This window comes from Streptomyces sp. NPDC006610, assembly GCF_040611575.1.
GTDB lineage: Bacteria > Actinomycetota > Actinomycetes > Streptomycetales > Streptomycetaceae > Streptomyces.
The window spans coordinates 1-57,671 of the sequence record NZ_JBEXOP010000002.1; the positions used below are offsets into that span (position 1 = coordinate 1).

Below are 57,671 nucleotides of genomic sequence, written 5' to 3' on the forward strand. Positions count from 1 at the left end.
GTTGATAGGCCGGATATGGAAGCCAGGTAACTGGTGGAGTTGACCGGTACTAATAGGCCGAGGGCTTGTCCTCAGTTGCTCGCGTCCACTGTGTTAGTTCTGAGACAACGAACAGTTGTCGGCTTAGAGCAGAACAGACAAATGAAGAGTGTGCTTGTTCGCTCGAAACCAATAGGGTTTCGGTGGTTATAGCGTGAGGGAAACGCCCGGTTACATTCCGAACCCGGAAGCTAAGCCTTACAGCGCCGATGGTACTGCAGGGGGGACCCTGTGGGAGAGTAGGACGCCGCCGAACAATTTTTGGAAGGACCCCTGGTCACCAGCGTTCAGCTGGGACCAGGGGTCCTTTTTCTTTATGCTTGAGGTACCGAAGACAGGAGTCACCCATGTCCACCAACTCTCCCGACGACCGACCGGAGCGCGACCAGCGGCGACGGGACAGTGGGGACCGCGGTAGCCGGAGCGGCCAGAGCAGTCAGGGCGGCGGCTACCGCGGGGACCGTGGTGGGTTCCGCCGGGACAACGACCGCGGTGGCTATGGCGGCGGCCGGCGCGACGACAACCGGGGCGGCGGCGGTTACGGTGGCGCCCGGCGCGACGACCGCCGTGACGACCGGCGCAGTGACGAGCGCCGTGGTGACGACCGGGGTTCGCGCCCGCCCTTCCAGCGTGACGACCGCGATCGTGGACCGCGCCGGGACGATCGGGGTGGCCGTCCCGGTGGCTTCCCCCGTCGCGACGACCGTGGTGACCGTCCGGCCTTCCGTCGCGACGATCGCCGTGATGACCGGCGTGACGACCGTCCGGCCTTCCGTCGCGACGACCGGCGCGACGACCGGCGCGATGACCGGCGCGACGGAGACCGGGGCGGTTTCCGCCGCGACGACCGCGACCGTGGGCCGCGGCGTGACGACAGCCGCGGCGGTTTCCGTCGGGACGACCGGCGTGACGACAACCGTGGCGGCTTCCGCCGCGACGACCGTGGTGAGCGTCCCCCCTTCCGTCGGGACGACCGTCGGGATGATCGGCGCGATGACCGCCGTGACGACAACCGTGGTGGCTTCCGCCGCGACGACCGTGGTGAGCGTCCCCCCTTCCGTCGGGACGACCGTCGGGATGATCGGCGCGATGACCGCCGTGACGACAACCGTGGTGGCTTCCGCCGCGACGACCGTGGTGAGCGTCCCCCCTTCCGTCGGGACGACCGTCGGGATGATCGGCGCGATGACCGCCGTGACGACAACCGTGGCGGATTCCGCCGCGACGACCGCCGTGACGACCGGCGTGACGACCGTCGCGACGACCGCGGTGGCCGTCCCGGTGGTGGGTTCCGGGGGCGGGACGACCGGGGCGGGCGTCCCGGTGGTGGGTTCCGAGGGCGGGACGACCGTCGTGGCGGTCCTGGTGGCGGGCGTTTCCGTGAGGAGCGGGAGCGGGACCGGGAGCCGATCAAGCGGCTGCCGATTCCCGACGACGTCACCGGCGACGAGATCGACAAGGATGTGCGGCAGGAGCTCCAGAGTCTGCCGAAAGGGCTCGCGGAGGACGTCGCCAGGAACCTGGTGATGGTCGCCCGGCTCATCGACGAGGAGCCCGAGCAGGCCTACGCCTACTCCAAGGTCGCCCTCCGGCTCGCCTCGCGCGTGGCCGCCGTACGGGAGGCCGCCGGGTTCGCGGCGTACGCCAACCAGAAGTACGCAGAGGCGCTCGCCGAGTTCCGGGCGGCGCGGCGGATGACCGGCGGCGTCGACCTGTGGCCCGTCATGGCCGACTGCGAGCGCGGGCTCGGGCGGCCGGAGAAGGCGCTGGACATGGCCGGGGCCCCCGAAGTGCACAAGCTCGACAAGGCCGGTCAGGTGGAGATGCGGCTCGTGGCCGCCGGCGCCCGCCGGGACATGGGACAGCTCGACGCGGCCATCGTCACCCTGCAGAGCCCCGAGTTGGCCTCCCACTCCGTACAGCCGTGGACCGCGCGGCTGCGGTACGCCTACGCCGACGCGCTCCTCGAGGCCGGGCGCGAGCGGGAGGCGCGGGAGTGGTTCGCCAAGGCCGTCGAGGCCGACCGCGACGGCAGCACGGACGCGTCGGACCGGCTGGCCGAGCTGGACGGCGTCGAGTTCGTGGACGCGCTCGACGAGGACGACCTCGACGAGGACGTGGACACAGCGCCCGGCAAGGACGGCGACGAGGACTGACCTCCGGCGCACCTGCGCACGCGACGAGTGGGGGCGGGATCCGAAACGGATCCCGCCCCCACTCGCATGTCCGGGGCGCGTCAGAGATCCAGCGCGCGCAGCACCAGGCCCGACGCCGGCTTCGGACCGAAGGACGTGGACTTGCGGGGCATCGTCACGCCCTGGCGGGCCAGGTCGCGGACCACGTCCTCATGGACCGGGTGGAGCAGGACGGCCGTACCGCCGTCGCGTTCGGCCTTGCCGACGGTGGCGGCGGCGTCGTGGATGTAGGCGATGTGGGCCGGGGAGTCCTCGGGAATGCCCCAGACGTGGCCGAGGAGCGCGGCGTGCAGGACCGTCGCGTCCAGGGCGCGCCAGGCCGGAGGACGGTCGGCGGGGACCGTGCGGGCCAGCAGGTCCGGGTCGGGGCGGTCGACCAGATGGAAGGCGCCGTCGCCCGCGAGGAGGAAGGCGTTGCCGTCCGCCGCCGCTTCGCCGAGGAGTGCGAGGGCCTGCGGGAGCGGGGCCTGGACGCGGCGGACGCGGAACAACCCGTGCAGGGCCGCGACGGCGTCGGAGACCGGGAGGCCGTGCAGCAGGCGGTGGATGGCGCGGACCCGCAGCGGGTGGCGGGCGGTGTCGACCAGGAGGACCAGGCCGTGGTCCCAGGGGCTGGGGGAGGGGTGCTCGGCGCGGAGCCTGCGGTAGGTGGCCCAGCGGTGGTGGCCGTCGGCGATCAGGGCCTGGCGGCCGGCCAGGCCGGAGCGGACGCGGTCCAGGTCGCCGGGGTCGGTCACGGACCACAGGCGGTGGCGCACGCCGTCCTCCGTGGTGGTGGCGAGCAGCGGGGCCCGTTCTGCGGTGCGTTCGACGACCTCGGCGGCGGGGTCGGCCGGGCCGTCGCCGCGGTAGGTGAGGAGCAGCGGTTCGAGGTTGGCGCTCGTAGCGCGCATCAGGGCCGCGCGGTCGGCGACGATGTGCGGCATGACGTCCTCGTGCGGCAGCACGACGCCCTCCTCGGGGTCGGACACCCGCAGGGCCCCGATGATGCCGCGCTGGAGCGAGCCGTCGACGTCCCGCTGCTCGTAGACGTAGAGGGCGGGCTCCGGGTCGGCGGCGAGGACGCCCTCCGACAGCCAGCGGCGCAGGGTGCGGGCGGCCTGTTCGTTGCGGGCGTCCGGGGTGGCGGCCTCGGGCAGGATCAGCCGGACGATGTTGTGCGGGTCCGCGGACTGGAGTGCGTGGACGCCGTCCGGGCGGACCACCACGTCGTACGGAGGGGACGTCACGGCGGCCAGACTGCCGACCCGGTCGGGGTCGTAGCGAAGGCCTCGGAACGGGGTGAGTTCCAGGCCTCGGCGCGTCGTTGCTTCCGGGTGACCTGCTGTGTTCATCACGGCATCGTACGGGGCGTACGGCTGTCGGTGGCATGGGGGATGATCGGGGGAAAGCCGTCCGAGCGAGGAGCGATGTGGAATGAGCCGGGGCGTCAGGAGCAGGCCCGAGGGCAGTGGGCGGGCGCTGAGCGAGGCGTACGACACGGCGCTGCTCGATTTGGACGGGGTGGTGTACGCGGGCGGTGACGCCATCGCCCACGCGGTGGAGTCGCTGGGCGCGGCGAGCGCGGGCGGGATGCGGCTGGCGTACGTCACCAACAACGCGCTGCGCACGCCGGAGGCGGTGGCCGGACATCTGACCGAGCTGGGGATACCGGCGGAGGCGTCGGAGGTGATCACCTCGGCGCAGGCGGTGGCCCGGCTGATCGCCGAGCAGGTCCCGGCGGGGGCGCGAGTGCTGGTGGTCGGCGGTGAAGGGCTGCGGGTGGCGCTGCGCGAGCGGGGTCTGGAGCCCGTGGAGTCGGCGGACGACGATCCGGCGGCGGTGGTGCAGGGGTACGGCGGACCGGAGCTGCCCTGGGGGCGGTTCGCGGAGGCGTGCTATGCCATCGCGCGCGGGGTGCCGTGGTTCGCGTCCAACACCGACCTGACGATTCCGAGCGCGCGGGGTATCGCGCCGGGCAACGGGGCGGCGGTGCAGGTCGTGCGGATCGCGACGGGCGCCGAGCCGCAGGTGGCGGGCAAGCCGCTGCCGCCGATGCACCGGGAGACGATCCTGCGGACGGGCGCGCGGCGCCCGCTGGTGGTCGGGGACCGGCTGGACACCGACATCGAGGGCGCGTTCAACGGCGACGTCGACTCCCTGCTCGTGCTCACCGGCGTGACCGACGGCCGCCGGCTGCTCGCCGCGCCGCCGCAGCACCGGCCGACCTACGTCGACGCCGATCTGCGCGGGCTGCTCACCGGGCAGCCGGACGTGACGGAGGCCGCCGGCGGTTTCCGCTGCGGGGGCTGGACGGCCACCGCCGGTGCGGAGGAGCTGGAACTGGAGGGGGACGGCGAGGCGCTGGACGGGCTGCGGGCGCTGTGCGCGGCCGCCTGGACGCGGGCCGGCGAGGGCTCGTGCGCGCTCGACGGCAGCAAGGCGCTGGCGAGGCTGGGCATCTGAGGCCCTGTCGGGACTGACGGGCGCGACGGTCGTGAGGTGATGTGATCGTCACCTTTCGACCGTGCTCAGGATCTTGATCCAATAGGAGGGTAGGCTAACCTAACCTCGTGTTGGTTGAAAGTCCTCCCGAACAGCGCGCGGACATCGCCCCTGCGCCCTCGAACCGCCGGGCGATACGTGCCTTCGGGCTGCTCGTCTCCGTGGCGATCCTGGTGCTCGTCGCGCTGGCGAGCATCGCGATCGGCGCGAAGGAGCTGTCCCTGGACGAGGTCTGGCACGGCCTGTTCCAGGACACCGGGACGTACGCCGACGTCGTCGTCGGCGAGCGGCTGTCCCGGACGCTCCTCGGGCTGCTCGCGGGCGCCGCGCTCGGCCTGTCCGGGGCGGTCCTCCAGGCCCTGACGCGCAATCCGCTGGCCGACCCCGGCCTGCTGGGCATCAACGCCGGCGCGTCCGCCGCGGTCGTCACGGCCATCACCTTCTTCGGCGTCACCAGCGTCAACGGCTATGTGTGGTTCGCCTTCCTCGGCGCCGCCTCGGTCGGCGCGCTGGTCTGGTTCCTCGGCGGCAGCCGGGGCGCCACGCCGGTGCGGCTCGCCCTCGCGGGCACCGCGATCAGCGCGGCCCTGTACGGCTACCTCCAAGCGCTGATGATCATGGACGAGGCGGCGCTGGACCGGATGCGCTTCTGGACCGTCGGCTCGCTGGGCTCCGCGACCGACCGGACCATCGTCCAGGTGCTGCCGTTCCTCGTCGTCGGCTCGCTCCTCGCCCTCGCCCTGGCCCGGCCGCTGAACGCCATGGCCATGGGCGACGACACCGCCAAGGCGCTCGGCGCCCATCTGAACCGCAACCGCGCGCTGTCCATGCTCGCCGCCACCGTGCTGTGCGGGGCGGCGACCGCCGCGTGCGGGCCGATCATGTTCGTCGGCCTGATGGTGCCGCACGTCGTACGGTCCTTCACCGGGCCCGACATGCGCTGGATCCTGCCGTACGCGGCCGTCCTGTCGCCGGTGCTGCTGCTCGGCGCCGACGTCCTCGGCCGGATCGTCGCCCGGCCCGCCGAACTCCAGGTCGGCATCGTCACCGCGCTCCTCGGCGGCCCGGTCTTCATCTTTCTCGTACGACGGCGGAGGACGGCCCAGCTGTGAAGAACGCCCTTGCTGTGAAGTCCGACGCTCCCCGTGCCGTGCGGTCGCCGGGCGGGCTGTCGCTCCGCCTGGACCTGCGGGCCCTCGTCGTCGTCGTGCTGCTGCTGGTGCTCGTCCTCGCCGCCGGCGTGCTGCTCATCGGGACCGGAGACTTCCCCATCGCCGCCGGCGACGTGCTCAGGACGCTGTTCGGGCAGGGCGACCCCGGGCAGGAGTTCATCGTCAACGACCTGCGCCTGCCCCGGGTCCTCGTCGGGCTGCTGGTGGGCGCCTCGCTCGGCCTCGGCGGTGCGCTGTTCCAGTCCATCTCCCGCAATCCGCTGGGCAGTCCGGACGTCCTCGGCCTCGGGCAGGGGGCGACGGCGGGCGCGCTCGTGGTGATCGTGCTGGTCTCCGGCGACGCCCGTGACGTCACCATCGGGGCGCTGATCGGTGGTCTGGCCACCGGCCTCGCCATCTATCTGCTGGCGTGGAAGCAGGGCGTGCACGGCTACCGGCTGGTGCTGGTCGGCATCGGCATGTCCGCCATCGTCACGGCCGTCAACGGCTATCTGCTGACCAAGGCCGACATGGTCGACGCCGCCCGCGCGGTGGTGTGGATGACCGGGTCGCTCAGCGGCCGCGACTGGGAGCAGGTCTGGCCGCTGCTGTGGCTGTGCGCAGTCCTCGTGCCGCTGGTCCTCGCCAACGCGCGCGGGCTGCGGATGCTGGAGATGGGCGACGACGTCTCCCACGCCCTCGGCGTGCGCGTCGAGCGGGTGCGGGCGGTGCTGCTGGTGGCCGCCGTGCTGCTGACCGCCGCCGCCACCGCCGCCGCCGGCCCGGTCAGCTTCGTGGCGCTCACCGCCCCCCAGCTCGCCCGCCGGCTGACCCGCTCGCCGGGCCCCAACCTGGTCCCGTCGATGTGCATGGGCGCCGCCCTCCTCCTCGTCGCCGACTGGACCTCGCAGCGCGTCTTCGGCGCCGACCAGCTGCCCGTGGGCGTCGTCACCGGCGTGCTCGGCGGCGTCTACCTGCTGTGGCTGCTGGTCACCGAGCGCAGGGCGGGCCGGGTATGAGCGCCGGCAGCGCGACGGCGCCCCCGGCCGACCGGGGGCCGAACCACCACGTCAGCAGCGGGCTGACCGACCGAAGGAGCACCGTGAACCGTCTGTCCGCCGAGAACGTCACCCTCGCGTACGACCAGCGCGTCATCGCCGAACAGCTGTCGGTGTCCATCCCCGACAACTCCTTCACAGTCATCGTCGGCCCCAACGCCTGCGGCAAGTCCACGCTGCTGCGCGCCCTGTCGCGGATGCTCAGGCCCAGCGAGGGCCGGGTGCTGCTGGACGGGCAGGTCATCCAGTCGATGCCCGCCAAGAAGGTCGCCCGCACCCTCGGGCTGCTGCCCCAGTCGTCCATCGCGCCCGACGGCATCACGGTCGCCGACCTGGTCGGCCGCGGCCGGTACCCGCACCAGGGCATCCTGCGCCAGTGGTCGACCGAGGACGAGCGGGTCGTCCAGGAGTCCATGGCGCAGACCGGGGTCGCCGAACTCGCCGACCGGTACGTGGACGAGCTGTCCGGCGGCCAGCGCCAGCGGGTGTGGATCGCGATGGCCCTCGCCCAGCAGACGCCGCTGCTGCTGCTGGACGAGCCGACGACGTACCTGGACATCCAGCACCAGATCGACGTGCTCGACCTGTGCGCCGAGCTGCACGAGGAGCAGGGCCGCACGCTGGTGGCCGTGCTGCACGACCTCAACCACGCCGCCCGCTACGCCACCCACCTCATCGCCCTGCGCGGCGGCACGGTGGTCGCCGAGGGCGCGCCCAACGACATCGTTACCGCCGAGCTGGTGGAGGAGGTCTTCGGCCTGCGCTGCCAGGTCATCGAGGACCCGGAGACGGGCACCCCGCTGATCGTGCCGGCCGCCCGCAAGGCGCGGGAGCGGGTGACGGCGTCCGCCGCGGAGGCTTCCTGAGCGGGAGGACTGCGCAGGCTTCATGGCCGGGAGGCCACAGGGCTTCCTGAGCCGGGGACTGCGCGGGCTTCCTGGCCGGAGAGCTGCGGAGGCGTCGTGAGCCGCGGGGCTACAGCAGCTTCCTGAGCCGGAACAGGTCCCGCAGCCCCGCCTCCAGCTTCACCCGGCCCGAGCCCCAGGCCCGGGCGAAGTCCAGGTCGCCGTCGACCAGGGCCACCAGGTCGCCGCCGGCCAGCGCCAGCCTGATCTGGGCCTTCTCGCGCGGCGGGCCCGGGAACGTGTCGTGCACCTCGATCCGGCCGTCCATGAGGCGGCCGGCGAAGGTGACGTCCAGGTCCGTGACATGGCAGCTCACCGAGCGGTCCATGGCGGCGGCGTCGCGCGCGTCGCCCTCGGCGCCCCGCAGGTTCTCCGAGAACTTCTCGAGTGCGGTACGGCACTCCTCGATCGTGGCCATCGCCACCGACGGTACCGCAGCGGATCGCGGTAGCGTCGGGGCATGAGCGACACCGTTCCCGACGCAGGGGCGCCCGAGGAGCGCGAGCAGGGGCCCGAGCCCGGCCCCGCCGCCCCGGCCCCGCTGCACGTGCCCCGCACCCCCACCGGCGACGCCGGGATCGACGCCTGCCTGGAGCGGCTCGCGGACGCCGACCACCTCGCCACGGACGGACACGTCGAGGTGTACGAGGATGTGCACCGGGGGCTGCGCGACGCGCTCACCGCGCTCGACGCCCGCCCGGGACCTCCGGCGCCCCCTTCCGTCCGTCACCCGACCACCACCCCCCGACCAGACCCTTCGGGCCGCGAGCCCGGCACGCCGTACGCGAACAGGAGCTGAACCGAACGTGGCAGGAGTCGCACGCCGCCGTCTCGACGCGGAGCTGGTCCGCCGCAAGCTGGCGCGCTCGCGCGAGCACGCGAGCCAGCTGATCGCCGCCGGCCGGGTCAGCGTCGGCAAGACCGTCGCGACCAAGCCGGCCACGCAGGTGGAGACCGCGGCGGCCATCGTCGTCGCCGCCGACGACGGCGACCCCGAGTACGTCTCCCGCGGCGGCCACAAGCTCGCCGGCGCGCTCGCGGCGTTCGTCCCGCAGGGGCTCACGGTCGAGGGGCGGCGGGCGCTGGACGCCGGCGCGTCCACCGGCGGTTTCACCGATGTGCTGCTGCGCGCGGGCGCCGCGCACGTCGTCGCCGTGGACGTCGGGTACGGGCAGCTGGCCTGGTCGCTGCGGAGCGATGAACGCGTCACCGTCAAGGACCGTACGAACGTACGCGAGTTGACGCCGGAGGCGATCGACGGCGAGCCGGTGGACCTGGTCGTGGGGGATCTGTCCTTCATCCCGCTCGGGCTGGTGCTGCCCGCGCTGGTGCGGTGCGTGCGGCCGGACGCCGACCTGGTGATGATGGTCAAGCCGCAGTTCGAGGTGGGCAAGGAGCGGCTGGGCAGCGGGGGCGTGGTCCGCAGTCCGCAGCTGCGCGCGGAGGCCGTGCGCCAGGTGGCCGAGCGGGCCTGGGAGCTGGGGCTCGGGGTGAAGGGCGTGACCGCCAGTCCGCTGCCCGGGCCCTCGGGGAACGTCGAGTACTTTCTGTGGCTGCGGGCCGGGGCTCCCCGACTGGACCCGGCCGACGTAGACCGTGCAGTGGCGGAGGGGCCGCGTTGACACAGAACCGAGCTCGTACTGTTTTCCTGCTCGCCCACACCGGGCGGCCCGCGGCCATTCGCAGTGCCGAACTGGTGGTGCGGGGCCTGCTGCAGTCCGGGCTCGGGGTGCGGGTCCTGGAGGCGGAGGCGCGCGATCTGCCGCTGCCGGGCGAGGTGGAGCTGGTCGGCGAGGCGACCCCGCAGTGCCTCGACGGGTGCGAGCTGCTGATCGTGCTGGGCGGCGACGGGACGCTGCTGCGCGGCGCCGAGTTCGCCCGGGCGTCCGGGGTGCCGATGCTCGGCGTCAACCTCGGGCGGGTCGGTTTCCTCGCCGAGGCCGAGCGCGACGACCTCGACAAGGTGGTCGACCGGGTGGTGTCCCGCGCCTACGAGGTCGAGGAGCGGATGACCGTCGACGTCGTCGTCCACCGCAACGGCGACATCGTGCACACCGACTGGGCGCTGAACGAGGCGGCCGTGCAGAAGGCGGGCGCCGAGAAGCTGCTGGAGGTCGTCCTCGAGATCGACGGGCGGCCGGTCACCGGGTTCGGCTGCGACGGCATCGTGCTGTCGACGCCGACCGGGTCCACGGCGTACGCGTTCTCCGCGGGCGGGCCGGTGGTGTGGCCCGAGGTGGAGGCGCTGCTCATGGTGCCGATCAGCGCCCACGCCCTGTTCGCCAAGCCGTTGGTGACCTCCCCGGACTCGGTGCTCGCCGTGGAGGTGCTGCCGCACATTCCGCCGGGCGTGCTGTGGTGCGACGGCAGGCGGACGGTGGAGCTGCCGGCCGGGGCGCGGGTGGAGGTGCGGCGCGGGGCCGTGCCGGTGCGGCTGGCCCGGCTGCACCACGCCTCGTTCACCGACCGGCTGGTGGCGAAGTTCGCGCTGCCGGTGTCCGGGTGGCGGGGGGCTCCGCACTAGGGGGTGTCGGACACCCCCTGGCCGCTCCGCGGGGCGGGGCCGGGTGTCGTCGGCGTGTGCGGGTTGTCCGGGGCTGGCCGCGCGGTTTCCCGCGTCCCTCGGCAGCGTCCCTCCTGTGGGTGACAAGGGTGGGCCGGTCGCACATCGCGGCGCCGACCTCGTATGGTCGTGTCCGTGTTGGAGGAGATGCGGATACGGTCGCTCGGAGTCATCGACGACGCGGTCGTCGAGCTGTCGCCCGGGTTCACGGCGGTCACCGGTGAGACGGGCGCGGGCAAGACGATGGTGGTCACCAGCCTGGGCCTGCTGCTCGGCGGGCGCGCGGACCCGGCGCTCGTGCGGATCGGGGCCAGGAACGCGGTCGTCGAGGGGCGGATCACCGTGCCCGCGGACGCCTCCGCGGCCGTACGGGCCGAGGAGGCCGGCGCCGAGCTGGACGACGGGGCGCTGCTGATCAGCCGTACCGTGTCCGCCGAGGGGCGCTCGCGGGCGCACCTGGGCGGGCGGTCCGTGCCCGTGGGGGTGCTCGCCGAGCTGGCGGACGAACTGGTCGCCGTGCACGGGCAGACCGACCAGCAGGGCCTGCTCAAGCAGTCCCGGCAGCGGCAGGCCCTGGACCGGTACGCCGGGGACGCGGTCGCCGCGCCGCTGGCCGAGTACACCGAGGCGTACAAGAGGCTGCGGGCCGTCTCCGCCGAGCTGGAGGAGATCACCACCCGGGCGCGCGAGCGGGCCCAGGAGGCCGACATGCTGCGCTACGGGCTCGACGAGATCGCGGCCGTCGAGCCGCGCGCCGGCGAGGACGCGGAGCTGGCCGAGGAGGCCGAGCGGCTCGGGCACGCGGAGGCGCTGGCCTCCGCCGCGTCGGCCGCGCACGTGGCGCTGGCGGGCAACCCCGAGGACCCGGAGAGCGTGGACGCCGCCACGCTGGTCGCGGGCGCGCACCGGGCGCTGGAGGCCGTACGGTCGCACGACCCGGCGCTGGCAGCGCTCGCCGACCGGATCGGGGAGATCGGCATCCTGCTGGGCGACGTGGCCGGGGAGCTGGCCGGGTACGCCGACGACCTGGACGCCGATCCGCTGCGGCTCGCGGCGGTCGAGGAGCGGCGGGCCGCGCTCACCGCCCTCACCCGCAAGTACGGCGAGGACGTGTCGGCCGTGCTGGCCTGGGCCGAGCGGGGGGCCGCCCGGCTGACCGAGCTGGACGGCGACGACTCCCGCATCGACGAGCTGACCGCCGAGCGGGACGCGCTCCGCGCCGAACTGGGCGGCCTCGCCCAGGCGCTGACGGACGCGCGGACGGCGGCGGCGGAGAAGTTCGCCGCGGCGGTGACGGCCGAGCTGGCGTCGCTGGCGATGCCCCACGCGCGGGTGTCGTTCGCGATCCGGCAGACCGAGGACCCGGACGGCGTCGAGGTCGGCGGCCGCCCGGTGGCGTACGGGCCGGGCGGCGCGGACGAGGTCGAGCTGCTGCTCCAGCCGCATCCGGGCGCGCCGCCCCGGCCCATCGCCAAGGGCGCCTCGGGCGGTGAGCTGTCGCGTGTGATGCTCGCCGTGGAGGTGGTCTTCGCGGGTACGGACCCGGTGCCGACGTATCTCTTCGACGAGGTGGACGCCGGCGTCGGCGGCAAGGCGGCGGTCGAGATCGGGCGGCGACTGGCGCGGCTCGCGAAGACCGCGCAGGTCGTCGTGGTGACGCACCTGCCGCAGGTGGCCGCCTTCGCGGACCGGCAGCTGCTGGTGGAGAAGACCAACGACGGGTCGGTGACCCGGTCCGGCGTGAAGGTGCTGGAGGGCGAGGACCGGATCCGTGAGCTGTCGCGGATGCTGGCCGGCCAGGAGGACTCCGAGACGGCCCGGGCGCACGCGGAGGAGCTGCTCGCCACGGCCCGGGTGGACGTCTGAGGCGCCGGCCCGGCGGAACCGGTCGGCGGGGTCACTCGTGTGAGTGACCCCGGTCCCCGTCCGGGGCGGGGGCGCGGGAGCCGGCGGTGCCGCAACCGCCGTCCGCCCTGGCATGCTTGGCGGGTACGGGCAGGAGCCCGGGCGGTACACCCCATCCGTCCGGTCCTTCTGTACGTTTCTCCGTGACCGTCGTGAACGTCGTGACCGACCGACGCCGAATCAGGAGCCCCCGGCCAGGTGACCCCCGTGAGCAGCCGCGCACCGCACGGCCAGCCGGCGCTGCGCACCGTGCAGGTGCTGGGCGGCGGCAACGCCGGCAGCAGCGCGCACGTGCGCTCGCTGTCCGCGGGGCTCGTCGCGAGGGGCGTGCGCGTCACGGTGTGCGCCCCCCTGGAGGCGGATCACACCCACGACTTCACCGGGGCCGGCGCCGACCTCGTTCCCGTGCCGCGCAGCAGCGACCCGGCGTCCGTCGGCGCGCTGCGGGCCGCGTGCCGGGACGCCGACCTCGTCCACGCCCACGGGCTGCACGCCTCCTTCCGGGCCGTCCTCGCGCTCGGCGGGCGCGACACCCCGCTCGTCGTCACCTGGCACGACCGGGCCCACGCCGAGGGCGCGCGCGCCCATCTGCTGCGCCTGCTGGAGCGGCGGGTGGCGCGGACGGCGTCGGTGGTGCTCGGGACCACCTCCGGCCTGGTCGACCGGGCGCGACGCTCCGGTGCCCGCGACGCCCGGCTCGCGGGGATCACCCTGCCCGGACGGCGCACCCCGCCGCGGCAGGGCGACCCCGACCGGCTGCGCTCCAAGATCCGTGCGGAACTCGGCGTCACCGGCCGCCCGTTGCTGATGGCCGTCGGCTCCCTCGACGGCCGGCGCGGCTACGACGTCCTGCTGGACGCCGCGCACGCCTGGCGCCGGCTGGACCCGGCCCCGCTCGTCGCCATCGCCGGAGAAGGGCCGCTGCGCCCGGAGTTGCAGCGCCGCATCGAGGGCGAGGACCTGCCGGTGCGGCTCATCGGCCGCCGTGACGACGTGGCCGAACTCCTCACGGCCGCCGACCTCGCACTGCTGCCGAGCCACTGGGAGTCCCGTTCCGTCCTCGCCCAGGAAGCCCTGCACGCGCGGGTGCCGCTGGTGGCCTCCGCGGTCGGCGGCATCCCCGAACTCGTCGGCGACGCCGCCGAACTCGTCCCGCCGGGCAACGCCCGAGCCCTCGCCGACGCCGTCGTCCGCCTCCTCGGCGACCCCGAACGCCGGGAGGAGCTGCGGGACAGGGGCGTACGGCAGGCGGCCACCTGGCCGACCGAGGACGAGACGGTCGCCCAAGTCCTCAGCGTCTACGACGAGTTGACGCAGCCCCGGCCGCTGATCTGACCGGCTCGGCCAACGGCGACTCGGCGGGCCGGACCCACCGGTCGACCCGCGAGCCGGCCGGGCCCGGCCCATCGACGAGCCTGCGCGCCGGACCGGCTCGGCCGACCGGCGAGCCGCCGGGCCGACCCGGCCCGGCTATTCCACGTGTCTGCGCGCCCGCAGTGCGAGGCTCAACGCCAGGACGGTCTGCGGGTCGTCCAGGTCGGTGCCGAGCAACTCGCCGATCCGGGCGAGGCGGTTGTAGAGGGTCTGCCGGTTGAGGTGCAGCTCGCGCGCGGTCTCCGCCTTGCGGCCGGCGTGCGCGAGATAGGTCTCCAGGGTCGGCAGCAGCGGCGGCCGGGAGCGTCGGTCGTGCTCGCGCACCGGCCCGATCGCGCGGTCCACGAACGCCGCGAGGTCAGGGTGGTCCCGCAGCCGCCACAGCAGCAGGTCGATGTCCAGGCGGCGGGCGTCGTACCACGGCTGCTCCGGCAGTCCCCGGGCCGCGTTCGCCGTCTCCGCCGCGTGCCGCAGCCCCGCCGACGCCGCCGCCCAGCCTCCGGCCACCCCGACGACCACCACCGGCGGCTGCGCGCCCGGCCGCCGTACCCCCGACCGCTCCACACCGGCCCGCAGCGCCGCCGCCACCCGGTCGGCCACCGCCGGGCGCTCCGACTCCGACCGCAGCCCCAGCAGCAGCGGAACGCGTCCCTCCACCGGCCGTACGCCCAGCAGCGCCGGCACGCCCACCGCGGCCAGCTCCTCCGTGACCGCCCGCGCCAGCACCGCCCAGCCGCCGCCGGGCGACAGCACCTCGCCCAGCCGCATCACCACCGGCAGCAGCGGGCCGTCGCCCGGCCGAAAACCCAGCACCCGTGCCTGCGCCGGGGCGTCCTGCGCGGCGATCCGGCCCTCCGCCAGGTCGGTGAGGAAGTCGCCGCGTCCGCGCGCGGCCAGCTCCTCCTCCTGGCGGGCCTGCATCAGCACCACCGCCAGGATGCCCGCGGTGCGCTCGGCGGCGATCCGGTGCACCGGCGCCAGCGGCCGCCGCACCGGCAGCAGCACCAGCCGCGCCCGCACCGGGCCCGACCCCGCACCGGCCCCGCCCGGCACGTCCACCAGCACCGACCCGGCCGGCGGCGGCGCCTCCCGGTGCGGGCCGCGCAGCCCCTCCCACACCTGGAGCGGGTCGGCGCCCTCGGGACCGGCACCGGCGGCGTACAGCAGCCGCCCGTCCGAGGTCTCCAGGAAGACCGGGTTGCCGCCGAAGTCGGCCAGAACGGCCAGCACCTGCGGCGCCCCACCGCCCGCCAGCAGCGCCTCCGTGCACCGCCGGTGCACCTCCTCGGCCTGCTGGAGCAGCGCGTAGTGGCCGTTGACGATCTCGGTGTGGATCTCCTCCGTGACCGTGACGAACGGCACCTCGCGGTGCAGCTGGACCAGCGGCAGCCCGGCCGAGCGGGCCGTGTCCACCACGGTCGCGGGCAGCCGGGCGAAGCGCGGCCCCAGCTCGATCACCAGGGCCGCGATGCCCCGCTCGGCCAGGGTCCGCACGAACGCCCGCTGCTCGGCGGGCCGCGTGCCCATGCCGTACCCGGTGGTCAGCAGCAGCTCGCCGCCCTTCAGCAGCGAGGCGATGTTCGGCACCTCGCCCGCGTGCACCCAGCGCACGGTCCGCCGCAGCCGGTCGGCGCCCGCGAGCACCTCCGGCAGGCCGCTGCGAAGCCCGGGCAGCTCCAGCGCCCGCTGCACGGTGATGCCGGCGCCCGGGCCGTCGAAGGGATGGTCGGTGCGGCTGTTCATGCAGCGGACGCTACCCGGACGCCCGTTCGACGGGCATCTCCGGGGGCGGGCGCCGGCTCAGCCGCCGTACGCCCCCGACGCCGTCAGCCGCAGCGCGGTGTCGATCAGCGGGACGTGGCTGAAGGCCTGCGGGAAGTTGCCCACCTGGCGCTTGAGCCGCGGGTCCCACTCCTCGGCGAGCAGTCCGAGGTCGTTGCGCAGGGAGAGCAGCTTCTCGAACAGCTTGCGGGCCTCGTCCACCCGGCCGATCATCGCCAGGTCGTCCGCCATCCAGAACGAGCAGGCCAGGAAGGCGCCCTCGTCGCCGGGCAGGCCGTCGACGCCCTCGTCCTCGCCGGAGGTGGGGTAGCGCAGGATGAAGCCGTCCGGCGTGGACAGTTCGCGCTGGATCGCCTCGATGGTGCCGATCACCCGCTTGTCGTCCGGCGGCAGGAAGCCCATCTGCGGGATCAGCAGCAGCGAGGCGTCCAGCTCCTTGGAGCCGTAGGACTGGGTGAAGGTGTTGCGCTCCTTGTCGTAGCCCTTCTCGCACACGTCCCGGTGGATGTCGTCGCGCAGCTCGCGCCAGCGCTCCAGCGGGCCGTCGGCGTCGCCGGACTCCAGCAGCTTGATCGTGCGGTCGACGGCGACCCAGGCCATGACCTTGGAGTGCACGAAGTGGCGGCGCGGGCCGCGCACCTCCCAGATGCCCTCGTCCGGATCCTGCCAGTGGTCCTCCAGGTAGCGGATCAGCTTCAGCTGGAGCAGCGAGGCGTAGTCGCTGCGGGCCAGGCCGGTCATGTGGGCCAGGTGCAGGGCCTCGGTGACCTCGCCGTACACGTCCAGCTGGAGCTGGTGCGCGGCGCCGTTGCCGACGCGGACCGGGGCGGAGTTCTCGTAGCCGGGCAGCCAGTCCAGCTCGGCCTCGCCCAGCTCGCGCTCGCCCGCGATGCCGTACATGATCTGCAGGTTCTCCGGGTCGCCCGCGACCGCGCGCAGCAGCCACTCGCGCCAGGCGCGGGCCTCCTCGCGGTAGCCGGTGCGCAGCAGCGAGGACAGGGTGATCGCGGCGTCCCGCAGCCAGGTGTAGCGGTAGTCCCAGTTGCGCACGCCGCCGATCTCCTCCGGCAGGGAGGTGGTCGGGGCGGCGACGATGCCGCCGGTGGGGGCGTACGTGAGCGCCTTCAGGGTGATCAGGGAGCGGACCACCGCCTCGCGGTAGGGGCCGTGGTACGTACAGTGCTCGACCCACTCGCGCCAGAAGTCCTCCGTCGCCTCCAGCGACTGCTCCGGCTCCGGCAGGGGCGGCGGCTCCTTGTGCGAGGCCTGCCAGGAGATCGTGAACGCGATCCGGTCGCCGGGGCCGACGGTGAAGTCGGAGTACGTGGTGAGCGCCTTGCCGTAGGTGTCCACGGGGGTGTCGAACCACACCGAGTCCGGCCCCGCGACGGCGACCGTGCGCCCGTCGTGCTTGTGCACCCACGGCACGATCCGGCCGTAGGAGAACCGCATCCGCAGCGCGGAGCGCATCGGGACCCGGCCGGAGACGCCCTCCACGATCCGGATCACCTGCGGCGCGCCGTCGCGCGGGGGCATGAAATCGGTCACGCGGACCGTGCCGCGCGGGGTGTCCCACTCGGATTCCAGGATCAGCGAGTCGCCGCGGTAGCGGCGCCGGGTCGCCGTCGGGGGCTCGGCGTCGGCGGCGTGCGCCGGGCCGATCCGCCAGAATCCGTGCTCCTCGGTGCCCAGCAGGCCGGCGAAGACGGCATGCGAGTCGAAGCGGGGCAGGCACAGCCAGTCGACTGTGCCGTCCCGGCAGACCAGTGCGGCGGTCTGCATGTCTCCGATGAGTGCGTAGTCTTCGATGCGCCCGGCCACGTGCAACTCCAGTCGAACGGCCACGTAAGCCCCATGGGGGGCTGTCGCTAGTGCGGTCAAGGGGTTTTGTAGTGCGTCGTCGAGCGGTGGGGCACAACCGTCGTGATGCCCCGGGGGCAAACGACCATTGTCGCTCAACGAACTGACGAGCTCTCGTTGTTCCGGTGCCTACGGGCGGGGGTGGTGCCGTTTCTCCGGCGTGCTCGGCAGCGAGTGTCCGAGCAGGATACGACGCACGCTGATGATCCGCGGCCCGCTCCGCGGATAACGCATGGGTATTACACCTCCGTGTCGGAGCGCGTACGCACCGTGCCCGGACGCCGTCCGGCCCGGTCGCTGATACCCTGGTAGCCCGTGGACCGGTGGGCGAGAAACCCCGGCACCGCACCCCCAGACCGACCACGGGAGCCTCCTCTTGGCCATGCCGCCCGCTGCTTTCCGAAACAGCACCGCCACGACGACCAAGCACATCTTCGTCACCGGGGGTGTCGCCTCCTCGCTCGGCAAGGGGCTGACCGCCTCCAGCCTGGGCATGCTGCTCAAGGCGCGGGGCCTTCGTGTCGTGATGCAGAAGCTCGACCCGTACATCAACGTGGACCCGGGCACGATGAACCCCTTCCAGCACGGCGAGGTGTTCGTCACCAACGACGGCGCCGAGACCGACCTGGACATCGGCCACTACGAGCGCTTCCTCGACCGCGACCTCGACGGCTCCGCCAACGTCACCACCGGTCAGATCTACTCCACGGTGATCGCCAAGGAGCGGCGCGGCGAGTACCTGGGCGACACCGTCCAGGTCATCCCGCACATCACCAACGAGATCAAGAACCGCATCCGGCGCATGGCCACCGACGAGGTGGACGTCGTGATCACCGAGGTCGGCGGCACGGTCGGCGACATCGAGTCGCTGCCGTTCCTGGAGACCGTCCGCCAGGTCCGCCACGAGGTCGGCCGGGACAACGTCTTCGTGGTCCACATCTCCCTGCTGCCCTACATCGGCCCCTCGGGCGAGCTGAAGACCAAGCCGACCCAGCACAGCGTCGCCGCGCTGCGCAACATCGGCATCCAGCCGGACGCGATCGTGCTGCGCTGCGACCGCGAGGTGCCGACGGCGATCAAGCGCAAGATCTCGCTGATGTGCGACGTGGACGAGGCCGCCGTGGTGGCCTGCCCGGACGCGCCGTCCATCTACGACATCCCGAAGACCGTCCACTCCGAGGGCCTGGACGCCTACGCGGTCCGCAAGCTGGACCTGCCGTTCCGCGACGTGGACTGGACGACCTGGGACGACCTGCTCGACCGCGTCCACAACCCCGACCACGAGATCACCCTGGCCCTGGTCGGCAAGTACATCGACCTGCCCGACGCCTATCTGTCGGTGACCGAGGCGCTGCGCGCCGGCGGCTTCGCCAACAAGACCCGCGTCAAGATCAAGTGGGTCACCTCCGACGACTGCCGCACGCCCGCCGGCGCCGCCCAGCAACTGTCCGACGTGGACGCCGTCTGCATCCCCGGCGGCTTCGGCGACCGGGGGGTGTCCGGCAAGGTCGGCGCGATCCAGTACGCCCGCGAGAACCGCATCCCGCTGCTCGGGCTCTGCCTGGGCCTGCAGTGCATCGTCATCGAGGCCGCGCGCAACCTGGCCGGGATCACCGATGCCAACTCCACCGAGTTCGACGCGGCCACCTCCCACCCGGTCGTCTCGACCATGGCCGAGCAGCTCGACATCGTCGCCGGCGAGGGCGACATGGGCGGCACCATGCGCCTGGGCATGTACCCGGCCAAGCTGGCCGAGGGGTCCATCGTGCGCGAGGTCTACGACGGCAAGGAGTACGTGGAGGAGCGGCACCGGCACCGCTACGAGGTGAACAACGCCTACCGCGCGGAGCTGGAGAAGAAGGCCGGCATCGTCTTCTCGGGCACCTCTCCCGACGGCAAGCTCGTCGAGTACGTGGAGTACCCGCGCGACGTCCACCCCTACCTGGTCGCCACGCAGGCCCACCCCGAGCTGCGCTCGCGGCCGACCCGGCCGCACCCGCTGTTCGCCGGGCTGGTGAAGGCCGCGGTCGAGCGGAAGAACGCCAAGTAGCAGGGCGGTTGTACGGTGGCCGGGGTGCCCGCCCTCGACGGGTGCGCACCCCGGCTCGCTGTGTTCGTACGTGTTGGGTGCACATGGGGAAGGACAGGGCATGACGATCAAGGACACCCCCGAGGAGTGGGAGATCCGGGCGACGGACACCCCCTTCGTGGGCAACAAGACCTCCGTCCGCACGGACGACGTGGTCATGCCCGACGGGACGGTGGCCCGCCGCGACTACCAGGTCCACCCGGGATCGGTGGCCGTCCTCGCCCTGGACGACGAGGACCGGGTCCTGGTCCTGCGCCAGTACCGGCACCCGGTGCGGCACAAGCTGTGGGAGATCCCGGCCGGCCTCCTGGACGTTCCCGGTGAGAACCCGCTGCACGCTGCCCAGCGCGAGCTGTACGAGGAGGCGCACGTCAAGGCCGAGGACTGGCGGGTGCTGACGGACGTGTACACCACGCCGGGCGGCTGCGACGAGGCCGTGCGGATCTTCCTCGCCCGTGATCTGGCGGAGGCGGAGGGGGAGCGGTTCCAGGTCGAGCACGAAGAGGCCGACATGGAGATCCGTCGCGTCCCGCTGGAGGACCTCGTGCGGGGCGTGCTGGCCGGTGAGCTGCACAACAACTGCCTGGTGGTCGGCGTGCTGTCCCTGGCCGCCGCGCGCGCCGGCGGGGACCTGGACGCCCTGCGCCCGGCGGAGGCGCCGTGGCCGGCGCGGCCGTTCGACGCCTGAGTCCGTCCGTCCGTCCGCTCCGCGGGTGGGGCTGGGAGCTGGGGGCCGCGGGGCGGTACGGGTCCGTGCGCGGTCGCGGACCCGGGATCCTCTGGGCCGTGGAGGTCGCTGCGCATCCGCGAATCGGCGGGTCCGGTGCGCGTCCGACGACGGCTCCCGCGCGAGCCTGGCCCCGAGTCCGTGCTGCCTCGAACCGGGCGTCCACCCGGTTTCCGGCCTGTCCGGCACCGGCTCGGTCGCGCCTCCCCTCCGGAATCGCGCCCCGGGGCCGGGGCCGGCTTCCGGGACAAGGCTGTGGTGTGACGATCTGCTGATCCGATCGGGGGACGTGTCCGCCCTGCTCCGCCCGGAACGCCGCAAGGGCTGAACTAGGCTCTGGAAACGCCCGAACCGGAGTCCCGGCGGGCTGTGCACGTGCGGTGGACGGGAGTGTGGCCCGTGACGGATCAGGCGGTGGACACGGACGGCGTCCAGTTGTCGCAGGACACGTCGGCGCGGACCGGATTCCTGGGCCGTACGCGGGAGTTGAAGGAACTGCGCGCCGACATCGAGCGCGCCGGACTCGACACGCTGTCCGGGAAGAAGGCGCCCCGCGCGCGCGTGCTGCTGATCGCGGGGAAGCCCGGATCCGGCCGCACCGCCCTCGCCGAGGAACTCGCCGCGCGGGTCGCCGACCGCTACCCCGACGGTGTCCTGCGCGCCCGGCTCCGCGACCCCGACGGCACCCCCGTCCCCACCGAGCGCACCGCCCGCGACCTGCTGACCGCCCTCGGCCTGCCCACCCCGCCCGGCGCCGCCGAGGACGACCTCACGGCGTCGCTGCGCGCGGCCCTGGCCGGCCGCCGGTCGCTGCTCCTGCTCGACGACGCCGCCGACGCCGAACAGGTCGACGCGCTCCTGCCCGAGGCCCCCGACTGCCTCGTCGTCGCCGTCTCCCACGGCCCGCTGACCGGCATTCCGGACGTCCGGCCCTGCGCCCTCGGCGGTCTCGACACCAAGACCGCCGTCGACCTGCTGTCCCGGCACACCGGCTCGGTCCGCATCACCGTCGACCCCCGCGCCGCCGAGGGCCTGGTGGAGGAGTGCCAGGCCCATCCCGCCGCGCTGCTCCTGGCCGGCGGCTGGCTCGCCGCCCGGCCCAAGGCGGCCGTCTCCGACCTCGCCAAGCAGCTGCGCGCCGAGGGCGACGAGGGAACCCCGCTCGACCGCGTGTTCCGGCTGGTTCACGCCTCCCTGCCGAGCCCTGCCGCCCGGATACTGCGCCTGCTCTCCCTCGCCCCCGCCGGCCTGGTCGACCCGCACACCGCCTCCGCGCTCGCCGGCTGCTCCGTGGACGGCGCCCGCGCCACCCTGGACGACTTCACCGCCCTCGGCCTGCTGCGGACGGCCGACTCGCCGCTGCCCGAGTACGAGGTGCCCGGCTGTCTGCACCCCCTGCTGCGCGCCCTCACCGAGACCCACGACCGTCCGGCCGAGCTCCAGCTGGCCCGCGCGCGGATGCTGGAGCGGTACGTACGGCTGCTCCAGTCCTGCCGGGCGATCACCGAGACCGACAGCCCTCAGGCCCGCGAGAAGCTCCTCGGCACGCCCCGCTCGCTGCGCTTCCCCACCGTGCGGGCCGCCGCCGACTGGCTGCGCATCCGCCGGCCCGCGCTGCTCGCCGCGGCCCGCCTCGCGGTCGCCGACGGCGAGCTGGACACCCTCGCCCGGCGGCTGATGTCCCAGCTGGTGCGGGCGATGGTCGCGCACGTCGGCACCGAGGCCGCCGCGCCCGACCTCTACGGCATCCACGGCCTCGTCCTGGACGTCGCCGAGCGCCGGGGCCTGCCCCGCGAGAAGGCCGCGGCCCTGCTGAACCTCGGCGACCTCGACCACCGCACCGGCCGCACCGCCGCCGCCCTGGTCCGCTACCGGGCCGCGCTGGACGCCGGACGCGAGGCGAACGACCCGTACGCCACCGGCCGCGCGATGGAATCCGTAGGCGGCGCCCACCTGGAGCGCGGCGACTACGACCGGGCCGCCGACTGGTTCGGCCGCGCCCTCGCCGAGCGCCTCGCCCGCGACGAGCGTGCCGAGGCCGCCCGGCTGTACGGCAGGATCGCCACCGCGCACACCTACGCGGGCCGTTACGGCGAGGCCCAGCGCCACTGGCGGGCCGCCGTCGCCGGTCACCGCAGGCTGGGTGATGTGGCCGCTCACGCGCGGGCGTTGAGCGAACTGGCCCGGGTCCAGGAGTACGCCGGCCGGCCCGGGGAGAGCCTGCGCACCTGCCAGGAGGCCGTGGAGTGGGCACGCCGCGCCGAGGACGCCCGGCTGCAGGCCGCGCTGCACCTCCGGCTCGCCGACACCCTGGAACGCCTCGGCGACCCGACGGCCGCCGCGCTGCACCGCAGCACCGCCCGGCGCATGCTGGGAGAGGAGCTCCCGGAGGGCGATGCGCCGGATCCAGCCATGGAACAAGCCGCTAACGCCTACGAAATCCGCAGTACATCCGCAGAAGATTGATGCAATGAAAGGCTAGACAGCGGGAACACCTTCATTAGACTGGCTCTGCCGCACGTTCTCCTGCGGTGTCTCCCGGTGTGCCCCGAGCCTTCCGGGTTTGTCGCGTACTACACCCTCTGAGCCAAGGACCGTGATCGACGTGAAGGTCGGCATCCCCCGCGAGGTCAAGAACAACGAGTTCCGGGTGGCCATCACCCCCGCCGGCGTGCACGAGCTGGTGCGCCACGGCCACCAGGTCGTCATCGAGCGCGGCGCCGGCGTCGGCTCGTCGATCACGGACGACGAGTACACCGCCGCCGGAGCGCGGATCCTGGACACCGCGGACGAGGTGTGGGCCTCCGCCGACCTGCTGCTGAAGGTCAAGGAGCCCATCGCCGAGGAGTACCACCGCCTCCGCAAGGACCAGACCCTCTTCACCTACCTGCACCTGGCCGCGTCCAAGGAGTGCACGGACGCCCTGCTGGAGTCCGGCACCACCGCGATCGCCTACGAGACGGTCGAGCTGCCGAGCCGCGCGCTGCCGCTGCTCGCCCCGATGTCCGAGGTCGCGGGCCGGCTCGCCCCGCAGGTCGGCGCCTACCACCTGATGCGCGCCAACGGCGGCCGCGGCGTGCTCCCCGGCGGCGTCCCCGGCGTCACCCCGGCCAAGGCCGTGGTCATCGGCGGCGGCGTCTCCGGCTGGAACGCCACCCAGATCGCCGTGGGCATGGGCTTCGACGTGACCCTGCTGGACCGCGACATCAACAAGCTGCGCGAGGCCGACAAGATCTTCGGCACCCGGGTCAAGGCCGTGATGTCCAACTCCTTCGAACTGGAGAAGGCCGTCCTCGACGCCGACCTCGTCATCGGCGCGGTGCTCATCCCCGGCGCCAAGGCCCCGAAGCTGGTCGGCAACGAGCTGGTGGCCCGGATGAAGCCGGGAAGTGTCCTTGTCGACATCGCGATCGACCAGGGCGGCTGCTTCGAGGACTCGCACCCCACCACCCACGCCGAGCCGACCTTCCCGGTGCATGGATCGGTCTTCTACTGCGTCGCCAACATGCCGGGCGCGGTGCCGAACACCTCCACCAACGCCCTCACCAACGCCACGCTGCCCTACATCGTGGAACTGGCGAACCGCGGCTGGGTCGAGGCGCTGCGCCGCGACCCCGCGCTCGCCAAGGGCCTCAACACCCATGACGGCAAGGTCGTTTACAAGGAGGTCGCCGAGGCGCACGGCCTGGAGCACGTCGAGCTGGACTCGCTGCTCCGCTGACGGCGAACGGCTAAGTCACCTTTTCGTAAAGGCGATACGTCAACACGGCTCGTCAACCGCGCAAACCCGGCCGGACCTTGCCCGACAAGGTCCGGCCAGGTGTGTGTATGGTCACTTTGCACCACTCGGTCAACTCGCCTCGAACGTAACCCTTGAACCGATTCGCACACCGGTGAAACCTGCCGTGCGACGCTCGTACGCCCTTGACACAGGCGCCTTTCATCGCCGACACATCCGGCCGGGTCCGGCGGATTGTGTTGCTGCGAACCGCCGACACGCCATAGAGTCGCAAACCGTCGGCATGGTGCCACGCTGACCTGTCTAGAAGTTTCCTGGTCACCAAGGAGGTAAGACGACTTGTGAATGAGTCGACATTTTCTCCCGGGGGTGGTCAACCAGGAAGCCCTGCGCGGGGCGAGGTTCCCGCGGGGTTCGAGGCTGTCGGCTCCGTCGCGGTGCGCACCTTCGCAGCCCACCAGAGTCACCAGACCTCCCGCGTGACTCACCCAGCACACCAGAGCATGGATGGCCATCACGTGAACGCCATGGCCGGCGACGGAAGTGGCGCGCCCCACAACCATTTCGCCGACTACGACGAACTGCCCGAGGGGCACTTCTACGACCCCGACGCCGAGTACGAGCCCGATCCCGAGTACGCGGCCACGCTCGCGCCCGACGCGGCCCGCCAGCGCCGTGAGCGCATCGGCCCGACCGGGCGCCCGCTGCCGTACTTCCCGATCCCGGGCCCGCTGACCGACCACGGACCCGCGACGATCATCGCGATGTGCAACCAGAAGGGCGGCGTCGGCAAGACCACGTCGACCATCAACCTGGGCGCCGCTCTCGCGGAGTACGGGCGCCGGGTGCTGCTCGTCGACTTCGACCCGCAGGGCGCGCTGTCGGTCGGACTCGGCGTCAACCCGATGGAGCTCGACCTCACCGTCTACAACCTGCTCATGGAGCGGGGCATGGCGGCCGACGAGGTGCTGCTGAAGACGGCGGTCCCGAACATGGACCTGCTGCCCAGCAACATCGACCTGTCGGCGGCCGAGGTCCAGCTGGTCTCCGAGGTCGCCCGGGAGTCGACGCTCCAGCGCGCGCTGAAGCCGCTGCTGCCGGACTACGACTACATCGTGATCGACTGCCAGCCCTCGCTCGGCCTGCTCACGGTGAACGCGCTGACGGCCGCGCACAAGGTGATCGTGCCGCTGGAGTGCGAGTTCTTCGCGCTGCGCGGCGTCGCCCTGCTGACGGAGACCATCGAGAAGGTCCAGGAGCGGCTCAACCCCGACCTGGAGCTGGACGGCATCCTCGCCACGATGTACGACTCGCGCACCGTGCACAGCCGAGAGGTGCTCGCGCGTGTCGTCGAGGCGTTCGACGACCACGTCTACCACACGGTCATCGGGCGCACGGTCCGCTTCCCGGAGACCACGGTCGCCGGCGAGCCGATCACCACGTACGCCTCCAACTCCGTCGGCGCCGCCGCCTACCGTCAGCTCGCCAGGGAGGTGCTCGCCCGGTGTCACGCCGAGTGAGTCTGCCCGGGGCCGACGAACTGTTCCGCACGACAGGGGGAATGGCGCTCCAGGCATCCACTCCCCGGCGCCAGACGGGCGGCGACGCCCGGGTGCCGCCCCCCGCGGGGGAGGGCGACGCGGTGGCCGCCGGGACGGCGGAGGACGCCCCGCAGTCCGTTCCCGCGCAGGGCGGCGACGGGGAGGGCGCCGAGCACGTCGCGGCCGACGCCGAGCCGATCGACGCGGAGTCCCGCGGACGGCGGCGCCAGGCGGCGCAGGACGGCGCCGCCGCGCCCCGCAAGCGCGGGCGGGCCGCCGCCCGGCGGCCCAGCGGGCGGGAGCGGCACGACGAGAAGATCACGGTGTACGTGTCCGCCGAGGAACTGATGGACCTGGAGCACGCCCGTCTGGTGCTGCGCGGCGAGCACGGCCTGGCGGTCGACCGCGGCCGCATCGTCCGCGAGGCCGTCGCGGTGGTCCTCGCCGACCTGGAGACCCGCGGCGAGGCCAGCATCCTGGTACGCCGCCTGCGCGGCCGCTGAGCGCTCCCGCCGGCCGCTTCCGGCGACCGCGCTCGCGGTGACCGCTTCCGGCGGTGCGGAATGATTCCGTCCGCCGCTCCGAGCGTAGGCCGTGGGCGGCAGGGCGACGGGATGCTCGTACGACGGCCGCGCGGGCGGGAGCGGTAGCCTGCGAGGGCCATGACCTCGAACGACGATCCCGCCCGCGGCCCCCGGCCCGCCCGGCGCCGCCCGCTGGGCCGGGGCCCGGGGACGGCCGCTCCCGCACCGCGGACGCCCGCCGAGCCGTCCGCGGAGCCGGAGGCCGCCGCCGGGTCCGCGCGAGAGGCGGAGGCCGTCGCGGACGCGGACGGCACGCGCCCGCCGGGCGCGCCCGCGCGGGAGACGACGGAAGCCGTCGCAGGTGTCGCAGGTGCGCAGGGCAACCCTCGGCCGGGCACGGATGCCGGGGCCCTCCCGCCCGAGGCGGCGGGTCCGGCTTCGGCGGTGCGTCCGGCGGAAGGTGAGGCGCCGGCCGAGGCGGAGCAGCGGACCGGCCCACCGGGACCGGCGGGCTCACGTGCCGCGCGGGAACCCGGCCGGGCGGCCGTCCCCGATCCGCCGGCGCCGTCGGCGGGTCCGGCCCCGGCAGCCCCGTCGGACGACGCGGCGCGCGCAGGCGCAGGGAGTCGGCCGGGTCCGCCCGGCGCGGTCGCGCCGAGTTCTGCCGTGCCGGGGGCCGCGAGTGTCCGGGCGGTGCCGGCATCCGGCCGGGAGGCCGGGGACGTCGTGTCCGAGGACGCGCGAGGTGCGGGTCCGGCGGCCGGGAACCTCCCCGGGAGACCGGGCGCGGTCGTGCACGCTCCTGGGGCGGCGGAGGCGGCCGCGGGCCCCCGGACGGCGGCGGAGCCCGCTGCGGAGGCCCGGGAGGCTGCCGAGGCCGCCGGGAGTGCGACGTCCGCCCGCACCGGGCGTCGGTCCGGGGCAGGGGCGGACGGCCCGCGGGATGTGCCGGCCGGCGGGGCGGGGCCCGTGCCGGAGGGGACGGGCGAGCCGGCGGGTGGGGACGACGGGGTCTTCAAGGTCCGGCTGGCCAACTTCGAAGGGCCGTTCGACCTGCTGCTGCAGCTGATCTCCCGGCACAAGCTCGACGTCACCGAGGTCGCGCTGTCCAAGGTGACCGACGAGTTCATGGCCTACATCAGGGCCATGGGGCCCGACTGGGACCTGGACCGGACGACCGAGTTCCTCGTCGTCGCCGCCACGCTGCTCGACCTGAAGGCCGCCCGGCTGCTGCCGGCCGCCGAGGTGGAGGACGAGGCCGACCTGGCGCTGCTGGAGGCCCGCGACCTGCTGTTCGCGCGACTGCTGCAGTACCGGGCGTACAAACAGATCGCCGAGATCCTCAGCGGGCGGCTCGACGACGAGGCCCGCCGCTACCCGCGCACCGTCGGGCTCGAACCGCACCACGCCGACCTGCTGCCCGACGTCGTCATCAGCATCGGCGCCGAGGGGTTCGCCCGGCTCGCGGTGAAGGCGATGCAGCCCAGGCCCAAGCCGCAGGTGTACGTCGAGCACATCCACGCCCCGCTGGTCAGCGTGCAGGAGCAGGCCGGAATCGTCGTCGCGCGGCTGCGCGAACTCGGCGAGGCCAGCTTCCGGACCCTGGTGGCGGACACCGGCGACACGCTGACGGTCGTGGCCAGGTTCCTGGCGCTGCTGGAGCTGTACCGGGAGAAGGCCGTCGCCCTGGAGCAGGAAACCGCCCTCGGCGAGCTGCTGGTGCGGTGGACCGGCGGGGACGGCGACCGGGCGCCCACGGTCACCGACGAGTTCGACCGGCCGCCCGAGGAGCCCAAGGAGGAGAGGAAACCGTGAGCGAGGACAGCGACGGCGTCGCCGCACTGGAACTCAGGCCCGCCCTCGAGGCCGTGCTGATGGTCGTGGACGAACCCGCCACCGAGGAGCACCTGGCGAAGGTGCTGCGGCGGCCCCGCCGGCAGATCGCGGACGCGCTGCGCGCGCTCGCCGACGAGTACACCGCCCAGCGGCGCGGCTTCGAGCTGCGGCTCGTCGCCGGCGGCTGGCGCTTCTACACCCGCCCCGAGTACGCCGCCGCCGTCGAGGGCTTCGTCCTGGACGGCCAGCACGCCCGCCTCACCCAGGCCGCGCTGGAGACCCTCGCCGTGGTCGCCTACCGCCAGCCGGTCAGCCGCAGCCGCGTCTCCGCCGTGCGCGGAGTGAACTGCGACGGTGTCATGCGCACCCTCCTTCAGCGCGGTCTCGTCCAGGAGGCGGGCACGGAACCCGAAACAGGTGCGATCCTGTACACGACGACGAACTACTTCCTGGAGCGGATGGGCCTGCGCGGCCTGGACGAGCTCCCCGAGCTCGCGCCCTTCCTCCCGGAGGCGGAGGCGATCGAGGCCGAGACACAGGAAGGCGTACCGTCGTTCGATCCGGACGCCCCGGACGCGGACGACGGACCCACGACGAACATGCCTGACACGACGACGACGGAACTTTGATGCGAAGCAGCGGCAGCGGAAACAGCGGCGGGCGCGGTAACTACCGCGGCGCCGGCAACGACAGGGACCAGAAGCAGGGGCAGGGCCGCCCCCGCAAGCCCCGCCCCGAGGAGCGCCGCTACGACGTGGGCCCCGGGGCCACCAAGGACGGCCCCAAGGCCGGCCGGGGCGGCGCGGCCCGCGGCGGCGCCAAGAAGCCCGGCCAGGGCGCCGGCGGCGGCCAGGGCGGGCGCGGACGCACCGCCCCGGCGCGCTCGCGCGAGTACGAGACGCGGATCGAGGAGCGCAACCGCGAGCGCTACGCCGACAAGAAGGACGTGAAGCTCCCGAAGACCTTCCCGGGCGCCGAGCAGGAGGGCGAGCGGCTGCAGAAGGTCCTCGCCCGCGCCGGCTACGGCTCGCGGCGCGCCTGCGAGGAGCTGATCGACCAGGCCCGCGTCGAGGTCAACGGCGAGATCGTGCTGGAGCAGGGCAAGCGGGTCGATCCGGAGAAGGACGAGGTCAAGGTCGACGGCCTGACGGTCGCCACGCAGTCGTACCAGTTCTTCGCGCTGAACAAGCCCGCCGGCGTCGTCTCCACCATGGAGGACCCGGAGGGCCGCCAGTGCCTCGGCGACTACGTGACCAACCGCGAGACGCGGCTGTTCCACGTCGGCCGGCTGGACACCGAGACCGAGGGCGTCATCCTGCTCACCAACCACGGTGAGCTGGCCCACCGGCTGACCCACCCCAAGTACGGCGTGAAGAAGACCTACCTCGCGCACATCGTGGGCCCGATCCCGCGCGACCTCGGCAAGCGCCTCAAGGACGGCATCCAGCTCGAGGACGGCTACGCGCGCGCGGACCACTTCCGGGTCGTGGAGCAGACCGGCAAGAACTACCTGGTCGAGGTCACCCTGCACGAGGGCCGCAAGCACATCGTGCGCCGGATGCTGGCCGAGGCCGGCTTCCCGGTCGACAAGCTGGTGCGCACCGCCTTCGGCCCGATCACGCTGGGCGACCAGAAGTCGGGCTGGCTGCGCCGGCTGTCCAACACCGAGGTCGGGATGCTGATGAAGGAGGTCGACCTCTAGGTCGCCGGCACCCGCTCGCGGGTCGCCGTACCCGCTTGTGCGTTCCCCGCCCCTCCCCTTATCGTCAGAGTGACTTTAAGGGGAGGGGTTACCCGTATGACCACCACCGCCGTCCGCAAGCGCGCCGCCACCGGCGCCCTGCTGGGCCTCGCCCTCGGGGACGCGCTCGGCTTTCCCACCGAGTTCGACGACGTGCCCTCGATCCTCGCCAAGTGCGGCCCCTGGCGGGAGATGACGCTGACCACCCCCGCGGTCGTCAGCGACGACACCCAGATGACCCTCGCCCTCGGACGCGCCCTGCGCACGGCCATGGACCGGGGGCCGCTGGGACCCAAGCGCCTGGAGCGGCCCCTGCGCGAGGAGTTCGTGGACTGGTACCGGTCGCCGGACAACAACCGCGCACCCGGCCGCACCTGCATGGTCGCCTGCGGTCTGCTCAAGGAGCCGGGACGGCCGTGGCAGGCCGCCAGCCAGACCGGCTCCAAGGGCTGCGGCGCCAACATGCGCGTCGCCCCGCTCGGACTCGCCCCCGGCCTGAGCGAGGAGCAGCGTGCCGGCGCCGCCCAGTTGCAGGCGGCCCTCACCCACGGCCACCCCACCGCGCTCGCCGCCTCCGACCTCACCGCGCACGCCGTACGCCTGCTCGCCGAGGGCGCGGAGCCCACCGGACTGGTCGGGCTGTTGCGCTCGTACGCCTACGACAACCGCACCCGGTACCACGAGCGCTGGCTCGGCGACCTGTGGCAGCGGGCCGGCGACCCCACGCCCGGGCACTTCATCGCCCGCGGCTGGGACGAGTGCCAGGCGATCCTCGGCCGGCTCCAGGACGCGGTGCGCACGGTCTCGCCCGAAACCGACCCGTGCCTCGTCACCGGAGAGGGCTGGATCGCCGAGGAGGCCCTGGCGACCGGGCTGCTGTGCTTCCTGCTGTTCGTGGACGAGCCCCTCACCGCCCTGCGCCGGGCCGCCTGCACCGCCGGCGACTCCGACTCCATCGCCTGCCTGACCGGCGCCTTCGCCGGCGCGCACCTCGGCTCCGACGCCTGGCCGGCCGACTGGGCGGACCGCGTGGAGTACCACGGCGACCTGGTGACCCTCGGGGCGCTCTGGGACGCCTGACCGCCCCCGCCGGGCCCGCGCGCCCTCCGTCTCAGCGGGCGGGCGCGGCGCACCGGCGGGTCCCGGGCTGACTACGCTGGACGGACACGAGGAGCCGTAGCAGAGCACCACCAGCAAGGCGAGGAGCAGCACCGTGGCGGTACGAGCGGTCCGGGGCGCCGTCCAACGCGCACACGACGAGGCCGGCCACAGGAACGTCCACCCCGGCGCCGCCGCCCCGCGCGAGGACGTCGCCCGGTGAGGAGCGCACTCGTCCTCGGCACCGGCCTGATCGGCACCTCCGCCGCCCTGGCCCTCGCCCAGCGCGGCGTCACCGTCCACCTCGCGGACCGGGACCCGGAACAGGCCCGTACGGCCGCCGCGCTCGGCGCCGGCACGGACGAGGCGCCCGACGGTCCGGTGGACCTCGCGATCGTCGCCGCCCCGCCCGCCCACGTCGCCCCGGTCCTCGCGGACGCCATGCGGCGCGGGGCCGCCCGCGGCTACCTCGACGTCGCCAGCGTCAAGGGCGGGCCGCGCCGCGAGCTGGAGGCCCTCGGCCTGGACCTGTCGGCGTACATCGGCTCCCACCCCATGTCCGGCCGGGAGCGCTCCGGGCCGCTCGCCGCCACCGGCGACCTCTTCGAGGGCCGCCCCTGGGTGCTCACCCCCACCCGGGACACCGACACCGAGGTGCTGAACCTCGCCCTGGAACTGGTCTCGCACTGCCGTGCCGTCCCGGTCGTCATGGACGCCGACGCCCACGACCGTGCCGTGGCCCTCGTCTCGCACATGCCCCACCTGGTCTCCAGCATGGTCGCCGCGCGCCTGGAGCACGCCGACGAGGCCGCCGTACGGCTGTGCGGGCAGGGCATCCGGGACGTGACACGGATCGCCGCCTCCGACCCCCGGATGTGGATCGACATCCTCGCCGCCAACCCCGGCCCGGTCGCCGACCTGCTCGCCGACGTCTCCGCCGACCTGGACGAGACCGTCCGGGCGCTGCGCGCCCTGCAGTCCTCCGACGAGGCCAAGCGCCGGGAGGGCGCCGCCGGCGTGGAGAACGTGCTGCGGCGCGGCAACGCCGGCCAGGTCCGCGTGCCCGGCAAGCACGGCACGGCCCCGCGGGTCTACGAGGTCGTGGCGGTGCTCATCGACGACCAGCCGGGCCAGCTGGCCCGCATCTTCGCGGACGCCGGACAGGCGGGCGTCAACATCGAGGACGTGCGCATAGAGCACGCCACCGGGCAGCAGGCGGGCCTCGTGCAGCTGATGGTCGAGCCGAAGTCGGCCCCCGTGCTGTCGGCGGCGCTGCGCGAGCGCGGATGGGCGATCCGGCAGTAGGGCCGGGCGCCGGCCACCGGGTGCGGCCGGACGAGTGACGCGTGCCCGGTAACCTTGTGCGGGGCACAGTCGCGCCCCGCACACCCACCGCCTCGCACCAGGAAGGTGTCCCCCCGTGGAAAACGGCGCCGCCCAGCCCGTGATTGTCGCCATCGACGGCCCCTCCGGCACGGGCAAGTCCAGCACGTCCAAGGCCGTCGCCGGACGCCTCGGACTGAGCTACCTGGACACCGGCGCCCAGTACCGGGCCATCACCTGGTGGATGGTGAACAACGGGATCGACGTCGAGGACCCCTCGGCGATCGCCGCCGTCGCCGGCAAGCCGGAGATCGTCTCCGGCACCGACCCGGCCCACCCGACGATCACCGTCGACGGCACCGACGTGGCCGGCCCCATCCGCACCCAGGAGGTCACCTCCAAGGTCAGCGCCGTCAGCGCGGTGCCCGAGGTGCGGACCCGGATCACCGAGCTGCAGCGTTCGATCGCCGCGTCCGCCGGGCGCGGCATCGTCGTGGAGGGCCGGGACATCGGCACCACCGTGCTGCCCGACGCCGACCTGAAGATCTTCCTCACCGCCTCCCCGGAGGCCCGCGCCGCCCGCCGCAGCGGCGAGCTGAAGGGCGCCGACGTCAACGCCACCCGCGAGGCGCTGATCCAGCGGGACGCCGCCGACTCCTCCCGCAAGACCTCCCCGCTCGCCAAGGCGGACGACGCCGTCGAGGTAGACACCACCGAGCTGACGCTGGACGAGGTCATCGAACACGTCGTCGCCCTCGTCGAGGAGAAGCGGGCCGCGAAGTGACCGAGGTTCCGTCCGCGAGGGGCGCCGAGGCCGGGCGGCGCATGGGCGTGCCGCTGATGTACGGCCTGTGGCGGACGCGTGTGCTGGGCGCCTGGCGCGTCCCTGCGGCCGGACCGGTGATCCTCGCGGTCAACCACGCGCACAACATCGACGGCCCGATGGTGATGGGCGTGTCACCGCGGCCGACGCACTTCCTGGTCAAGAAGGAGGCGTTCGTCGGGCCGCTCGACCCCCTGCTGACCCGGCTCGGCCAGGTCAAGGTGGACCGGTCGCGCACCGACCGCACCGCGGTCACCCGGGCCCTCGCCGTGCTGGACGCCGGCGGTGTCCTCGGCATCTTCCCCGAGGGCACCCGCGGCGAGGGCGACTTCGCCGCGCTGCGCGGCGGACTCGCCTACTTCGCCGTGCGCAGCGGGGCGCCGATCGTGCCCGTCGCCGTGCTGGGAAGTTCTGGCGCCGGCGGGCGGTTGATCAAGGCGCTGCCGCCCCTGCGCTCCCGGATCGACGTCGTCTTCGGCGAGCCGTTCGAGGCGGGCGACGGCAGCGGGCGGCGCGCCCGCTCGGCGCTGGACGAGGCGACCGAGCGCATCCAGAAGCAGCTCACCGCCCACCTGGAAAACGCCAGGCGCCTGACCGGGCGCTGGGCGACACTGAGTAGTGGATCACTTCACGTGGTCCACCGATCACCACGATGAACGAGGTACGGACTTCATGAACGACCACATCCACTCCGAGGGCTCGCCCGGCGAGCACGACCACGGAGCGCTTGGCGACGCCGAGTACGCGGAGTTCATGGAGCTCGCCGCGGAAGAGGGCTTCGACGTCGAGGACGTCGAGGGCGCCATCGAGGCGGCCGGTCACGGGCCGCTGCCGGTGCTCGCCGTCGTCGGCCGCCCGAACGTGGGCAAGTCGACCCTGGTCAACCGCATCATCGGCCGCCGCGAGGCCGTCGTGGAGGACAAGCCGGGCGTCACCCGCGACCGGGTCACCTACGAGGCCGAGTGGGCGGGCCGCCGCTTCAAGGTCGTCGACACCGGCGGCTGGGAGCAGGACGTCTTCGGCATCGACGCCTCGGTGGCCGCGCAGGCCGAGTTCGCGATCGAGGCGGCCGACGCGGTCGTCTTCGTCGTGGACGCCAAGGTCGGCGCCACCGACACCGACGAGGCCGTCGTGCGGCTGCTGCGCAAGGCCGGCAAGCCGGTGGTGCTGTGCGCCAACAAGGTCGACGGCCCGAGCGGTGAGGCCGACGCGTCCTATCTGTGGTCCCTCGGCCTCGGCGAGCCGCACCCCGTCTCCGCGCTGCACGGCCGCGGCACCGGCGACATGCTGGACGCCGTCCTGGAGGCGCTGCCCGAGGCGCCCGAGCAGTCCTTCGGCACGGCCGTCGGCGGTCCGCGCCGGGTGGCGCTGATCGGCCGCCCGAACGTCGGCAAGTCGTCGCTGCTGAACAAGGTGGCGGGCGAGGAGCGCGTCGTCGTCAACGAACTCGCGGGCACCACCCGCGACCCGGTGGACGAGCTGATCGAACTCGGCGGCAAGACCTGGAAGTTCGTGGACACCGCCGGCATCCGCAAGCGCGTCCATCTCCAGCAGGGCGCCGACTACTACGCCTCCCTGCGCACCGCGGCCGCCGTCGAGAAGGCCGAGGTGGCCGTCGTCCTCATCGACGCCTCCGAGTCGATCTCCGTGCAGGACCAGCGGATCATCTCCATGGCCGTCGAGGCCGGCCGCGCCCTCGTCGTCGCCTACAACAAGTGGGACACCCTGGACGAGGAGCGCCGCTACTACCTGGAGCGGGAGATCGAGACCGAGATGGCCCAGGTCGCGTGGGCGCCCCGGGTGAACGTCTCGGCGGCGACCGGGCGGCACATGGAGAAGTTGGTCCCGGCGATCGAGACCGCGCTGGCCGGCTGGGAGACCCGGGTGCCGACGGGCCGGCTGAACGCCTTCCTGGGCGAGCTGATCTCCGCCCATCCGCACCCGGTGCGGGGCGGCAAGCAGCCGCGCATCCTGTTCGGCACCCAGGCCGGCACCAAGCCGCCGCGGTTCGTGCTGTTCGCCTCCGGGTTCATCGAGGCGGGCTACCGGCGCTTCGTCGAGCGCCGGCTGCGCGAGGAGTTCGGCTTCGAGGGGACGCCGATCCACATCTCGGTGCGGGTGCGCGAGAAGCGCGGCGCGAAGAAGAAGTAGCGCGACGGCCGTGAGCCACGGCCAGGTGTATGACATGGGAGAGGGCGGCCCCGCGGGGCCGCCCTCTCCCATGTTCCGCAACCCCCGGTCACGTCCCTCTGCGCGGACTCGGCGGCAGCGCGGCCGGGACGTGGTGGGGCTGCGGCTGCGCGATCCGGCCGACGCGCTGCCACGGCGACTGCGCGGACTGCGGGGCCGGCTGGGACTGCGGGGATTCCCGGGACTGCCGCGGCTGCTGGGAGTGGTGTGTCTGGCTGTGGTCCGTCCGGGCGTGGTACGGCTGGTGGCCGCTGGTGTACCGCGTGCTCTGCGCGCCCACGCTGTAGGCGCCGTACGAACTGCTGAACGTCCCCGAGCCGTGCGGGATGTCGCTGAAGGCGGTGAACCCCAGCTTCTCCTCCCCGCTGCGGTCGCCCGGCAGCGTGCGGAAGGATGTGACGTACTCGTCGTAGAGCGCGTCGTAGATCGGCGTGGCCGAGGGGCCGCCGGGATCCTGAGCCGCTCGCGCGGAGGGGACCGGCTGCAGGGCGTGGCGGCGGGGAACGTCGTATGCGTGCACGTATGTCCAAACGACCCCGGTCGGGAAGGGATGCGGCCCGGCGGGGCCCTCGGGGAAGGGGCGGGGCGCTCAGGTGCCCGCGAGCGGGAGCGTGGCCGCCACCAGCTTGCCGGTGGCCGCCGCCCGGTCCAGGGCGTCTCGCAGCAGGTCCTCGCGGGGCTGCCGGCCGATGGAGCCTGCGGGTGCGGCGAACATCAGCACCTGCTGGTGCTTGTTGGCGGCCGAGCGCCAGCCCTCGGTGACCTGGAGCGGTTGGTGGGCCTGCCACCAGGCGACCGGCTGGCCGCCGAGGGCGTTCGGCTGGAGCACCGCGTGCAGCCGGCCCATGGCCAGCAGCACCGACCAGCCGTGCAGCACCGGGGGCACGGCGGACAGCTCGGTCAGCGGCATGAAGCCCTGCTCGATCAGCAGCGGCAGGAAGTCGTCTCCTGCGGCCAGGGAGCCGGGGCGCACGATGGGGCCGGTGGGCTCGACGACCAGGGCCGGGTGCAGCTCCCCGGCGATCAGCACCAGCCCGCTGGTCACCCCGAGCACAGCCTGCTCGGGCGCGGTCCGCTCCGGCTGCGGCGCGGGGGTGTCGCGGCCGATGGCCCGTACGGCGCCCTGGAGCTGCTCCTCGGTGACCTGGACGACCTGCGAGGGCAGACAGGTGGCGTGGGCGAAGGCGAGCACGGCGGTCTCGTCGCCGATGAACAGCACGGTGCTGGTGTGCTCGCGCTCGGAGTCGCCCGGGGTGCGGCAGGACGTGCAGTCGTAACTGCCCGGGGCGTTCTCTCCGGCGAGCAGCCGGTCGGCTTCTTCGTCGCCGATCTCGGCGCGTACCTCGTCGCTGACGTCGAGCATGCGCGGCACGGGTGGCTCCCTCGGTCTGCGGTGCGCGGGGGCCGGGTGGCTCCCGGCCCGTGGCCGGGGCGGGCCCCCGGCTCATGAAGAAGACAACGGCCGATCTGTGGCGGGAGTCACGCTGTACGACGAACGGAATCGAACCATCCGGCGCGGAGCGTGATGCCCGGTGCGGAAACGGTCACTCACCGTCAAAAGGTCGTAGCGCCAAGGTAGTTGAACGCGTGATGTGAGTCATGGTTTTGCGGGGCGGTTGGTCGACAAATCCGGAAATCGGCGAATGAAGTGGGTGACCGAAAATCGCCGATACCTCGGGTAACGGCGAACTGGCCTGGAATGACAAGCGCGTTGTTGTGACCTCCCCGTGATCTCCGTACATTCCTCCGCCGTGTGCAACGAGCACCGCTCGGGTACGTCCGCCCACCGCGGAGAACCGGACGCCAATGCCGGTTCTCCGCGGGGCGCGGTGGACGGGGCGGAGCGCGACGACCGCGTCCGTGCGCGGAACCGCGCCCCGTCCGGGGGAGCCCGGGTCCGTGGAGAGGGAAGTGGATGTCGGACAGTACGGGTTGCGGCACCGCGCGCGCCGGGTTCGCCAGGGCGACGACGCGCACCAGGGCCGCCCTCGCCGGGGCGGCGCTGCTGGCCCCGCTCGGCCTGCTCGCCGCGGCGGGCGAGGCGACGGCGGCCGACGGCGGGGTCTGGGACCGCATCGCCCAGTGCGAGAGCGGCGGGAACTGGCACATCAACACCGGCAACGGCTACTACGGCGGACTCCAGTTCTCCGCCGGCACCTGGCGCGCGTTCGGCGGGGCCGCCTACGCGCCGAGGGCCGACCTGGCGACCAGGGACCAGCAGATCGCCGTCGCCACCAAGGTCCAGCGCGTCCAGGGCTGGGGAGCCTGGCCCACCTGCGCGGCCCGCGCCGGCGCCCACGGCGACGCCCCCGCGACCGGCACGCCGTCCGGCTCCCCGGCGCCCGGGGCGGCCCCGGCGGCGCCGTCGAACGCCCCCGCCCGCCCCTCGGCCCACACCGACCGCAGCGCCTCCCGCGGCGACTACACCGTCCGCCGGGGCGACACGCTCAGCGTCATCGCCGCCCGCCACGGGACGACGTGGCAGCGCCTGTACGACGTCAACCGGGCCGTCATCGGGGCCGACCCGGACGTGATCGTGCCGGGGCAGCGGCTCGACCTCTGAGCCTGCGCCCGGCGCACACCCGGCGCCGCGCCCCGCCCGGTCCGCCGACCGGGTGGGGCGCCGTCCGCAGCGGCGCGGCCCGGCGGGCGGACCGGGCCCGTCGGCCTAGCGTGGTCCGATGATCAGCACGCCGATCGTGGCCGCCCTCGCGGCGGCCCTGCTCACCGCCCCCGCCGCCCAAGCGGCAGCCCCGTCCTCCGCCCCCGCCTCCGCCCACGCACCCTCCCCGTCCTCCGTCTCCGCCCCGGCCTGTGCCGACGACCAGTGGCCCTGGGGCTGCATCGCCGAGTGCGAGAGCGGCGGGAACTGGCACATCAACACCGGCAACGGCTACTACGGCGGGCTCCAGTTCTGGCAGCCGACCTGGGAGGAGTACGGCGGCCTGAAGTACGCCCCGCGCGCCGACCTCGCCACCCGCGACGAGCAGATCGCCGTCGCCCAGGAGGTTCTGGCCTGGCAGGGATGGGGCGCCTGGCCCGTCTGCTCGAAGCGGTACGGGCTCTCGGGCCGTATGCACACGGTGAAGCCCGGGGACACGCTCTCCTCGATCGCCGGCAAGTACGGCGTCAAGGGCGGCTGGCAGGGCCTCCACACCGCCAACCGGAAGACGATCGGCGCCGACCCGGACCGCATCGAGGTCGGCGCGCTGCTGGTCATCCCGCCGGGCTCGACCGGCACGCGCCGTGCGGGGATTCTGTGACCGAAACGTGTATTTCCTGCGTGCGCGTAGTCCCGCGGGGCGTCCGGAACCGGCCGGGAAAGGCGTCTTGAGGGGGGTTTCTCGAGGGATTCTCGAGTGTTTTGCGCACGGGCTATTCCGAGCGCGTCGCACCCCGCGGGAATTCGTCTTCCACGGAGTGCGCGAGCGGCGGAAAACCGCTCGTCCGGGTGAACCCCTGCGGCCGAACGCCTGTCGTGATCCTGTGACGGAAGCGTGACCGCAGGGGGATCCATGACTAGCGTGGCGGCATGGCATCGATTCCGACACCCCCCGCCGAACCGAACGACAGCCCGGACGCCTACGCCGGCCTCGACGCGGCCACGGCCGAGCGTCTCGCCCGCGAACGCGGGTGGTCGGCGGTGCGTTCCCTGCCGCCGGGGGCGATCATCACCATGGAGTACCGCGTGGGACGGCTGAACTTCGAGGTGCGCGACGGAGTGGTCGTCCGGGCCTGGAAGGGCTGACCGGCCCCCAGGGGCCGACCGGTCAGCCGCCCGTCAGCGGGCGCGCCGTCGAGGCGGAACCGCGGGCGACGCGCTCGGGGTGCGGCGGGCGGCGGCTGCCGACCGGGGTCACCGGCGTGCGCTCGGAGCGGGTGGTGTGCGGGCCGGGGGCCAGATAGGCGGGCGCCCGGCCGGCGCGCGCGGCCGTCTGCGGGATCGTCTCCCGTACCACCGCCGCGGGCTCCTCCTCCGACACCGCGGCCGGGGCCGGCGGGCAGGGCGACTCGTCCGCGACGGGCACGGGCACGGGCCGCGGCGCCGTACGGCTCCGGCGGGGCAGATGACGGTCGCGCAGCTCCAGCAGCCACGCCTCGGCGCGGGCGATCGGCGGCTCGAACCACGGCAGCGCCAGCAGGATCAGCAGACCCGCGGCCCAGCCCAGCAGCACATCGCTGAGCCAGTGCGTGCCCAGGTAGACGGTGGTGAGACCGACGCTGAGCGAGAGCACCGCCGACAGGGCCGACAGCCAGCGGCGGGTGCCCGGCGTGGACGCCAGATAGGCGAGGATGCCCCAGGTCACGACGGCGTTCGCGGTGTGACCCGAGGGAAATATGTCGCTGCCGGCCTGGAACCAGTGCCACATCTCGTTGGAGCCGACCTCGGTCGCGTAGTGCGGACCGGAGCGGCCGAGGCCGTATTTCACGGCGCCCACCGTCACGTTCAGCAGCAGCAGCGCGGCGCCGAACGCCAGCAGCGGCCGCAGCGTGTGCTGCCGCCAGCAGCGCCAGCCCAGCCAGGCCGCCACCATCACCGCCGTCGGGCCGCGCTGCCCCAGGACCACCCAGTAGTCCAGGAAGGCATGGATCTCCGGCCACTGCTGATAGGGCCGGAAGAGCATCGCCTGCCAGTCGAAACGGACCAGCCACGAGGTGGTGACCACGGCCAGCACGATCGTGAGGTAGAAGGCGAGCGTCGCGCCGAAGAGCACCGCCCGGTGCCGGGTCATTCGCGGCACGTCGAGGACCGGCCGCTGCGGTTCGCGGTCCAGTCGGGCGAAGATCCGGTCGAGCCGGGTCGGCTTTGGTTCGGTACGCACGGAATCGACGTTACAGCGAGTGAGCTGTCTTCCCGGTCGAATCACCGGGTTTGTAATGACCATGTGATGTGGCATTGCTCTCAGCAAGGGGTTTATTTCCATGGATTCCGGCAATCCGTAGGGGCCCTTCCTGGTAATTCCTTTGATCATTACCTGCGCACAGTTTTCCCGCTCTTTAGCGAGGGTTCACGGCGGCCCGGAGCCGTTCAGCCAGAACGCCCCGTACACCGCCGCGGCCACCGCGGCCCCGCCCGTGACCAGCGCGGCCGTCACGGTGCGCAGCCGGGCCAGGGCCAGCGCCGGCGGCAGCAGCAGCGGGAAGGCGGGGAGCAGCAGCCGGGGCTTGGAGCCGAAGTAACCGGACGCGCCCAGCGCCAGCGCGGTGACGACCCCCGCGTACACCAGGAGCGGCAGCGGCTCGCGCCGGCGTACGCACAGGGCGTACAGCCAGAGCACCAGCCCCACCCCGGCGATCAGCGCCGCCCCGGCGAGCGTCGAGGGGAAGGAGGCGAGCAGACCCCCGACGAAGCGGGCGAAGGCACGGCCGCCGTCGAAGCCGTTGCGCCAGCCCGCCTGGACGTCGAGGTAGCCGAGCGGACCCCGGCCGGTGCGGTGGCCGACCCACAGCACGTACCCGGCGGCGCCCAGAGGCGCGAGCAGCATGCCCAGGGCGCGCGGCCAGACCGGAGCGCCCCCGGCGGGGTGGTCGGGGGAGGGGACGGGGGCGTACGCGCCCAGGTGCGCGCCCGGAGCGGGCGTCGCGCTCCGGGCAGGCCCGGATGGAGCAGTGCGCCGCTCCCGTACGAGGGACGCCAGGGCCGCCGCCCACACCGCCGCGCCCACCGCGAGCCCCACGGGCCGGGTCAGCCCCGCGCACAGGGCCAGCGCGCCCGCGGTCACCCAGCGCCCGCTGAGCACCGCGTACAGCGCCCACGCGGCCAGCGCGGTGAACAGCGACTCGCTGTACGCCATCGACTGCACGATCCCCACCGGCAGCACCGCCCACAGCAGCACCGCACAGACCCCGGCCCGGCGTCCGTGCACCAGGTCGACGACCGCGAAGATCCCCCACGCCGCCGCCACCGAACCGCATGCGGCGACCACGAACCCGGCGTCCGCGTACGAGAGCCCGGCCACCGCGCGCAGCCCCCGCTCCAGCCACGGCAGCAGTGGGAAGAAGGCCAGGTCGGAGTGGACGTCGCCGTTCGGCAGCCGCACCTCGTGGCCGTACCCCCGCTCGGCGATCCGGGCGTACCAGAGGGCGTCCCAGCGGGCGGTCAGCAGGGTGTACGCGCTCTTGTCCCGCGCGGCGCTCCACCCCGCCAGCGTCAGCAGCACCAGCACGCGGACGGCCGCGTACCCGAGCAGGGCGGGGGCCGCCCGGCGCAGGGCCGGGACGCGGGAGCTGCGCGTTCCAAGATCGGTCACGGGCTCGATTATCGGCGGCGCCCGGGCGCGGACCGCCGGACCGGGCCCCGGTCGTGACGTACGGCGACCGGCGGTGCGTGGCGTACGCCACACGGGTTGCCCGGAGGTGTGAGAGGTCCGCCACTCGACCCCCGTGCGAACTCGCGTACGCTGACGTGTCACTCGCCATTCGTTGCGCGGGCCGGAGACCTCCGCTCCTCTCCGGCCGAGTCACGAGGGAGTCCCCACCCCCGTGAGCCCGCCGAACGCGAGAACATCTGGGAGGTACGTACATGTCCGGGACGACCACGGCCGCCGTCGGGCTGCGCCGTCGGGCGGCCGGGGCCGGTGCCAACCGCTGGGTCGTCCTCGTGGTCCTCTGCGTCAGCCTGCTGCTGGTCGCCGTCGACGCGACCGTGCTGCACGTCGCGGTGCCCGCCGTCACCGAGGACCTCCGGCCCAGCGCGATAGAGCTGCTCTGGATCGTCGACGTCTATCCGCTCGTCTGCGCCTCGCTCCTGATCCTCTTCGGCACCCTCGGCGACCGCGTGGGCCGCAGACGGGTCCTGCTCCTCGGCTACGCCCTCTTCGGCGTCGCCTCCGCCCTCGCGGCCTTCGCCGACACCGCGCAGGTGCTCGTCGCGGCGCGGGCGCTGCTCGGCGTCGGCGGCGCGATGATCATGCCCGCGACGCTCTCGATCCTGCGCCAGGTCTTCCCCGACCGGCGCGAACGGGCGCTCGCGATCGGCGTCTGGAGCGCGGTGGCCGCGGTCGGCGCCGCGGTCGGGCCGCTGCTCGGCGGCTTTTTGCTGGAGCACTTCCAGTGGGGCGCGGTCTTCCTCGTCAACATCCCGCTGATGCTGGTCAGCCTGCCGGTCGGCCGTCTGCTGCTGCCCGAGTCCAAGGGCGAGGGCGACGGCCCCTGGGACGTGGTCGGCGCGCTGCTGGCGGCCGTCGGACTGTTCGGCGTGGTCCTCGGCGTCAAGCGGCTGGGCGCCGGCGAACCTGCGCTCGGCCCGCTCACGCTGGTCCCGCTGCTCGTGGGCGCGGTGCTGCTGGTGCTGTTCGTGCGCAGGCAGCGGCGGCGCCGGCATCCGCTGGTCGACCTGCGGATGTTCGCTCGGCCGACGTTCAGCGTCTCCGTCGGGTGCATCGTGCTCGCGATGCTCGCCCTGGTCGGCCTGGAGCTGATCGCCGCCCAGTACCTCCAGCTGGTCCTCGGGCTCTCGCCGCTGGAGACGGGGCTGCGGCTGCTGCCGCTGACGGTGGCCGCGATGGCGGCGGGACTGGCCGGGGCGCGGATGCTGCGCCGGTTCGGGCCGCGCCGGATGGTGTGCGCCGGGTTCTGTCTGACGGCCGCGGCGGTCGTGCTGCTCACGGCGATGGGCGGGCAGGACGATCCCGCGCTGATGCTCTCCGGGTTCGTGCTGCTCGGCTTCGGCCTGGAGACGACCCTGTTCGGGGCGTACGAGTCCATGCTGAGCGAGGCCCCGCCGGAGCAGGCGGGCGGCGCGGCCGCGATCGGCGAGACCTCCTACCAGCTCGGCGCGGGCATCGGCATCGCCCTGCTCGGCAGCGTGATGAACGCGGCGTACGCCCCCGGACTCTCCTCCGTGCCGGGCGTCCCGGCGTCCGCGACCGAGGCGGCCGGGCACTCGCTCGGCGAGGCCTACCATGTCGCCGGCCGCCTCGGAGGGTCCGCCGGGGAGGCCCTGCGCAGCGCCGCGAGGGACTGCTTCGTGCACGGCCTGCACGTCACGCTCCTGGTCAGCGCGGGCCTGCTGCTCCTCGGCGCGGCGATGGCACTGCGGCTGCCCCGCGCGATGCACTGCGAGGCGCCGCCGCTGCACATGCCCGCACCACGCGAGTCCGGCCAGGGCGGGCGGGCCGGGCAGGGTGCGCCGGGCGCGTCGGCCGCGCCCGCCGGGGGGACGGCGAAGGCCGGGAAGGCCGTGGAAGCCGGGAAGACGGCTGAGGCCGGGAAGACGGCGGAGGTCGCGGGCTCGCGCGTTTCGGCGTGATGCCCACTCCGGAAGCCGCCGCACGGGGTGCGGCTCACCGTGGCGTGGCCGGATGCCGGGGCTGGGCGAGGGACCGCGAGGTCCCGAAGGACAGCGCGGCTCCCGCGGCTCCCGCACCACCCGGCCGCACGTTCACGTCGGCCGGGTGGTGCGGACGGTGGGGCGCGGAGCCGAAGCGCGGGTGGCGCGGGGGCGGAGATCGTGCCCTGACGGGTGGCAGGTGGACGTGCGGGGCGGGGCGTCGTAACGTCGCCTCGAATCCGTGAACTAGCGTCGCTAGTTTTGAGCCGCCGGAGGGTGCTCGTGTCCGCGAAGTTGCCTGCGTTCGATCCGTCCGACCCGCTCGGCATCGACGATCTGCTCGAGCCCGAGGACCTCGCCGTCCGGGACACCGTCCGCGCCTGGGCGGCGGACCGGGTACTGCCGTACGTCGCCGACTGGTACGAGAAGGGGGAGCTGCCCGGGATCCGTGAGCTGGCCAAGGAACTGGGCGGCATCGGGGCGCTCGGGATGTCGCTCGACGGCTACGGGTGCGCCGGGGCGAGCGCCGTGCAGTACGGGCTGGCCTGTCTGGAGCTGGAGGCCGCAGACTCCGGGATCCGGTCCCTGGTGTCCGTGCAGGGGTCCCTCGCGATGTACGCGATCCACCGGTTCGGCAGCGAGGAGCAGAAGCGGCGCTGGCTGCCCCCGATGGCCGCCGGCGAGGTCATCGGCTGCTTCGGGCTCACCGAGCCCGACCACGGCTCCGACCCCGCCGCGATGCGCACCCGGGCGCGGCGCGACGGCGGCGACTGGGTGCTCGACGGGCGCAAGATGTGGATCACCAACGGCTCCGTCGCCGGGGTCGCCGTCGTCTGGGCGCAGACCGAGGAGGGCATCCGCGGTTTCGTCGTGCCCACCGACGCCCCCGGCTTCTCCGCCCCCGAGATCAAGCACAAGTGGTCCCTGCGCGCCTCGGTCACCAGCGAGCTGGTGCTCGACGGGGTACGGCTGCCCGGTGACGCCGTGCTGCCCGGGGCCGTCGGCCTGCGCGGACCGCTCAGCTGTCTGTCGCACGCCCGGTACGGGATCGTCTGGGGCGCGATGGGCGCGGCGCGCAGCTCGTTCGAGGCGGCGCTCGACTACGCGCGCTCACGGGAGCAGTTCGGGCGGCCCATCGGCGGCTTCCAGCTCACCCAGGCCAAACTCGCCGACATGGCGGTCGAACTGCACAAGGGGATTCTGCTCGCCCACCATCTGGGGCGGCGGATGGACGCCGGCCGCCTGCGTCCCGAGCAGGTCAGCTTCGGCAAGCTCAACAACGTACGGGAGGCCATCGACATCTGCCGTACGGCCCGGACCGTCCTCGGCGCCAACGGGATCTCGCTCGAATATCCCGTCATGCGGCACGCGACCAACCTGGAATCGGTGCTCACCTACGAGGGCACCGTCGAAATGCACCAGCTCGTGCTGGGCAAGGCGCTCACCGGACTCGACGCCTTCCGGTGAGCGGCCCTGCCTCAGCTCTGGTTGAAGAAGCCGTCCGCCCGGTGGGCGGCGGGCTCCCCGCTGATGATCTCCGTGTCGGCGGGGGTCAGCAGGAACACGCGGTTGGACACGCGGTCGATCGACCCGCGCAGCCCGAAGATCAGACCGGCCGCGAAGTCCACCACGCGCTTGGCGTCCGCGGCCTCCATCGCGGTCAGGTTCATGATGACCGGGACGCCGTCCCGGAACAGCTCGCCGATGGCACGGGCGTCCCGGAAGCTGTCCGGGGTGACCGTGCCGATCCGGCGGCCCTTCTCCTCGGCCGTGTCCGTGGCCACCTTCACCCGCGGGTCCGTGACCCAGGCGTCCCCGGACCCGGTCTCCTCGGAGTACTCGTCGTCGTAGTAACGCTCGTCATCGTTGTCGTCGACGAGGCCGAGCCACGCACTCGCCTTGCGCACCGATCCCATGGACGCCTCCTCTCACAGCGGTCTTTCTTGCTTTCCGCATCCCTATCGTCATCCATGATGCGGACGGCGCGCCAAGTGGTTAGACGCCGCGCGGGGGGTTTGTGACGGTACTGGTGCACGACGAATCCGTCGAGAGCCCGGATACCCCAAGGGTGTTGACACACACAGCTGCTGACTGTGAGTGAAATATGATTCTTCGTGCCGGACGGGTGATCGGCGGGGCGTACGGGTGAACCGGGGCGGTCGAAGTGGTGTGAAAATCTGCCTATACGATGCGGCCGTTCGGCAACGCACACGCCGCGTTGTATACGGGGGATACGGGGGATCCAGGTGTTCGGAATCGTCAGACCGTGCCGTCATCGGCTGGGGGAGAAGCTCGGCGCGCAGTGGATGGCCCACTTGTGCGGGCTCTGCCTCGCCCTGCGCGGGGACCACGGACAGTTCGCCCGGGTGGTCACCAACTACGACGGACTGCTCGTCTCCGTGCTGACGGAGGCTCAGTCCGGTCCGGGGCGGGAGGCGCGGCGTACGGCGGGGCCGTGCCCGTTGCGCGGGATGCGCACCGCGTCCGTCGCCCAGGGTGAGGGCGCCCGGCTCGCCGCCGCCGTCTCGCTGGTGCTCGCCGCCGCCAAGGTCCGCGACCACGTCGCCGACGGGGACGGGCTGCTCGCCCGCCGTCCGGTGGCGCTCGCCGCGCGCCGGGTCGCCGACAGCTGGGGGCGCGCCGGCGCGCGCGGCGGATCGGCCGTCGGGTTCGACACCGCCGTCCTCCTCGACGCCGTCGACCGGCAGTCCGGCCTGGAGGCGCTCGCCGGGCCCGGCACCCCGATCCTCGCCGTCACCGAGCCCACCGAGACGGCGACCGCGGCGGCCTTCGCGCACACCGCGGTCCTGGCCGGTCGGCCGGGCAACGCCGAGCCGCTCGCCGAGGCGGGCCGGCTCTTCGGACGGCTGGCGCACCTCCTGGACGCCGTGGAGGACCGGGAGGCCGACGCCGCGTCCGGCGCCTGGAACCCGCTGACGGCCACGGGCACGTCCCTGGCCGAGGCCCGGCGGCTCGCCGACGACGCCGTGCACGGCATCCGGCTGGCGCTGCGCGAGGTGGAGTTCACGGACGGACGGCTGGCGCACCGGCTGCTGGCGCACGAGCTGGCCGCCTCGGTGGACCGGGCGTTCAAGACGACGTCCTGCCGGCACGGCCACGGCGCCGGCGCGGTCCCGGCTCCGCCCGTGCCCGGACTGTCCCATCCGTACGCCCCGCCCGGCGCGCCCGGTGGAGCGCCGGGCGGCTTTCCCGGCGGACCGGGCGGCCCCGGGGGCCCGCTGCCTCCCGAGCCGCCGCGGCGCGGCCGGCGCGGGCTGCTCGCCGGGTGCGCGGTGTGGCTGGGGCTCGCCTGCACCTGCCAGATGTGCTGCGGCGAGTACCACGATCCGTGGACCGGGGAGCCCAAGCGCGGGCTGTGCCCGCACAACTGCAGCGACGGGTGCGAGGGCTGCTGCCAGTGCTGCGACTGCTGCGGCAAGGGCTGTGACTGCTGCGACGGCTGTGACTGCTGCGACTGCGGGTGCAACTGCTGAACCGTCGGCCGGTGCCTTCCGGAGGGGCGAATTCCGGCCATGCGAGAAAAGCGGCGACGGGGTGGGCCCGTGAGGTCCACCCGGTCGTCGATCTCGCCCGGGGGCAGGGGAGTTGACCCTTCCGGTACCCGTGACGGACGCCCCCGGGAAGCCCGCTTTCCATAGATCGTTCAAAGGCGTACGGCCGAAAGGAACCCTTGCGTCCCTCCGCCGTGCAGCCGAATACTCCCCCTCAGCGCTTGTCAGGGGCACGGCGAGTCCGAAATCCGGACGACGGCCGTGCCGCCTGACTGCGCCTCACGGGCCCCGACCCCACGCGGGCCCCCGACTTCCCATGTGGAGGAACGAGAAGTGAGGATCAAGCGCACCACCCCCCGCAGCGGCATTTCGAGACGGTCCCGGCTGATCGCCGTGTCCACCGGACTCGTGGCCGCCGCAGCGATAGCGGTCCCCAGCGCCAACGCGTCCGACCCCGCGACGTTCAGCGCCGCCGAGCTGAAGAGCGCCAGCAGCTCGGTGCTGGCCGCGGACGTCCCGGGCACCGCCTGGGCCGTCGACAGCAAGACCGACCGCGTGGTCGTGACCGTCGACAGCACGGTCTCCCAGGCCGAGATCGCGAAGATCAGGAAGCAGGCCGGCGCCAACGCCGACGCGCTCACGATCAAGCGCACGCCCGGCAAGTTCACCAAGCTGATCCAGGGCGGCGACGCCATCTACTCGGGCAGCGGTCGCTGCTCCCTCGGCTTCAACGTCCGCAACAGCGCGGGCACCGTGTACTTCCTCACGGCCGGCCACTGCACCCAGGGCGCGGGCACCTGGTACGCCAACTCGAGCCGCACCACCGTGCTGGGCCCGACCGCCGGCTCCAGCTTCCCGGGCAACGACTACGGCCTCGTCCGGTACAGCAACACGTCGATCAGCAAGCCCGGCACCGCCAACGGCGTGGACATCACCCGTGCGGCCACCCCGGCCGTGGGCACCACCGTCATCCGTGACGGTTCCACGACCGGCACCCACAGCGGCCGGGTCACCGCCCTCAACGCGACGGTCAACTACGGTGGCGGCGACGTCGTCTACGGCCTGATCCAGACCACGGTCTGCGCCGAGCCCGGCGACTCCGGCGGCCCGCTCTACGGCAGCAACGGCACCGCCTACGGTCTGACCTCCGGCGGCAGCGGCAACTGCTCCTCCGGCGGCACGACCTTCTTCCAGCCGGTCACCGAGGCCCTGAGCGCCTACGGCGTCACCGTCCTCTAGTCGCTCGCCGCCGCGGTCCTCGTCGCGGCTTCCGACGGCTTCCGCCCCCGCACGCTCCCTGCGTGCGGGGGCTTCGTCGTGTCCGCGCCGGTCCACGCGGTTGAACGATTCGGCCACCTCGTGGGCGACTTCAAGACAGGTCTAGACCTCACAGGGCGAGACGGGTTACTCGCCCGTAGTGTTTGCTGGGAAGTTTGCCGGTGAATTCAACGGCGTGACCGTGGATGGTCAAGGCAGTCGCGACATAGAGGGCGTGCGGGCGTTGCCGGGGGCCCGTCCTGAAGTCGGCCTTGTGTGCTCCCCGCGGGGATCGGAATAGTGGGCGCCCAGTTCATACGCCTTCCGGCCCGTCAGGTCCCCACAACCTCCGGGCCGTCCCCCCACAGGAGGACGTGAGTTGAAGCACCGACGCATACCCCGGCGGCGGGCCGCCGTGGCGGGTGCGGGCATCGCCGCACTGGTCGCCGCGGGAGTCACCTTCCAGAGTGCGAACGCCAGTGAAACCCCGGACGCACCCGCGCTCAAGACCCTTTCGGCCGTGGCGGCCACGGATCTGGCCACGACGCTCGGCCGTGACCTCGGCGCGGACGCCGCCGGGACCTACTACGACGCGGACGCCGAGCGCCTCGTGGTGAACGTGCTCGACGGCGCCGCCGCCGAGATCGTGCGCGAGGCCGGCGCCCGGGCCAGGATCGTCGACAACTCGCTCGCCGAACTGCGGAGCGCCCGCGGCGCGCTGCGGCGGGAGGCGAGCATCCCGGGCACCTCCTGGGTGACCGACCCGACGGCCAACAAGGTCGTCGTCACCGCCGACCGCACCGTCTCCGCGGCCGAGTGGAAGAAGCTGACCGAGGTCGCCGAGGGACTCGACGGCACGGTGGAGCTCCGGCGGACCGAGGGGAGGTTCACGCCCTTCGTGGCCGGCGGCGACGCGATCACGGGCGGCGGCGGCCGCTGCTCGCTCGGCTTCAACGTCGTCAAGGGCGGGGAGCCGTACTTCCTGACGGCGGGTCACTGCACCGAGGGGATCACCACCTGGTCGGACTCGTCCGGGAACGTGATCGGGGAGAACGAGGTCTCCAGCTTCCCCGGCGACGACTACGGGCTGGTGAAGTACACCGCAGGCGTCGAGCACCCGAGCGAGGTGAACCTCTACGACGGGTCCGTGCAGCGGATCACCGGCGCGGCGCAGGCCACGGTCGGCATGCCGGTCACCCGCAGCGGCTCGACCACGCAGGTGCACTCCGGGACCGTCACGGGCCTGGACGCCACCGTGAACTACGGCAACGGCGACATCGTGAACGGCCTCATCCAGACCGACGTGTGCGCGGAGCCCGGCGACAGCGGGGGCTCGCTCTTCTCGGGCAGCAGCGCGATCGGGCTGACGTCGGGCGGCAGCGGTGACTGCTCCTCCGGCGGGGAGACCTTCTTCCAGCCGGTGACCGAGGCGCTGTCGGCGACCGGGACCGGGATCGGCTGACCGGACCGCCCGCTCCGACGGAGTCCCGTCCCCTGCGTATGGGGGGGCGGGACTCCTGCGTTTGCGCGGGCGGCGGCGCGTGTGCCGTCCGGCGGGGCAGCGCCGGCCGGGGAGTGCCGTCCGGGGGGTGCCGGCCGGCAGGGCGGGCACCGGCCGGGGGTGCCGTCGGGGGGTGCCGGCCGGCGGGGCGGGCACCGGCCGGGGGGCGTCCCCGGGGGGCGCCTCCGGCGGGGCGGTTTGGGGTCGATGGGTGGCTTTCCTGCCGTTCGGTGACGCGTTTGCGCAGGTGGGGCGGGGGGTGAAGGGTGTCGTACGAATGTTCGAGAATTGGTCTATGGTGGGGGTGGGGCGATTGGGAACTGATGTTCGAGGAGGTGTGTGTGCCGGGTTTCACGCATCTGCACACCCTCTCCGGGTTCTCCCTGCGGTACGGGGCCTCGCACCCGGAGCGGCTGGCCGAGCGCGCCGCCGAGCGGGGGATGGACGCCCTCGCCCTCACCGACCGGGACACGGTCGCCGGGGCCGTGCGGTTCGCCAAGGCCTGCGCCGGGGCGGGGGTGCGGCCGGTGTTCGGGGCCGAGCTGGCCGTGGAGGAGAGCGAGAGCGCCCGGGAGAGGGCACGGCGTCGGGCGCCGGTGCGGGGCGGGGTCTTCGTCGACGAGTCGACACCGAGGGCGACCTTCCTCGCGCGGGACGGCGCTCGCGGCTGGGCCGACCTGTGCCGCCTGGTGAGCGCGGCCCACGCCGGCCCCGAGGGGCCGCCCCTGGTGCCGCGGTCCGCCAACCACGGGGACGGGCTGACCGTACTGCTCGGGCCCGACTCCGACGTCGGCCGGGCGCTCGCCGCGGGACGGCCGGACCGGGCCGCGCGGCTGCTGGGGCCCTGGCGGGAGCGGTACGGCGACGCCCTGCGGCTGGAGGCCGTCTGGCACGGGCGCACCGGGACCGGACCCGGCTCCCTGCGGCTGGCCGCCCGTACCGTCGGCTTCGCGGCCGAGCAGCGGGTGCGGCCCGTGCTCGCCAACGCCGTGCGCTACGCCGACCCCGGTCAGGGGCCGGTCGCCGACGTCCTGGACGCCGCCCGCAGGCTGGTGCCGATCGACCCGTCGAAAGGACTGGACTCCGGCGAGGCCTGGCTGAAGGACCCGGTCGCCATGCTGCGCGCGGCCGAGCGGGTGGTGGAGGCCGCCGGGTTCCGGCGGGACACCGCCCACCGGCTGCTGGAACAGACCCGGGAGACGGCCGCCGAGTGCCTGGTCGACCCCGAGGACGACCTCGGCATCGGCGCCGTGCACTTCCCCGAACCGCACCTGGTCGGCGCCGGGCGGCGCACCGCGCAGCGCGTGCTCGCCTCCCGCGTGGCGGCGGGCATGGTGCTGCGCGGCTACGCCGGGCGGCGCGCGTACTGGGAGCGGATGCACCGGGAACTGGAGATCATCGAGTACCACGGCTTCGCCTCGTACTTCCTGACCGTCGCCCAGGTCGTCGACGACGTGAAGCGGATGGGCATCCGGGTCGCCGCGCGCGGTTCCGGCGCCGGCTCCCTCGTCAACCACCTGCTGGGGATCGCGCACGCCGATCCGGTCGAGCACGGGCTGCTGATGGAGCGCTTCCTGTCCAAGCGCCGCATGGTGCTGCCCGACATCGACATCGACGTGGAGTCCGCGCGCCGGCTGGAGGTCTACCGGGCGATCATCGGCCGGTTCGGCGCGGAACGGGTCGCCACCGTCGCGATGCCCGAGACGTACCGGGTGCGGCACGCGATCCGGGACGTCGGGGCCGCCCTGTCCATGGACCCGGCCGACATCGACCGCATCGCCAAGTCCTTCCCGCACATCCGCGCCCGGGACGCCCGCGCCGCCCTGGAGGAGTTGCCCGAGCTGCGGCGGCTCGCGGGGGAGAAGGAGAGGTACGGCAGGCTGTGGGAGCTGGTCGAGGCGCTCGACGCCCTGCCGCGCGGGGTCGCCATGCACCCGTGCGGCGTACTGCTGTCCGACGCTTCCCTGCTGTCCCGTACGCCGGTCGTGCCGACCAGCGGCGAGGGGCTGCCGATGGCGCAGTTCGACAAGGACGACGTCGAGGACCTCGGGCTGCTCAAGCTCGACGTGCTCGGCGTGCGGATGCAGTCGGCGATGGCGCACGCGGTCGCCGAGGTGGAGCGGGCCGCGGGGGAGAGGGTCGACCTGGACGCGGTGCCGGAGGGCGACCCGGCGACGTACGGGCTGATCCGCTCCGCCGAGACGCTGGGCTGCTTCCAGATCGAGTCGCCGGGCCAGCGCGACCTGGTCGGGCGGCTCCAGCCGAGCACCTTCCACGACCTGGTGGTCGACATCTCGCTGTTCCGGCCGGGGCCGGTCGCCGCCGACATGGTGCGGCCGTTCATCGAGGCCCGGCACGGGCGGGCGCCGGTGCGGTACCCGCACCCGGATCTGGAGGAGGCGCTGAAGGAGACGTACGGGGTCGTCGTCTTCCACGAGCAGATCATCCGGATCGTCGACATCCTGACCGGCTGCGGACGCGACGAGGCGGACCGGGTGCGGCGCGGGCTGTCCGACCCGGAGTCGCAGGGGCGGATCAAGGTCTGGTTCGCCCAGCACGCGGCGGCGCGCGGATACGATGCAGAAACGATTCGTCGCACCTGGGAGATCATCGAGGCCTTCGGTTCGTACGGCTTCTGCAAGGCGCACGCCGTCGCGTTCGCCGTGCCGACCTACCAGTCGGCGTGGCTGAAGGCCCATCACCCGGCCGCCTTCTACGCGGGGCTGCTCACCCACGACCCCGGCATGTACCCCAAGCGGCTGCTGCTGGCGGACGCGCGCCGGCGCGGGGTGCCGGTCCTGCCGCTGGACGTGAACAAGTCGGGGGTCGCTCATCGGATCGAACTGGTGTCTGATTCAAGGGATTCCGATTCGCGGGATTCCGGCTCGCAGGGTTCTGGTTCGCAGGGTTCTGGTTCGCAGGGTTCCGGCTCACGGGGTTCCGGGGCCGTCTGGGGGGTGCGGCTCGCGCTCTCGGACGTGCACAACATCAGCGAGGCCGAGGCGGCGCGGATCGCCGCCGGACAGCCGTACGCCTCGCTGCTCGACTTCTGGGAACGGGCCCGGCCCAGCCGCCCGCTGGCGCAGCGGCTCGCCCAGGTCGGCGCGCTGGACGCGTTCGGCGCCAACCGGCGCGACCTGCAACTGCACCTGACCGAGCTGCACCGGGGCGCCCGGGGCGCGGGCGGCGGCCAACTGCCCCTCGCCGGCGGACGCAGGACCGCCGCGGCGGGGCTGCCCGACCTGACCCCGGCGGAACGGCTCAGCGCCGAGCTGGGCGTGCTCTCCATGGACGCCTCGCGCCATCTGATGGACGACCACCGCGCCTTCCTCGACGAGCTGGGCGTGCTGTCGGCGCGTCGGCTGCGCGACGCCCGGCACGGGGAGACGGTGCTGGTCGCGGGCGCGAAGGCGGCCACCCAGACGCCGCCGATCCGGTCCGGCAAACGGGTCGTCTTCTCCACCCTGGACGACGGCACCGGCCTGGTCGACCTCGCCTTCTTCGACGACTCCCACGAGGCCTGCGCCCACACCGTCTTCCACTCCTGGCTGCTGCTGGTGCGCGGAGTGGTGCAGCGGCGCGGCCCGCGCAGCCTCAGCGTCGTGGGCGCCGCCGCCTGGAACCTCGCCGAACTGCTCGACGTACGCCGGGAGGAGGGCCTGGAAGGGGTCGCGGCCCGGCTGGCCGGCACGCCCGGACCCGGCCCCGTGCCCGACGACGGCGGGGGACCCGCGCGCGGGCGGCTCGCCGGCTCCGAAGGGCTGCCCGCGCCGGCCGGTTCCGCCGCGCGGGACCCGATGGAGGTCCGGCGGTCCCGGGCGATCCGCATGCCCACGGGGTACGAGCTGCACCCCTGGGCCGATCTGCGTCCCGCGGGCGAAGGACCGGCGGGCGGAAGGAAGTTGTGGCACCAGAGCCCGGGGAGTGCGGGATGACCATTCTCTGCGTACGTTTCCAGCTGCCGCCCATGTACGAGGCGGCCCTGCCGGGACTGCTCGGCCTGCTGGAGGAGTTCACGCCGGTCGTCGAGGCCCTGCCGCCGGACGGGGCGCTCGCCGATCTGGGCGGCGCCGAGCGCTACTTCGGCCGCGACGCCGTGGAACTGGCGTCGGTGATCCGGGTCCGTGCGCTCGCCCACCACGGGGTCGACTGCGTGATCGGCGCCGGCCCCGGCCCGATGCTGGCCCGCGTCGCCCTGCGGGACGCCGTGCCCGGGGTGACCCGCGCGGTGCCCGACGACCCGGACGCCATCGCGGAGTTCCTCGCGGGCAAGCCCGTCGCCGTGCTGCCCGGCGTCGGCGCCGCCACCGCCCGCACCTTGGGCGACTACGGCCTCGACACCCTCGGCCGGGTCGCCGCCGCCCCGCTGTCCACGCTCCAGCGGCTGGTCGGCGCGAGGGCCGGCCGCGAACTGCGCGAGAAGGCGAACGGCGTCGATCGCGGCCGGGTCGTGCCCAACGCCGTCTCACGCTCCCTGGCCGCCGAACGCCCCTTCGACCGCGACGAACTGGACCCCGGCCGGCACCGGCGCGCCCTGCTGTCCGCCGCCGGGGAACTGGGCGCCCGGCTGCGCGCCATGGACCAGGTCTGCCGCACGCTGACCCTCACCGTCCGTTACGCCGACCGGTCCTCCACCACCCGCACCCGCACCCTCGCCGAGCCCACCGCCCACTCGCCGGCGCTGACGGGGACGGCGTACGGCATGTACGAGGCGCTCGGCCTCCAGCGGGCCCGGGTCCGCGCGTTCGTCCTGCGCGCGGAGGGCCTCGGCGCCGCCGAGCACGCCTCCCACCAGCTCACCTTCGACCCGGTGGACGAGAAGGTGCGGCGCGTGGAGGAGGTCGCGGACCGGGTGCGGGCGAAGTTCGGGCCGCGTGCGGTGATGCCGGGGTCGCTGGCGGCGTGAGGGTCCACGGGGCCCGGAGGAACGGCGCGGTCACCCGGTCCGGGCGCGCGGTCACCGGGCCCAGGGCGGCGCGATCCGGGTGCCGTCGGCGAGTTCGGCCTCCAGGCCGAGGGTGGTGGTGACCCAGGTGGTCGCGGTGCGGTCGGTCGGGTTCTCGACGCCGAAGGCCGTGCCCGGGGTGACGATCAGGGTGTCGCCGGCGGCGACGCGCTCGGTGCGGCCGTCGAGGGTGACCAGGAGTTCGCCGTCGAGGACGTGCAGGATCTCCTCGCGCGTGACGGTGTGCACGGGGGCCCTGGTCCCGGCGGGGATCTCGCCGCGCCAGGCGCACAGTTCCCTGCTGCCGGTGCGGGGGGTGGCGTACGAGACGAAGCGGGCGCCGTGCATCTCGTGGACGACGGCCTGGGAGGGGCGGACGACGGGCATGGGGCTCCTTTTTTGCAGATGGTCAAGTAGATTGACTATATGGTCAAGGTTCTTGACCAATTCGTCAAGGACTCTCCAGGCACGGGTGCTTGAATGCGTCCGTGCGCAACTCCGAAGCCATGGCCCTGTCCGCCACCCTGCTCGCCGTCGCCGCCGAGCTGACCCGGCGCATCCACGACGGGGTGACCGCCCGCGGCTTCGAAGGGCTGCGGCCCGCGCACGGGTTCGCCTTCGCCCGCATCGCCGCTGGCGGAGCGACGGTCACCGACGTCGCCGCCCACCTCGGGGTCACCAAGCAGGCCGCCAGTCAGCTCGTGGACGAGCTGGTGCGCAAGGGGTACGTCGAACGCCGGGCGCACCCCGAAGACGCGCGGGCCCGGATGCTCGTGCTGACCGAGCGAGGGCTGGCCTGTACGCGGGCCGCGGAGGAGGCGGCGGCGGAGGCCGTGGGCGCGTGGGCCGGGGTGCTGGGGGAGGGGGAGCTGCGGGCGCTGGGGGAGCGGCTGGCGCGGATGGCGCCCGGGGGGCCGGTCCGGCCCGTCTGGTGACGGGCCCGCCGTCCCCGTCGGCCGCCGGGGCCCGGCCGGCCTGAGCCGCCCGCCGGGCCCCGGAGTCCTGGGTCAGCGGCCGTGCCGCCCGCGCCGCCGCACCGACGCGAACAGCGCCGCCGCGCCGAGCGCCAGCGCCGCGGCGCCGCCCACCGCCAGGTACCCGGTGCCGGCGTCGCCGCCGGTCTCGGCCAGACGCGTCGGGGAACCGGCCGCCATGGGCCGGTTGGCGTCCGGGGCCGCGGTGGTGCGGTGGTCGTCGTCGCCGTGGCCGTGGTTCTCCACGGTCGACTTGCCGGCGCCGGCCCGGATCTGCTGGTCGGTGGGGGCGGAGGCGGCGGGGGCGGGGGCGTCCTGGGCGGGGGTGGAAGGGCTCTCCGTCTCCGACTCCGTGCCGGTGCCGGTGCCGCTCCCGGTCCCGCCCTCGTCGGTGTCGGCGCCGCCGGCTTCCGTGTTCGATCCGCCGAACGTGACGTCCGAGCAGGAGTAGAACGCCTCGGGGCTGTCCGAACGCTGCCAGACCGCGTACAGCAGGTGCTGCCCCGTACGCTCGGGAAGCGTGCCGGAGAACGTGTAGAAGCCGCCCGACGCGGCAGGGTCGGTGACCGTCGCCACCGGGGCGGCCAGATCCAGGTCGTCCCAGGCGAGGGGCTGCGACGGGTCGTAGCCGGGCTTGGTGACGTAGACCTTGAAGGTGCCGCGGTGCGGGGCCGTCACCCGGTACTTGAAGGTGTACGGGCCGCTGCTCACGGACGTCGCGGGCCAGTCGGCGCGGGGCAGGTCGAGGCCCTTGAACGCCTCGTCGTCCGCGCTGCACAGCCTGCCGTCCGGGATGAGCTCCCGGTGCCGGCCGGCCGCGTCGCCGATGCGGACGCCGTTCCAGTCGTAGAGAGCCTGGGTGCCGCCCGCCGCCACCGCCGCCCGGCACGCCGCGGAGTCGGGGCTCTCGGGGCCCTCGGCGAAGCACTGCGACACGCGGCTGACCGGGTCGCCCATGGAGCCGTGCGCCGACGCGGGGGCGGCGGACAGGGCGGTGAGGGCGAGCGGGGCGATGCCGAGGGCGGCGACGGCGGCGGCCTTGCGGCGTGCGGGCATGAGGGAACTCCTCGTGACGGTTCTTCGGTCGGATCCCGTGGGGGCGATCCGAAACTAGCCCGGAGAAACCGTGGAACCGCCTGCTGGAGGCGGGTGAGGGAGATCCTTATGGCGCCGTTAAGGGAGGGCTGAGCCTGCGCTCAGAAAGCCGCCGCCGGGGCGGGTTCTCAGCCGTCGGGCCACCAGGTCCGCGCGATGTCCTCGCGGATCTCTCGGCGCTCGGCGGGACGCTCGTCGGCCTCCTCGCGGAGTCGGCGGGCGTCCGTCTTCCGCTGGGGCTTGGGCACTGTGACTCGGCGCATGGCTGCCTCCTTCAGTGCCTACCGTGTTCCGTGTTCTCACGGAGGTAGACCCTTTCGCCGAGACTTCCTCATCACTGCCGAGGTGTCAGTGGCGGTTGTCACGATTCGGATGTCAGTGTCGGGTGTCACTCCGTGGGGCATGACGTGCGGTGACGACGTGGGCCGGCCCGCCGGGCGTGACGCCGTGTCGCCGGCCGGTGACGTGCGGCTGGGGGAGGGCGGTGGGCGACGAGCGGTACGCGGGCGTGGTGCGGGTGAGGGGACTGGCTCAGGCGAGGAGTGCCGTGAAGTCCCCGCCGCGGGCCAGGGCTTCCAGTTCGTCCAGGGCGCGCACCGCGGCCTCGGCCGCCTCCGGGTCCGTCTCCGTGAGGCCGCTCGCCGCGAACTCGTCCTCGTCCAGGCGGCGCACGTCCGTGCCGTCGGGCGAGCGCCACAGGTCCAGGTCGAGGTCCTCCACGACCAGCTCCGTGCCCGCGAGGACCGCGGGGCGGGCGATGTCGCAGTACCAGCCCTTCAGGCGGCCCCCGGGATCGCGGACCTCCATGACCGCGTACCAGCGGTCCCGCCAGTAGTACTCCGTGAAGACGTCGCCCGGCTCGAAGCGCACGAAGCCGAAGTCGCGCACGCCCGTGCCCGCGAAGGGCGCGCGGACGACCACGCGGTTGCCGTCGTCCTGGAGCAGCTCGGCAGGGTAACGGATCTTCGTCCGGCCCGCCTTGAGCAGGACGACCTCCACCTCACGGGCCGATTCGGCCGAGTTCACGGGCATACCGCACCTCCGTCGCACAGATGGTGTAACCGAACCAGTCGTTGATCGCGAGCATCGGCCCGTTGCCCGTGTCGTTCCCCGTGAACGCCTCCGTGCAGCCGGCGGCGCGCGCCCGGTGCAGCGAGTCGTTCTTGGC

The 57,671-nt window shown here is 73.6% G+C and carries 50 protein-coding genes and 1 rRNA gene (1 of these 51 running past the window's edge); 37 read left to right on the plus strand and 14 right to left on the minus strand.

The annotated features are described in order from the left end of the window. Positions 1–178 precede the first annotated feature (178 nt). The 3 genes from rrf (at position 179) to ABZY13_RS01765 (ending at position 2,195) form a co-directional block, all read left to right on the plus strand. Positions 179–295, plus strand: a 5S ribosomal RNA gene (rrf, locus tag ABZY13_RS01755). Between the two features lie 206 nt (positions 296–501). After that, positions 502–1,566 carry a hypothetical protein gene (locus ABZY13_RS01760; RefSeq protein ID WP_356627124.1) on the plus strand — a complete coding sequence of 355 codons (1,065 nt, stop codon included), beginning with the start codon at positions 502–504 and terminating at the stop codon, positions 1,564–1,566. Beyond that, complete coding sequence (locus tag ABZY13_RS01765; RefSeq protein WP_356627125.1) at positions 1,458–2,195, plus strand: tetratricopeptide repeat protein; 738 nt, start codon at positions 1,458–1,460, stop codon at positions 2,193–2,195. The genes ABZY13_RS01760 and ABZY13_RS01765 overlap by 109 nt, the downstream gene beginning before the upstream one ends. Positions 2,196–2,275: 80 nt before the next feature. Here ABZY13_RS01765 and ABZY13_RS01770 read toward each other — a convergent pair whose 3' ends face one another. Continuing rightward, complete coding sequence (locus ABZY13_RS01770; protein WP_356626823.1) at positions 2,276–3,568, minus strand: DUF1015 domain-containing protein; 1,293 nt, start codon at positions 3,566–3,568, stop codon at positions 2,276–2,278. Between the two features lie 82 nt (positions 3,569–3,650). On the opposite strand from ABZY13_RS01770, the gene ABZY13_RS01775 reads away from it, so the two are divergent. The 4 genes from ABZY13_RS01775 (at position 3,651) to ABZY13_RS01790 (ending at position 7,793) form a co-directional block, all read left to right on the plus strand. Next, a complete protein-coding gene (locus ABZY13_RS01775) occupies positions 3,651–4,679 on the plus strand; it encodes an HAD hydrolase-like protein (RefSeq protein WP_356626825.1) in 1,029 nt (342 codons plus the stop codon). A 107-nt stretch (positions 4,680–4,786) separates the two neighbouring features. Then, positions 4,787–5,830 carry an iron chelate uptake ABC transporter family permease subunit gene (locus tag ABZY13_RS01780; protein WP_356626827.1) on the plus strand — a complete coding sequence of 348 codons (1,044 nt, stop codon included), beginning with the start codon at positions 4,787–4,789 and terminating at the stop codon, positions 5,828–5,830. Further along, positions 5,827–6,888: an iron chelate uptake ABC transporter family permease subunit gene (locus ABZY13_RS01785; RefSeq protein WP_356626829.1), complete on the plus strand. Its 1,062-nt coding sequence runs from the start codon at positions 5,827–5,829 to the stop codon at positions 6,886–6,888. Before ABZY13_RS01780 ends, ABZY13_RS01785 begins: the two co-directional genes overlap by 4 nt. Before the next feature lie 83 nt (positions 6,889–6,971). Then, positions 6,972–7,793 carry an ABC transporter ATP-binding protein gene (locus tag ABZY13_RS01790; RefSeq protein WP_356626831.1) on the plus strand — a complete coding sequence of 274 codons (822 nt, stop codon included), beginning with the start codon at positions 6,972–6,974 and terminating at the stop codon, positions 7,791–7,793. A 109-nt stretch (positions 7,794–7,902) separates the two neighbouring features. Here the strand turns inward: ABZY13_RS01790 and ABZY13_RS01795 are convergent, their stop codons facing one another. Next, positions 7,903–8,250: a sterol-binding protein gene (locus ABZY13_RS01795; RefSeq protein ID WP_356626833.1), complete on the minus strand. Its 348-nt coding sequence runs from the start codon at positions 8,248–8,250 to the stop codon at positions 7,903–7,905. 42 nt (positions 8,251–8,292) lie between these two features. Between ABZY13_RS01795 and ABZY13_RS01800 the strand changes: the two genes are divergently transcribed. The 5 genes from ABZY13_RS01800 (at position 8,293) to ABZY13_RS01820 (ending at position 13,635) form a co-directional block, all read left to right on the plus strand. After that, a complete protein-coding gene (locus ABZY13_RS01800) occupies positions 8,293–8,631 on the plus strand; it encodes a hypothetical protein (protein ID WP_356626835.1) in 339 nt (112 codons plus the stop codon). A gap of 7 nt (positions 8,632–8,638) precedes the next feature. Continuing rightward, a complete protein-coding gene (locus tag ABZY13_RS01805; RefSeq protein ID WP_356626837.1) occupies positions 8,639–9,454 on the plus strand; it encodes a hemolysin in 816 nt (271 codons plus the stop codon). Beyond that, positions 9,451–10,356, plus strand: a complete 906-nt coding sequence (locus tag ABZY13_RS01810) for an NAD kinase (protein ID WP_356626840.1) — start codon at positions 9,451–9,453, stop codon at positions 10,354–10,356. Before ABZY13_RS01805 ends, ABZY13_RS01810 begins: the two co-directional genes overlap by 4 nt. Positions 10,357–10,518: 162 nt before the next feature. Continuing rightward, the gene (gene recN, locus ABZY13_RS01815; RefSeq protein ID WP_356626841.1) at positions 10,519–12,261 is read left to right on the plus strand and encodes a DNA repair protein RecN; all 1,743 of its coding nucleotides are present in this window, start codon (positions 10,519–10,521) and stop codon (positions 12,259–12,261) included. A 237-nt stretch (positions 12,262–12,498) separates the two neighbouring features. Further along, positions 12,499–13,635, plus strand: coding sequence for a glycosyltransferase family 4 protein (locus tag ABZY13_RS01820; RefSeq protein WP_356626843.1), 1,137 nt, complete (start codon positions 12,499–12,501; stop codon positions 13,633–13,635). A 135-nt stretch (positions 13,636–13,770) separates the two neighbouring features. Here the strand turns inward: ABZY13_RS01820 and ABZY13_RS01825 are convergent, their stop codons facing one another. Together ABZY13_RS01825 and ABZY13_RS01830 are read right to left on the minus strand one after the other, a co-directional pair. Further along, positions 13,771–15,417: a PucR family transcriptional regulator gene (locus tag ABZY13_RS01825; RefSeq protein WP_356626845.1), complete on the minus strand. Its 1,647-nt coding sequence runs from the start codon at positions 15,415–15,417 to the stop codon at positions 13,771–13,773. 57 nt (positions 15,418–15,474) lie between these two features. After that, on the minus strand, positions 15,475–17,277 hold the full coding sequence (locus ABZY13_RS01830; protein WP_356627126.1) for a glycoside hydrolase family 15 protein: 1,803 nt from the start codon (positions 17,275–17,277) through the stop codon (positions 15,475–15,477). Positions 17,278–17,698: 421 nt separating this feature from the next. On the opposite strand from ABZY13_RS01830, the gene ABZY13_RS01835 reads away from it, so the two are divergent. The 14 genes from ABZY13_RS01835 (at position 17,699) to der (ending at position 34,908) form a co-directional block, all read left to right on the plus strand. Continuing rightward, complete coding sequence (locus tag ABZY13_RS01835) at positions 17,699–19,366, plus strand: CTP synthase (RefSeq protein ID WP_356626847.1); 1,668 nt, start codon at positions 17,699–17,701, stop codon at positions 19,364–19,366. Positions 19,367–19,466: 100 nt separating this feature from the next. Then, on the plus strand, positions 19,467–20,093 hold the full coding sequence (locus ABZY13_RS01840; protein ID WP_356626849.1) for an NUDIX hydrolase: 627 nt from the start codon (positions 19,467–19,469) through the stop codon (positions 20,091–20,093). A 438-nt stretch (positions 20,094–20,531) separates the two neighbouring features. Beyond that, on the plus strand, positions 20,532–22,598 hold the full coding sequence (locus ABZY13_RS01845; protein WP_356626851.1) for a tetratricopeptide repeat protein: 2,067 nt from the start codon (positions 20,532–20,534) through the stop codon (positions 22,596–22,598). A gap of 139 nt (positions 22,599–22,737) precedes the next feature. Next, a complete protein-coding gene (gene ald, locus ABZY13_RS01850; protein WP_356627127.1) occupies positions 22,738–23,853 on the plus strand; it encodes an alanine dehydrogenase in 1,116 nt (371 codons plus the stop codon). 545 nt (positions 23,854–24,398) lie between these two features. Further along, positions 24,399–25,391, plus strand: a complete 993-nt coding sequence (locus tag ABZY13_RS01855; protein WP_356627128.1) for a ParA family protein — start codon at positions 24,399–24,401, stop codon at positions 25,389–25,391. Beyond that, positions 25,388–25,915, plus strand: a complete 528-nt coding sequence (locus tag ABZY13_RS01860; protein WP_356627129.1) for a hypothetical protein — start codon at positions 25,388–25,390, stop codon at positions 25,913–25,915. Before ABZY13_RS01855 ends, ABZY13_RS01860 begins: the two co-directional genes overlap by 4 nt. Before the next feature lie 714 nt (positions 25,916–26,629). Then, on the plus strand, positions 26,630–27,751 hold the full coding sequence (locus ABZY13_RS01865) for a segregation/condensation protein A (RefSeq protein ID WP_356626853.1): 1,122 nt from the start codon (positions 26,630–26,632) through the stop codon (positions 27,749–27,751). Then, complete coding sequence (gene scpB / locus ABZY13_RS01870; protein ID WP_356626855.1) at positions 27,748–28,401, plus strand: SMC-Scp complex subunit ScpB; 654 nt, start codon at positions 27,748–27,750, stop codon at positions 28,399–28,401. Before ABZY13_RS01865 ends, scpB begins: the two co-directional genes overlap by 4 nt. Further along, positions 28,401–29,474, plus strand: a complete 1,074-nt coding sequence (locus ABZY13_RS01875) for a pseudouridine synthase (RefSeq protein WP_356626857.1) — start codon at positions 28,401–28,403, stop codon at positions 29,472–29,474. Before scpB ends, ABZY13_RS01875 begins: the two co-directional genes overlap by 1 nt. Before the next feature lie 96 nt (positions 29,475–29,570). Continuing rightward, a complete protein-coding gene (locus ABZY13_RS01880; RefSeq protein WP_356626859.1) occupies positions 29,571–30,593 on the plus strand; it encodes an ADP-ribosylglycohydrolase family protein in 1,023 nt (340 codons plus the stop codon). 237 nt (positions 30,594–30,830) lie between these two features. After that, positions 30,831–31,916: a prephenate dehydrogenase gene (locus tag ABZY13_RS01885; protein WP_356626861.1), complete on the plus strand. Its 1,086-nt coding sequence runs from the start codon at positions 30,831–30,833 to the stop codon at positions 31,914–31,916. A 115-nt stretch (positions 31,917–32,031) separates the two neighbouring features. Further along, a complete protein-coding gene (gene cmk, locus ABZY13_RS01890; RefSeq protein ID WP_356626863.1) occupies positions 32,032–32,718 on the plus strand; it encodes a (d)CMP kinase in 687 nt (228 codons plus the stop codon). Continuing rightward, entirely contained in the window at positions 32,715–33,413 is a 699-nt protein-coding gene (locus ABZY13_RS01895; protein ID WP_356626865.1) for a lysophospholipid acyltransferase family protein, read from the plus strand. The genes cmk and ABZY13_RS01895 overlap by 4 nt, the downstream gene beginning before the upstream one ends. 16 nt (positions 33,414–33,429) lie before the next feature. After that, positions 33,430–34,908, plus strand: coding sequence for a ribosome biogenesis GTPase Der (gene der, locus ABZY13_RS01900; protein ID WP_356626867.1), 1,479 nt, complete (start codon positions 33,430–33,432; stop codon positions 34,906–34,908). Positions 34,909–34,996: 88 nt separating this feature from the next. Here der and ABZY13_RS01905 read toward each other — a convergent pair whose 3' ends face one another. Further along, entirely contained in the window at positions 34,997–35,467 is a 471-nt protein-coding gene (locus ABZY13_RS01905) for a hypothetical protein (protein ID WP_356626868.1), read from the minus strand. Positions 35,468–35,536: 69 nt separating this feature from the next. Further along, positions 35,537–36,319, minus strand: a complete 783-nt coding sequence (locus ABZY13_RS01910; RefSeq protein ID WP_356626870.1) for a hypothetical protein — start codon at positions 36,317–36,319, stop codon at positions 35,537–35,539. A 543-nt stretch (positions 36,320–36,862) separates the two neighbouring features. Between ABZY13_RS01910 and ABZY13_RS01915 the strand changes: the two genes are divergently transcribed. The 3 genes from ABZY13_RS01915 to ABZY13_RS01925 all read left to right on the plus strand — a co-directional run bounded on the left by ABZY13_RS01915 (position 36,863) and on the right by ABZY13_RS01925 (position 38,695). After that, a complete protein-coding gene (locus tag ABZY13_RS01915) occupies positions 36,863–37,510 on the plus strand; it encodes a transglycosylase family protein (protein ID WP_356626872.1) in 648 nt (215 codons plus the stop codon). Between the two features lie 118 nt (positions 37,511–37,628). Next, positions 37,629–38,210, plus strand: coding sequence for a transglycosylase family protein (locus ABZY13_RS01920; protein ID WP_356626874.1), 582 nt, complete (start codon positions 37,629–37,631; stop codon positions 38,208–38,210). 269 nt (positions 38,211–38,479) lie between these two features. Then, positions 38,480–38,695 carry an I78 family peptidase inhibitor gene (locus ABZY13_RS01925; protein WP_356626876.1) on the plus strand — a complete coding sequence of 72 codons (216 nt, stop codon included), beginning with the start codon at positions 38,480–38,482 and terminating at the stop codon, positions 38,693–38,695. A 22-nt stretch (positions 38,696–38,717) separates the two neighbouring features. Here the strand turns inward: ABZY13_RS01925 and ABZY13_RS01930 are convergent, their stop codons facing one another. Together ABZY13_RS01930 and ABZY13_RS01935 are read right to left on the minus strand one after the other, a co-directional pair. Continuing rightward, positions 38,718–39,770 carry a phosphatase PAP2 family protein gene (locus ABZY13_RS01930; protein WP_356626877.1) on the minus strand — a complete coding sequence of 351 codons (1,053 nt, stop codon included), beginning with the start codon at positions 39,768–39,770 and terminating at the stop codon, positions 38,718–38,720. Positions 39,771–39,956: 186 nt separating this feature from the next. Further along, the gene (locus ABZY13_RS01935) at positions 39,957–41,198 is read right to left on the minus strand and encodes a hypothetical protein (protein WP_356626879.1); all 1,242 of its coding nucleotides are present in this window, start codon (positions 41,196–41,198) and stop codon (positions 39,957–39,959) included. A gap of 272 nt (positions 41,199–41,470) precedes the next feature. Here ABZY13_RS01935 and ABZY13_RS01940 point away from each other — a divergent pair, with 272 nt between their 5' ends. Both ABZY13_RS01940 and ABZY13_RS01945 read left to right on the plus strand, forming a co-directional pair. Next, the gene (locus ABZY13_RS01940; protein WP_356626881.1) at positions 41,471–43,198 is read left to right on the plus strand and encodes an MFS transporter; all 1,728 of its coding nucleotides are present in this window, start codon (positions 41,471–41,473) and stop codon (positions 43,196–43,198) included. Between the two features lie 297 nt (positions 43,199–43,495). Further along, positions 43,496–44,686, plus strand: coding sequence for an acyl-CoA dehydrogenase family protein (locus ABZY13_RS01945; RefSeq protein ID WP_356626883.1), 1,191 nt, complete (start codon positions 43,496–43,498; stop codon positions 44,684–44,686). An 11-nt stretch (positions 44,687–44,697) separates the two neighbouring features. Here the strand turns inward: ABZY13_RS01945 and ABZY13_RS01950 are convergent, their stop codons facing one another. Continuing rightward, complete coding sequence (locus ABZY13_RS01950) at positions 44,698–45,135, minus strand: cell division protein SepF (RefSeq protein WP_356626885.1); 438 nt, start codon at positions 45,133–45,135, stop codon at positions 44,698–44,700. 330 nt (positions 45,136–45,465) lie between these two features. Between ABZY13_RS01950 and ABZY13_RS01955 the strand changes: the two genes are divergently transcribed. The 5 genes from ABZY13_RS01955 to ABZY13_RS01975 all read left to right on the plus strand — a co-directional run bounded on the left by ABZY13_RS01955 (position 45,466) and on the right by ABZY13_RS01975 (position 54,395). Next, positions 45,466–46,713: a DUF5685 family protein gene (locus ABZY13_RS01955; RefSeq protein WP_356626887.1), complete on the plus strand. Its 1,248-nt coding sequence runs from the start codon at positions 45,466–45,468 to the stop codon at positions 46,711–46,713. 351 nt (positions 46,714–47,064) lie between these two features. Further along, positions 47,065–47,970, plus strand: a complete 906-nt coding sequence (locus ABZY13_RS01960; protein WP_356626889.1) for a S1 family peptidase — start codon at positions 47,065–47,067, stop codon at positions 47,968–47,970. Between the two features lie 397 nt (positions 47,971–48,367). Continuing rightward, complete coding sequence (locus ABZY13_RS01965; RefSeq protein ID WP_356626891.1) at positions 48,368–49,450, plus strand: S1 family peptidase; 1,083 nt, start codon at positions 48,368–48,370, stop codon at positions 49,448–49,450. Between the two features lie 380 nt (positions 49,451–49,830). Continuing rightward, positions 49,831–53,424 (plus strand): DNA polymerase III subunit alpha, encoded by a 3,594-nt coding sequence (locus ABZY13_RS01970; RefSeq protein ID WP_356626893.1) that lies wholly within the window; start codon positions 49,831–49,833, stop codon positions 53,422–53,424. Further along, positions 53,421–54,395 carry a hypothetical protein gene (locus tag ABZY13_RS01975; RefSeq protein WP_356626895.1) on the plus strand — a complete coding sequence of 325 codons (975 nt, stop codon included), beginning with the start codon at positions 53,421–53,423 and terminating at the stop codon, positions 54,393–54,395. Before ABZY13_RS01970 ends, ABZY13_RS01975 begins: the two co-directional genes overlap by 4 nt. Before the next feature lie 51 nt (positions 54,396–54,446). On the opposite strand, the gene ABZY13_RS01980 is transcribed toward ABZY13_RS01975, so the two are convergent. After that, positions 54,447–54,821 (minus strand): cupin domain-containing protein, encoded by a 375-nt coding sequence (locus ABZY13_RS01980; RefSeq protein WP_356626897.1) that lies wholly within the window; start codon positions 54,819–54,821, stop codon positions 54,447–54,449. A gap of 101 nt (positions 54,822–54,922) precedes the next feature. Here ABZY13_RS01980 and ABZY13_RS01985 point away from each other — a divergent pair, with 101 nt between their 5' ends. After that, complete coding sequence (locus ABZY13_RS01985; RefSeq protein ID WP_356626899.1) at positions 54,923–55,369, plus strand: MarR family winged helix-turn-helix transcriptional regulator; 447 nt, start codon at positions 54,923–54,925, stop codon at positions 55,367–55,369. A 72-nt stretch (positions 55,370–55,441) separates the two neighbouring features. Here the strand turns inward: ABZY13_RS01985 and ABZY13_RS01990 are convergent, their stop codons facing one another. The 4 genes from ABZY13_RS01990 to ABZY13_RS02005 all read right to left on the minus strand — a co-directional run. Beyond that, positions 55,442–56,464 carry a lytic polysaccharide monooxygenase gene (locus tag ABZY13_RS01990; RefSeq protein ID WP_356626901.1) on the minus strand — a complete coding sequence of 341 codons (1,023 nt, stop codon included), beginning with the start codon at positions 56,462–56,464 and terminating at the stop codon, positions 55,442–55,444. 167 nt (positions 56,465–56,631) lie between these two features. After that, positions 56,632–56,766: a hypothetical protein gene (locus tag ABZY13_RS01995; protein ID WP_356626903.1), complete on the minus strand. Its 135-nt coding sequence runs from the start codon at positions 56,764–56,766 to the stop codon at positions 56,632–56,634. 268 nt (positions 56,767–57,034) lie between these two features. Continuing rightward, positions 57,035–57,535, minus strand: a complete 501-nt coding sequence (locus ABZY13_RS02000) for a DUF402 domain-containing protein (RefSeq protein WP_356626905.1) — start codon at positions 57,533–57,535, stop codon at positions 57,035–57,037. Further along, positions 57,504–57,671: the 3' end of a GNAT family N-acetyltransferase gene (locus ABZY13_RS02005; protein ID WP_356626906.1), read on the minus strand. 774 nt of this gene lie beyond the right edge of the window; the window shows 168 of its 942 coding nt (coding positions 775–942); the start codon falls outside the window, past its right edge; the stop codon is at positions 57,504–57,506. The genes ABZY13_RS02000 and ABZY13_RS02005 overlap by 32 nt, the downstream gene beginning before the upstream one ends.

Bases quoted from the DNA above. Each gene is read 5' to 3' on its own strand.
- ABZY13_RS01770 (WP_356626823.1), bottom strand. From the start codon at position 3,568: ATGAACACAGCAGGTCACCCGGAAGCAACGACGCGCCGAGGCCTGGAA.
- ABZY13_RS01775 (WP_356626825.1), top strand. From the start codon at position 3,651: ATGAGCCGGGGCGTCAGGAGCAGGCCCGAGGGCAGTGGGCGGGCGCTG.
- ABZY13_RS01795 (WP_356626833.1), bottom strand. From the start codon at position 8,250: ATGGCCACGATCGAGGAGTGCCGTACCGCACTCGAGAAGTTCTCGGAG.
- ABZY13_RS01800 (WP_356626835.1), top strand. From the start codon at position 8,293: ATGAGCGACACCGTTCCCGACGCAGGGGCGCCCGAGGAGCGCGAGCAG.
- recN (WP_356626841.1), top strand. From the start codon at position 10,519: ATGGTCGTGTCCGTGTTGGAGGAGATGCGGATACGGTCGCTCGGAGTC.
- ABZY13_RS01825 (WP_356626845.1), bottom strand. From the start codon at position 15,417: ATGAACAGCCGCACCGACCATCCCTTCGACGGCCCGGGCGCCGGCATC.
- ABZY13_RS01835 (WP_356626847.1), top strand. From the start codon at position 17,699: ATGCCGCCCGCTGCTTTCCGAAACAGCACCGCCACGACGACCAAGCAC.
- ABZY13_RS01840 (WP_356626849.1), top strand. From the start codon at position 19,467: ATGACGATCAAGGACACCCCCGAGGAGTGGGAGATCCGGGCGACGGAC.
- ABZY13_RS01855 (WP_356627128.1), top strand. From the start codon at position 24,399: ATGGCCGGCGACGGAAGTGGCGCGCCCCACAACCATTTCGCCGACTAC.
- ABZY13_RS01875 (WP_356626857.1), top strand. From the start codon at position 28,401: ATGCGAAGCAGCGGCAGCGGAAACAGCGGCGGGCGCGGTAACTACCGC.
- ABZY13_RS01880 (WP_356626859.1), top strand. From the start codon at position 29,571: ATGACCACCACCGCCGTCCGCAAGCGCGCCGCCACCGGCGCCCTGCTG.
- der (WP_356626867.1), top strand. From the start codon at position 33,430: ATGAACGACCACATCCACTCCGAGGGCTCGCCCGGCGAGCACGACCAC.
- ABZY13_RS01915 (WP_356626872.1), top strand. From the start codon at position 36,863: ATGTCGGACAGTACGGGTTGCGGCACCGCGCGCGCCGGGTTCGCCAGG.
- ABZY13_RS01920 (WP_356626874.1), top strand. From the start codon at position 37,629: ATGATCAGCACGCCGATCGTGGCCGCCCTCGCGGCGGCCCTGCTCACC.
- ABZY13_RS01925 (WP_356626876.1), top strand. From the start codon at position 38,480: ATGGCATCGATTCCGACACCCCCCGCCGAACCGAACGACAGCCCGGAC.
- ABZY13_RS01940 (WP_356626881.1), top strand. From the start codon at position 41,471: ATGTCCGGGACGACCACGGCCGCCGTCGGGCTGCGCCGTCGGGCGGCC.
- ABZY13_RS01950 (WP_356626885.1), bottom strand. From the start codon at position 45,135: ATGGGATCGGTGCGCAAGGCGAGTGCGTGGCTCGGCCTCGTCGACGAC.
- ABZY13_RS01975 (WP_356626895.1), top strand. From the start codon at position 53,421: ATGACCATTCTCTGCGTACGTTTCCAGCTGCCGCCCATGTACGAGGCG.
- ABZY13_RS01980 (WP_356626897.1), bottom strand. From the start codon at position 54,821: ATGCCCGTCGTCCGCCCCTCCCAGGCCGTCGTCCACGAGATGCACGGC.
- ABZY13_RS01990 (WP_356626901.1), bottom strand. From the start codon at position 56,464: ATGCCCGCACGCCGCAAGGCCGCCGCCGTCGCCGCCCTCGGCATCGCC.
- ABZY13_RS01995 (WP_356626903.1), bottom strand. From the start codon at position 56,766: ATGCGCCGAGTCACAGTGCCCAAGCCCCAGCGGAAGACGGACGCCCGC.
- ABZY13_RS02000 (WP_356626905.1), bottom strand. From the start codon at position 57,535: ATGCCCGTGAACTCGGCCGAATCGGCCCGTGAGGTGGAGGTCGTCCTG.